40 protein-coding genes and 2 pseudogenes are annotated in these 57,671 nt (G+C 67.7%); 25 read left to right on the top strand and 17 right to left on the bottom strand.

Annotation, left to right across the window (positions count from 1 at the left end; translation table 11 throughout):
• Positions 1 to 87 precede the first annotated feature (87 nt).
• Positions 88 to 1,683, top strand: coding sequence for a phytoene desaturase family protein (locus tag ACFV15_RS11030; RefSeq protein ID WP_378350042.1), 1,596 nt, complete (start codon positions 88 to 90; stop codon positions 1,681 to 1,683).
• Here ACFV15_RS11030 and ACFV15_RS11025 read toward each other — a convergent pair.
• Positions 1,671 to 2,138 (bottom strand): SRPBCC family protein, encoded by a 468-nt coding sequence (locus tag ACFV15_RS11025; protein WP_378350041.1) that lies wholly within the window; start codon positions 2,136 to 2,138, stop codon positions 1,671 to 1,673. The two genes, ACFV15_RS11030 and ACFV15_RS11025, sit on opposite strands and share 13 nt — an antisense overlap.
• Before the next feature lie 190 nt (positions 2,139 to 2,328).
• Here ACFV15_RS11025 and ACFV15_RS11020 point away from each other — a divergent pair.
• Both ACFV15_RS11020 and ACFV15_RS11015 read left to right on the top strand, forming a co-directional pair.
• Positions 2,329 to 3,611, top strand: a pseudogene (locus ACFV15_RS11020) (acetyl-CoA carboxylase biotin carboxylase subunit family protein).
• Positions 3,612 to 3,617: 6 nt separating this feature from the next.
• Positions 3,618 to 5,642 (top strand): CocE/NonD family hydrolase, encoded by a 2,025-nt coding sequence (locus ACFV15_RS11015; RefSeq protein ID WP_378350040.1) that lies wholly within the window; start codon positions 3,618 to 3,620, stop codon positions 5,640 to 5,642.
• On the opposite strand, the gene ACFV15_RS11010 is transcribed toward ACFV15_RS11015, so the two are convergent.
• The 3 genes from ACFV15_RS11010 to ACFV15_RS11000 are packed head-to-tail and all read right to left on the bottom strand — an operon-like array spanning position 5,633 to position 8,504.
• Complete coding sequence (locus ACFV15_RS11010) at positions 5,633 to 6,340, bottom strand: glycosyltransferase (RefSeq protein ID WP_378350039.1); 708 nt, start codon at positions 6,338 to 6,340, stop codon at positions 5,633 to 5,635. The two genes, ACFV15_RS11015 and ACFV15_RS11010, sit on opposite strands and share 10 nt — an antisense overlap.
• Positions 6,337 to 7,617 carry a PIG-L family deacetylase gene (locus ACFV15_RS11005; RefSeq protein ID WP_378350038.1) on the bottom strand — a complete coding sequence of 427 codons (1,281 nt, stop codon included), beginning with the start codon at positions 7,615 to 7,617 and terminating at the stop codon, positions 6,337 to 6,339. Before ACFV15_RS11005 ends, ACFV15_RS11010 begins: the two co-directional genes overlap by 4 nt.
• Entirely contained in the window at positions 7,614 to 8,504 is an 891-nt protein-coding gene (locus ACFV15_RS11000) for an acyl-CoA dehydrogenase family protein (protein WP_378350037.1), read from the bottom strand. The genes ACFV15_RS11005 and ACFV15_RS11000 overlap by 4 nt, the downstream gene beginning before the upstream one ends.
• A 154-nt stretch (positions 8,505 to 8,658) precedes the next feature.
• On the opposite strand from ACFV15_RS11000, the gene ACFV15_RS10995 reads away from it, so the two are divergent.
• The 5 genes from ACFV15_RS10995 to ACFV15_RS10975 all read left to right on the top strand — a co-directional run bounded on the left by ACFV15_RS10995 (position 8,659) and on the right by ACFV15_RS10975 (position 12,882).
• Positions 8,659 to 8,883 carry a hypothetical protein gene (locus tag ACFV15_RS10995; protein WP_378350036.1) on the top strand — a complete coding sequence of 75 codons (225 nt, stop codon included), beginning with the start codon at positions 8,659 to 8,661 and terminating at the stop codon, positions 8,881 to 8,883.
• Between the two features lie 20 nt (positions 8,884 to 8,903).
• Positions 8,904 to 9,605 (top strand): GAF and ANTAR domain-containing protein, encoded by a 702-nt coding sequence (locus tag ACFV15_RS10990; protein WP_378350035.1) that lies wholly within the window; start codon positions 8,904 to 8,906, stop codon positions 9,603 to 9,605.
• Positions 9,606 to 9,610: 5 nt separating this feature from the next.
• Positions 9,611 to 10,384 (top strand): GAF and ANTAR domain-containing protein, encoded by a 774-nt coding sequence (locus ACFV15_RS10985; RefSeq protein ID WP_378350034.1) that lies wholly within the window; start codon positions 9,611 to 9,613, stop codon positions 10,382 to 10,384.
• Positions 10,385 to 10,493: 109 nt separating this feature from the next.
• Positions 10,494 to 11,612: an AI-2E family transporter gene (locus tag ACFV15_RS10980; RefSeq protein ID WP_378350033.1), complete on the top strand. Its 1,119-nt coding sequence runs from the start codon at positions 10,494 to 10,496 to the stop codon at positions 11,610 to 11,612.
• An 82-nt stretch (positions 11,613 to 11,694) separates the two neighbouring features.
• On the top strand, positions 11,695 to 12,882 hold the full coding sequence (locus tag ACFV15_RS10975) for a zinc-dependent alcohol dehydrogenase (protein WP_378350032.1): 1,188 nt from the start codon (positions 11,695 to 11,697) through the stop codon (positions 12,880 to 12,882).
• Between the two features lie 73 nt (positions 12,883 to 12,955).
• On the opposite strand, the gene ACFV15_RS10970 is transcribed toward ACFV15_RS10975, so the two are convergent.
• Complete coding sequence (locus ACFV15_RS10970) at positions 12,956 to 13,111, bottom strand: hypothetical protein (RefSeq protein WP_378350031.1); 156 nt, start codon at positions 13,109 to 13,111, stop codon at positions 12,956 to 12,958.
• Between the two features lie 130 nt (positions 13,112 to 13,241).
• On the opposite strand from ACFV15_RS10970, the gene ACFV15_RS10965 reads away from it, so the two are divergent.
• On the top strand, positions 13,242 to 13,499 hold the full coding sequence (locus ACFV15_RS10965) for a CDGSH iron-sulfur domain-containing protein (protein ID WP_378350030.1): 258 nt from the start codon (positions 13,242 to 13,244) through the stop codon (positions 13,497 to 13,499).
• Between the two features lie 4 nt (positions 13,500 to 13,503).
• Here ACFV15_RS10965 and ACFV15_RS10960 read toward each other — a convergent pair whose 3' ends face one another.
• The 10 genes and pseudogenes from ACFV15_RS10960 to ACFV15_RS10915 all read right to left on the bottom strand — a co-directional run bounded on the left by ACFV15_RS10960 (position 13,504) and on the right by ACFV15_RS10915 (position 23,385).
• The gene (locus tag ACFV15_RS10960) at positions 13,504 to 14,535 is read right to left on the bottom strand and encodes an iron-containing redox enzyme family protein (protein WP_378350029.1); all 1,032 of its coding nucleotides are present in this window, start codon (positions 14,533 to 14,535) and stop codon (positions 13,504 to 13,506) included.
• 74 nt (positions 14,536 to 14,609) lie between these two features.
• Entirely contained in the window at positions 14,610 to 15,905 is a 1,296-nt protein-coding gene (locus tag ACFV15_RS10955) for an NAD(P)/FAD-dependent oxidoreductase (protein WP_378350028.1), read from the bottom strand.
• Between the two features lie 64 nt (positions 15,906 to 15,969).
• Positions 15,970 to 17,463: an FAD-dependent oxidoreductase gene (locus tag ACFV15_RS10950; RefSeq protein WP_378350027.1), complete on the bottom strand. Its 1,494-nt coding sequence runs from the start codon at positions 17,461 to 17,463 to the stop codon at positions 15,970 to 15,972.
• Positions 17,464 to 17,571: 108 nt separating this feature from the next.
• Complete coding sequence (locus ACFV15_RS10945) at positions 17,572 to 18,543, bottom strand: magnesium transporter CorA family protein (RefSeq protein ID WP_378350026.1); 972 nt, start codon at positions 18,541 to 18,543, stop codon at positions 17,572 to 17,574.
• A gap of 143 nt (positions 18,544 to 18,686) precedes the next feature.
• Positions 18,687 to 19,019, bottom strand: coding sequence for a MerR family transcriptional regulator (locus ACFV15_RS10940; RefSeq protein ID WP_378350025.1), 333 nt, complete (start codon positions 19,017 to 19,019; stop codon positions 18,687 to 18,689).
• Between the two features lie 1,093 nt (positions 19,020 to 20,112).
• Positions 20,113 to 20,241 (bottom strand): hypothetical protein, encoded by a 129-nt coding sequence (locus tag ACFV15_RS10935; RefSeq protein WP_378350024.1) that lies wholly within the window; start codon positions 20,239 to 20,241, stop codon positions 20,113 to 20,115.
• 129 nt (positions 20,242 to 20,370) lie between these two features.
• A complete protein-coding gene (locus ACFV15_RS10930; RefSeq protein WP_378350023.1) occupies positions 20,371 to 20,931 on the bottom strand; it encodes an aminoglycoside phosphotransferase in 561 nt (186 codons plus the stop codon).
• A 298-nt stretch (positions 20,932 to 21,229) separates the two neighbouring features.
• Positions 21,230 to 21,370, bottom strand: a complete 141-nt coding sequence (locus tag ACFV15_RS10925) for a hypothetical protein (RefSeq protein WP_378350022.1) — start codon at positions 21,368 to 21,370, stop codon at positions 21,230 to 21,232.
• On the bottom strand, positions 21,367 to 22,491 hold the full coding sequence (locus ACFV15_RS10920) for a radical SAM protein (RefSeq protein ID WP_378350021.1): 1,125 nt from the start codon (positions 22,489 to 22,491) through the stop codon (positions 21,367 to 21,369). The genes ACFV15_RS10925 and ACFV15_RS10920 overlap by 4 nt, the downstream gene beginning before the upstream one ends.
• A 679-nt stretch (positions 22,492 to 23,170) precedes the next feature.
• A pseudogene (locus ACFV15_RS10915) lies at positions 23,171 to 23,385 on the bottom strand (helix-turn-helix domain-containing protein).
• 1,080 nt (positions 23,386 to 24,465) lie between these two features.
• Between ACFV15_RS10915 and ACFV15_RS10910 the strand changes: the two are divergent.
• The 12 genes from ACFV15_RS10910 to ACFV15_RS10855 all read left to right on the top strand — a co-directional run bounded on the left by ACFV15_RS10910 (position 24,466) and on the right by ACFV15_RS10855 (position 43,402).
• Complete coding sequence (locus ACFV15_RS10910) at positions 24,466 to 25,923, top strand: transcriptional regulator (RefSeq protein ID WP_378350020.1); 1,458 nt, start codon at positions 24,466 to 24,468, stop codon at positions 25,921 to 25,923.
• Between the two features lie 19 nt (positions 25,924 to 25,942).
• Positions 25,943 to 26,302, top strand: a complete 360-nt coding sequence (locus ACFV15_RS10905) for a hypothetical protein (RefSeq protein ID WP_378350019.1) — start codon at positions 25,943 to 25,945, stop codon at positions 26,300 to 26,302.
• Between the two features lie 94 nt (positions 26,303 to 26,396).
• Complete coding sequence (locus ACFV15_RS10900; RefSeq protein WP_378350018.1) at positions 26,397 to 26,651, top strand: hypothetical protein; 255 nt, start codon at positions 26,397 to 26,399, stop codon at positions 26,649 to 26,651.
• A gap of 792 nt (positions 26,652 to 27,443) precedes the next feature.
• Entirely contained in the window at positions 27,444 to 28,211 is a 768-nt protein-coding gene (locus ACFV15_RS10895) for a FadR/GntR family transcriptional regulator (protein WP_378350017.1), read from the top strand.
• Between the two features lie 314 nt (positions 28,212 to 28,525).
• A complete protein-coding gene (locus ACFV15_RS10890) occupies positions 28,526 to 29,614 on the top strand; it encodes an enolase C-terminal domain-like protein (RefSeq protein WP_378350016.1) in 1,089 nt (362 codons plus the stop codon).
• 49 nt (positions 29,615 to 29,663) lie between these two features.
• A complete protein-coding gene (locus tag ACFV15_RS10885; protein ID WP_378350015.1) occupies positions 29,664 to 31,022 on the top strand; it encodes an ABC transporter substrate-binding protein in 1,359 nt (452 codons plus the stop codon).
• Positions 31,023 to 31,026: 4 nt separating this feature from the next.
• Positions 31,027 to 31,971, top strand: a complete 945-nt coding sequence (locus ACFV15_RS10880) for a carbohydrate ABC transporter permease (protein ID WP_378350014.1) — start codon at positions 31,027 to 31,029, stop codon at positions 31,969 to 31,971.
• Positions 31,968 to 32,888 (top strand): carbohydrate ABC transporter permease, encoded by a 921-nt coding sequence (locus tag ACFV15_RS10875; RefSeq protein WP_378350013.1) that lies wholly within the window; start codon positions 31,968 to 31,970, stop codon positions 32,886 to 32,888. Before ACFV15_RS10880 ends, ACFV15_RS10875 begins: the two co-directional genes overlap by 4 nt.
• A 66-nt stretch (positions 32,889 to 32,954) precedes the next feature.
• Positions 32,955 to 35,300 carry a right-handed parallel beta-helix repeat-containing protein gene (locus ACFV15_RS10870; RefSeq protein ID WP_378350012.1) on the top strand — a complete coding sequence of 782 codons (2,346 nt, stop codon included), beginning with the start codon at positions 32,955 to 32,957 and terminating at the stop codon, positions 35,298 to 35,300.
• Positions 35,301 to 35,700: 400 nt separating this feature from the next.
• Complete coding sequence (locus tag ACFV15_RS10865; RefSeq protein ID WP_378350011.1) at positions 35,701 to 38,130, top strand: alpha-L-arabinofuranosidase C-terminal domain-containing protein; 2,430 nt, start codon at positions 35,701 to 35,703, stop codon at positions 38,128 to 38,130.
• 3 nt (positions 38,131 to 38,133) lie between these two features.
• Entirely contained in the window at positions 38,134 to 39,591 is a 1,458-nt protein-coding gene (locus ACFV15_RS10860; protein WP_378350010.1) for a family 43 glycosylhydrolase, read from the top strand.
• Between the two features lie 76 nt (positions 39,592 to 39,667).
• On the top strand, positions 39,668 to 43,402 hold the full coding sequence (locus ACFV15_RS10855; RefSeq protein WP_378350009.1) for a glycoside hydrolase family 2 TIM barrel-domain containing protein: 3,735 nt from the start codon (positions 39,668 to 39,670) through the stop codon (positions 43,400 to 43,402).
• A 57-nt stretch (positions 43,403 to 43,459) separates the two neighbouring features.
• Here ACFV15_RS10855 and ACFV15_RS10850 read toward each other — a convergent pair whose 3' ends face one another.
• A complete protein-coding gene (locus tag ACFV15_RS10850; protein ID WP_378350008.1) occupies positions 43,460 to 45,262 on the bottom strand; it encodes a cellulase family glycosylhydrolase in 1,803 nt (600 codons plus the stop codon).
• Between the two features lie 293 nt (positions 45,263 to 45,555).
• Between ACFV15_RS10850 and ACFV15_RS10845 the strand changes: the two genes are divergently transcribed.
• Positions 45,556 to 47,439, top strand: a complete 1,884-nt coding sequence (locus ACFV15_RS10845) for an RICIN domain-containing protein (RefSeq protein ID WP_378350007.1) — start codon at positions 45,556 to 45,558, stop codon at positions 47,437 to 47,439.
• Here ACFV15_RS10845 and ACFV15_RS10840 read toward each other — a convergent pair.
• Positions 47,418 to 47,573 carry a hypothetical protein gene (locus ACFV15_RS10840; RefSeq protein WP_378350006.1) on the bottom strand — a complete coding sequence of 52 codons (156 nt, stop codon included), beginning with the start codon at positions 47,571 to 47,573 and terminating at the stop codon, positions 47,418 to 47,420. The genes ACFV15_RS10845 and ACFV15_RS10840 overlap by 22 nt on opposite strands.
• A gap of 118 nt (positions 47,574 to 47,691) precedes the next feature.
• Between ACFV15_RS10840 and ACFV15_RS10835 the strand changes: the two genes are divergently transcribed.
• From ACFV15_RS10835 to ACFV15_RS10825, 3 genes are read left to right on the top strand one after another with little or no spacing between them, the layout of a single operon-like run.
• The gene (locus ACFV15_RS10835; protein WP_378350005.1) at positions 47,692 to 48,789 is read left to right on the top strand and encodes a class I SAM-dependent methyltransferase; all 1,098 of its coding nucleotides are present in this window, start codon (positions 47,692 to 47,694) and stop codon (positions 48,787 to 48,789) included.
• A gap of 30 nt (positions 48,790 to 48,819) precedes the next feature.
• The gene (locus ACFV15_RS10830) at positions 48,820 to 56,874 is read left to right on the top strand and encodes an SDR family NAD(P)-dependent oxidoreductase (protein ID WP_378350004.1); all 8,055 of its coding nucleotides are present in this window, start codon (positions 48,820 to 48,822) and stop codon (positions 56,872 to 56,874) included.
• Entirely contained in the window at positions 56,874 to 57,569 is a 696-nt protein-coding gene (locus ACFV15_RS10825; RefSeq protein ID WP_378350003.1) for a hypothetical protein, read from the top strand. Before ACFV15_RS10830 ends, ACFV15_RS10825 begins: the two co-directional genes overlap by 1 nt.
• Positions 57,570 to 57,671: the final 102 nt, after the last annotated feature.

Genomic DNA, 57,671 nt, shown 5'->3' with positions numbered 1-57,671 from the left:
CACGCGGCGTTTCCGTCTCCGCGTGAGCGGGTATGTGGGAACCGTGCTCATCGTGATCACGATCGGCGAGCAGGCGGGGAGACCGGGATGAGCGATGAAGTCGCCGACGCGGTGGTGATCGGCGCCGGGCACAACGGCCTGGTGGCCGCGAACCTGCTCGCCGACGCGGGCTGGTCGGTGCTGGTGCTGGAAGCCGCCGAGCAACCGGGCGGTGCGGTACGGACCGCCGAGGTCACCGCGCCCGGTTTCCGTACCGATCTGTGCAGTTCATTCTTCCCGCTCGCCGCTGTGTCGCCGGTGATCAGCGGATTGGAACTCGAAGAGCACGGCCTGCGCTGGCGGCACGCGCCGGACGTGCTCGCCCAGGTGCTGCCCGACGACCGGTGCGCCGTGCTTTCGCGTGATCTCGACCGCACCGCGGCGTCCGCCGACGAGTTCGCACCCGGTGACGGCGCGGCATGGCGACGGCTTTTCGCGCAGTGGCGCGAAATCCGCGATCCGCTGCTGGACGCGTTGTTCACGCCGTTCCCGCCGGTCCGCCCCGCTCTGCGACTGCTGCGGCGCACCGGTACCGCCGACGCGCTGCGCTTGGCCCGGATGCTGACGCTGCCTGCCCGGCGCTTCGCCGAGGAGCTCTTCACCGGCGAAGGCGCCCGCCTGTTGCTGGTGGGCAACGCGGCGCACAGCGACCTCTCCGTTGACAACGCCGGCAGTGCGGTCTTCGGCTGGCTGCTCGCCATGGTCGGGCAGGAAGCCGGGTTCCCCGTGCCGGAGGGCGGCGCGGGAGAGCTGACCGCGGCGCTTGTGCGCAGGCTGGAATCCCGCGGCGGCGAAGTCCATTGTGGACGTACGGTGAACCGGGTGCTGGTCGCGGGCGGGCGGGCCGTGGGAGTCCGTGACGGCGACGGTGATCCGGTGCGGGCTCGCAAGGCGGTTCTCGCCGACCTGCCCGCGCCGACGCTGTACCGCGAGATGGTCGCGCCGGAGTGGCTGCCGTCGCGGCTGCTCGACGATCTCGGCCGGTTCCAGTGGGACAGCGCCACGGTGAAGGTCGACTGGGCGCTGTCCGGCCCGATTCCGTGGACGGCCGAGGCCGCGCGTGGTGCCGGCACGGTCCACCTCGGTACCGATCTCGACGGCCTGTCGGCGTTCGGCGGCGACCTCGCTCGCGGCCGGACCCCGCGCCACCCGTTCCTGCTGCTCGGGCAGATGACCACCAGCGACCCGCGGCGGTCACCACGAGGCACCGAGGCGGCATGGGCGTACACCCACGTGCCGCGCGGCACCGTGGGGAACAGGGCGGCGTTGGAACGGCGGGTCAAGCGGATCGAGGAGACCGTCGAGGTGAACGCGCCCGGCTTCGCCGATCTGATCGTCAGCCGGTACGTGCAGGGCCCTGCCGAATTCGCCGGGCACAACCCGAGCCTGGTCGGCGGCGCGATCAACGGCGGGACGACGGCGATCCACCAGCAGCTGTTCTTCCGCCCGTCACCGGGGACCGGGCGTGCCGACACGCCGGTCGACCGCTTGTTCCTCGCAGGCGCGTCCGCGCATCCCGGTGGCGCGGTGCACGGCGGTCCCGGCGCGAACGCGGCCAAAGCGGCGCTCGCCAGGGCAGGGCGGCTCGGCACCGGGTACGCCGCGCTGATCCGGGCGGCGCACCGAGCGGTCTACGACGGCTGAATTCCTCGCTTGGTGCCTGCGTGCAGTCCCTCCGCCATCGCGGCCAGCCTGGCCAGCGATTCGAGATTGCGCGGGCCCAGCACAAGCGCCTGGATCGCCGTGGGAAGCAGCTTCCCGGGTCCGCGCACCACGTACTCGACCATGGTGATGAGGGTGCGCCCGCCGTCCCGCGGATCGAGGGTGATCCTGACCTCCGCGGCGCCGAGCGGGAGCGCCCGCGCCTCCAGCGAGATCGAAACGTCCTGCTCGACCGTCGTCACTCTGGTGACGTCTTGGAGCAGCAGCGGCCACGACCCGACGCTGTGGTGGATACGGGAACCGGCCGACGGCCATCCTGGGTCGACGCTGCGGATGTGCGACGCGCCGACCACCCAGCCCGCGTAGGACCACCCGTCGGCGAGCACCGCGAAGACGGCTTCCGGCGGTGCTTCGGCCACCCGGCTGACTTCGGTCATGGCATTCTCCAGTTCTTGTCGAACACGAGGAGTCCAAGGCGGATCCGGTCGCGGTGCCTACCGGTTACCCACCGTGTGCCGAACCCAATCCACGGCAGATGCCGTAGCCGCGTTGATCCTTTTGCGCCATCGCGAAGCCGTTGGCAATACGGGGGTTTCCGCCGTCGACGCCGAGGGTAGGTGTGGTCCCATGGTGAACAGACGACTGGACATCTTCGTGATCGGGCTCGACGACGAGAACAAGACGGTGCTCGAACGGCTACCGGACGCGGCGCGGTACCGGTCCACCGGTTGCTCGGCGTCGAGGAGATCCAGCACGGCGAGATTCCGATCGTCGACCTGATGGAGAAGGCGAAAGCCCAGCTCGATGCTTTCGACGGGGAGATAAGCGGGATCGTCAGCTACTGGGACTTCCCGGCGTCGACTATGGCGGCACTGCTGCGTGAGCGCTATGGCTTGCCCGGTGTTTCACTGGAAGCCGTGGTGAAATGCGAGCACAAGTACTGGAGCAGGCTGGAGCAGCGGAAGGTGATCGACGACCTGCCGAAGTTCGGCATCGTCGATCTCGACGACGCGACGCCGAGGCTACCCGGCGACATGAGCTATCCGGTGTGGCTCAAGCCGGTGAAGTCGTTCTCGTCCGAACTCGCTTTCAAGGCCGAGGACGACGAGACGTTCGCCAAGGCGGCCAAGGAGATCAGCGAAGGCATCGGCCGGGTCGGCAAGCCGTTCGAGTACTTCCTGGACCAGCTCGACCTGCCCGCGGAGATCGCCGAGATCGGCGGTGAAGCCTGCCTCGCGGAGGAAGCGCTGACCGGTGTGCAGGCCGCGACCGAGGGCTACGCCTACCGCGGCGAGGTCACCGTCTACGGCGCACTGGACTCTGTGGACTATCCGGGCTCCCCGTGTTTCCTGCGCCACCAGTATCCCTCACAGCTGCCCGCTGACGCGGTCCACCAGATGAAGGAACAGTCCGAAAAGGTCATGCGCCAGATCGGCTTTGACAACGGCACATTCAGTGTGGAGTTCTTCTACCATACCGAGTCTGGGCAGGTGCGGCTGCTGGAGATCAACACCCGGCATTCCCAGTCGCACGCGAAGCTGTTCGAGTACGTCGACGGGATCGCCAACCACGACCATATGGTGAAGCTGGGACTGGGCCAGGATCCCGCCGTGCCGCGGGGACGCGGCGACTACGGGATCGCGGGCAAGTGGTTCATCCGGCACTTCAGCGACGGCGTGCTCAAGAGCGGCCCGACGGACGAAGAGATCGGAAAGCTGGAGAACGAGCTCGGTGGCGTCGAAGTGAACGTCGTGCCGGCGCCCGGGCAACGGCTTTCGGACTTGCCAGGCCAAGACAGCTACAGCTTCGAGCTCGCGGAGATCTTCATCGCGGCCGCGACGGAAGAAGAGATGGTCCGCAAGTACGAGCGGTGCGTGGACGCGCTGCGGTTCCACTTCGAGGAGGAGTAAGGGTTTATGCGCACGGTGACCTCGTTGCCGTATCAGCTCACCGAGGAAGAGCACGTCTGGATCCCACTGCCGGACGGGCTCCGGCTGGCGGCCAGGATCTGGCGGCCGGTGTGTTCGGACGACCAGCCGGTCCCGGCGATCCTGGAGTATCTCCCTTACCGTAAAAGGGATCTGACCGCCGTGCGGGACTCGATCCACCACCCGTACCTCGCCGGGCACGGCTACGCTTGCGTGCGTGTCGACATGCGCGGTTCGGGGGAGTCCGATGGCGTGCTGGAAGACGAGTACCTCGAACAAGAGCAGCTGGACGCCGAGGAGGTGCTGGACTGGATCGCGAACCGGCCTTGGTGCGACGGCAACACCGGGATGATGGGCCTGTCGTGGGGCGGGTTCACCTCGTTGCAGGTGGCCGCGCGTAAGCCACCGAGCCTGCGCGCGATCGTCATCTCGTCGTTCACCGACGACCGGTACGCCGACGACATGCACTACATGGGCGGCTGCCTGCTCTCGGACAACGTGGCCGAGGCGTCGACGATGTTCGCCTACAGCACGTTGCCGCCCGATCCCGCGCTGGTGGGGGACCGCTGGCGGGACCTGTGGCTGGAGCGGCTGGAAAACTGCGGTCTCTGGGCCGAGAACTGGTTGAGTCACCAGCGGCGCGACGACTACTGGCGGCACGCTTCGGTGTGCGAGAACTACAGCGACGTGCAGGTACCGGTGCTGGCGTCGAGCGGCTGGGCCGATGGCTACTCCAACGCGGTCGCGCGCGTGCTCGCCCACCTCGACGTGCCGCGCAAGGGCCTGATCGGGCCGTGGTCGCACAAGTATCCGCATCTCGGTGCGCCAGGCCCGGCGATCGGCTACCTCCAGGAGGTCGTGCGCTGGTGGGACCACTGGCTCAAGGGCGAGGAGAACGGGGTGATGGACGGCCCCATGCTGCGGACCTGGATGCAGGAAAGCGTTCCGCCGTCCACCGCGTACGAGGACCGGCCAGGCCGGTGGGTCGGCGAGCCGTCTTGGCCGTCGCCGCGGGTGAAACCGTCCGAGCATCACCTCGCGAGGCACCGGATCGCCCGTCCGGGTGAGACGGTCGCGGAAGAGACGCTTTCGGTGTCCTCTCCGTTGTCGGTCGGGCAGTTCGCCGGGAAGTGGGCCTCCTACAGCGCTCCGCCGGACTTGCCCTATGACCAGCGGGAAGAGGATGGCGGGTCGCTGGTGTTCGACACCGATGTGCTCACCGAACGGTGCGAGATACTCGGCTCGCCGGTCGTGAAGCTGACGGTGTCCTCGGACAAGCCCGTCGCCATGATCGCGGCGCGACTGTCCGATGTGGCGCCGGACGGACGTGCCACGCGGGTGACCTACGGGCTGCTCAATCTCACGCACCGCGACGGCCACGAGGACCCGTCGCCGCTGGAGCCGGGGGAGCGGTACGAGGTCACCGTCCAGCTCAACGCCGTCGCGCAGGCTTTCCCCGCAGGGCACCGGATCCGGCTGTCCCTGTCGACCTCCTACTGGCCGCTGGCCTGGCCGTCGCCGGAGCCGGTGATGCTGACCGTCCACACCGGACCGTCCACAGTGACACTCCCGGTGCGCCCGGTCGCCGAGTCCGACGAGGTTTCGGCCCGGCCGTTCGGTGAACCCGAGGGCGCCGAACCGTTACGCACCACCCAGCTCACGCCGGGCGAGCAGCGGTGGACGGTGTCGCGCGACCTGATCGACTATCACTCGATGCTGGAGATCGTGAAGGACGCCGGAGTGCTCCACTTCGACGACATCGACCTCGATGTCACCAGGCGAGTGGTCGAGCGGTACCGGTCGCTGGCCGAGGACTTCTGCTCGCCGGTCGCGGAAACCGCGTGGAGCATGACCTTCGCCCGCGGCGAGTGGTCGTGCCGTACCGAGACGCGGACGGTCGTGTCCTGCACGCCCACCGAGTTCGTGATCGACGCCCGGCTCGACGGGTACGAAGGAGCCCGCCGCTCGTTTTCCCGCAACTGGCACCGGACCATCCCGCGCGATCACGTCTGAGTGTCACGGCCGGAGATCGAGCGCAGCAGCTCGGCGAGCCCGTTCGGCGCACGTCCGTCCAACCGGGAACTCGTGGTCACGAGCGCCTTGTCGTCGTAGGCGAGCCGGTACCCGGCGCCGCCGAGCCGCCGCCAGAGATCGTGGTCCTCGCCGGTGGCCAGCGGACGGAACCCGCCGACGGACAGGTACGCGTCCGCGCGGACGCCGAGGTTGGCGCCGTAGACGTTGCCGTGGCCGTCCGGCAGCCGCGCGCCGTCGAGCACCGCCCGGTAGCGCAGCCGCGCGAGCGGACCGAGCGACCCGGACAGCTCGGCGACACCGGCGGTCGCGTGCGTCCCGGCGTTCGCGCGGTCGAGATGCCGCCGGATCCAGCCGGGTGAGACGGTCGTGTCGGCGTCGGTGTTGAGCAGCAGCACGGTCGACGGCCGGTGCGCCGACAACGCGCGCCGGACCCGCTGGATGCCGAGATCCCGGACCTCGCCGATGGACAGCGGACCCCGGTTGGTCACGACCATCCCGTCCGAGTTGGCGCGGACCAGCCGCTCGGTGGTGTCGTGACAGCGGTCGGCGACCACGCACACCGCGGTCTCCAGCCCGACCGGCAGGTCCCGCAGCGCGCGGCCGAGCGCGCGCAGGCATTCACCGATCCGGGCGGCCTCGTCGCGGGCAGGGATCACGATGCCGACGGCTTGGATCATCGGCGCCTCAGCACGTGGAGCACGAAGGCCTCGTCGAGATGCTCGACGATCATGGCGAGTTCCGGATGGGCGAGCAGGCGTTCGTGCGCGGCGCGCCCGTCTCGCGGGGCCTCCGGTGGCCACTGCCGCCAGTGGACGGCGACGAGATCGCCGCCGGAGCGCAGGCTGAGCGCGGCCTGCTCGATGGTCGCGGTGAGATCGTCATCGCTGAGGTAGTACAGGATCTCGCTCAAGACGATCAGATCCACCGGCCCATCCGGCAGATCGGCGGGCAGCGCTCCGATGTGGACATCCACTGTGGACAGATCGGCGACGGCCGCCCGCGTCCGCTCGACGGCGGAATCGACCGGGTCGAAGGCGAGCAGGTGGTCGCAGCGCGGCGCCAGCTCCCTGGTGAGCGCGCCGAGCCCGCACGCCGGTTCGACCGCCGACGAGTAGCGCTGCTGGGGGAGCGCGGCGAGGGTCACCGCGCGCTTGCGGCGCTCGTACCAGCTCGACGAAACGCGCCACGGGTCGCCGTTGTCGCGATACAGCTCGGCGAACCGGCTGACCGGTGCCGATCGCTCTTGAGGTTCGCGCAACAGGATCTCGGTGTCACGCTCGAAGTGGGCGAGCACCTCGGGCGGCAGGATCGGATCCTCTCCGTGCGGGCCGGGTTTCAGCTGCGAGGTGAACGCGCCGACGCCGGCGCGCTTGCGGTCCCGTTCGTCTTCGCTGAGTGCGAAGGCGAACGCCCGTGACCACTGGATCGCCGGATCGTCCGGGCTCAGCCAGTGCCACAGCCAGATCGGGTAGGACCAGCGGTGGGCGGTGACCGGGGCGGCGGCGAGTGCGGCCCGCCCGGCGACCTGGTGATCGGGATGCGGATCTTCGGGCCACGGCGCCAGCACGAGGTCCGCGCCGGCGGTCAGCTCGCCGAGCGCGGTGGTGAGTTCCTCCGCGTGCCCGGCCAGCCGTGAGTCGGGCAGGCCGAGCCACACGGGTTCGATATCGGCGACGCGCTGGGTACGCAGGGAGTCGTGGAGTTCGCGGCGGCGGACCTTGCCCAGCTCACGACGCCCGGCCGCGTCGGCGTCCGGGAAGGCGGCCTCCCCGTCGGTCGCGATGACCAGGGTGATCTCGGTGCCCTGGGCGTGCAGCCGCTGCAGGAGCCCGCTCACGCCGAGCGTCTCGTCGTCGGGATGGGCGGCCACCACGCAGGCACGCCGGAACCGCTCGAGCGGAAAGGGATCGAGGCCACGCAGTACCGGTGGCCAGAGGGATTCCGGGTTGCTCATCGGCCGCCCTCCTCGAGCACGCGGGCGCCCAAGGTGGCCAGCGCCCGTTCCGCGTGGTGCTGGCGGACGTAGACGAGCAGGTCGGCGAGTTGCTGGGCGAACCGGTGGTCGCGGCACATCGGTGTCGGCCCGGTGATCCTCGGCGCGCGGTCGAGCACTTCCCGTGCCGTGCGTTCGACGGCGGCCCGGCAGGTGTCGGTGACCAGGCGCCCGGCCCCTCGGTCGACCGCGGCCGCACCCTCGGCGAGCACCGCCTCGGCCTCCCGCAGCGCGGTGTGGAGCGCGCCGAAGTGCGCGAGCTGGTGCTCATCGGGATCACGTTCGCGCAGGTAGGTCGCTATGTGGTCGGTGATCGCGGCACAGCCGCCCAGCCACACGGCTGCCACGCCGGCGCCACCGTGCGCGAAGCCGGGCCGCGAGACGTAGAAGCCAGGCTCGCCGATGACCGTGGCACTGGCGTTCTCGAAGAGGACATCGCCGCTGTCCGAGGCGTCCATCCCGATCGCCTGCCAGGTGTCGGGCATCCGGTGCACACCGGGATCGGCGAGATCGACCTCGACCAGCAGATCTCCGGCCGCGACCAGCGCGCGGTCCAGCAGGTGCGCACCGGAACAGAAGCGGACTGTGCCCGAGAGCCGGTTGCCGCTCAGCACCGCGCCGGTGCCTTCGGACTTGGCCGCCCACACGCCGTACAACGCGCCTTCGGTGGCGGAAACGCCCGCCTCGGCCAGTATCGCGACCGCGTCGGCATGGCCTTCGGCCAGCCGTCCGAGCACGAGGTCCCGGCGCCCCAGCTCGGCCAGCGCGGACCAGCGGCCGAGCGTGTCGCCGCGGGCGGGCAGCGGAAGATCGAGGCCGGTGGCACGCAGTTCGTTGCCGACGGACACGGTAGTCCGCGGAAGGGGCAACGGCTTGGGAGGTGAGGACACCAAGATCATCGTGGTCCCTTTCGATCACTCGTATGCGAGCCGGGTACCCCATTTGGCGCGTTTTAGACGTACGCGTGCCCAGATGCCAACTACCGCACCTGGGGTTCGAGGTTTGGCGATCGGTGAACCGGGTACAGGAAATCCCGTGGTCAGTGCCGGGTTCTTCCTGTCGTCGGAGGAGTTCGCGGACGCCGGATTCGACGAGGTCGATCGCCTGACCGCCGCCATGGGTCCGTGCCCGTGCGACACCGTGGCGGACTACTCCGAGCGCGAGCTGCTGACCGTTCGCACATCTCGGCGACCTCGCGCCTTGTGCACATGCCGCGGCCGGCTGTGAGCGTCGTCAGGAGGGATGCGATGGCGATTGGTCGGCGTGAGCGACTGCTCGGGCTGCTCGACGCCGAGGGCAGCGATCCTCTGGCATTGGTGCGGCGCGTATGTGTGCTGTGCCTGGAAGAGCTGTCCGTTTCAGGGGCCACGGTGAGCGTCAGAGGTGACGCCGGCGCGCCTGAGCTGCAGGCGCTGGTGCATTCGGCGGGCCAGGCGGCTGTGCTGCTCGATGAGCTTCGCTTGACCGTGGGGGAAGGGCCGAGTGTGGACGCCGTCGAATCCGGTGGTCCGGTGCTGGCCGCCGATCTGGCCGGCGGTGGTGGCCGGTGGCCGGGGTTCACGCCGGGTGCGCTCGCGGCCGGGATCCGCGCGGTGTTCTCGTTCCCGTTGCAGGTCGGCGCGGTGCGGGTCGGCGTGCTGGATCTGCACCGCACGATGCCCGGCGCGTTGAGCCGGGACCAGCTGGTTGACGCGTTGCTGCTGGCAGAGATCGCGACCGAGGCCCTGCTGGCCGATCTGGGCGGCGCGGATCCGATGAACGTCGGCTGGTTGTCGGATATTCACGCCGTGGTGCACCAGGCGTCAGGCATCGTGGCCGTGCAACTGGGGGTCAGTGTGCGGGAAGGGTTGCTGCGCATTCGCGGGTACTCCTTCGCCAACGAGGTACCGCTGAATGAGGTGGCGCGCGACATCGTGGCCCGCCGCCTTCAGCTCAAGAGCGGAGGATGAAGGACATGAGTGAGACATCCGAGATCACCGCCGGTGATGGCCGGGAGCAGCGGCTGGTGGCCGCTTTCGTCGCGCTGGCGGACACCCTGGTGGACGATTTCGACTTGATGGAGTTCCTGAGCATGCTCGCAGGCCAGTGCGTCGACCTGCTGGAGGTTTCCGCTGTCGGGGTGATCCTCGTCGATCAAAACGGCAGGCTGCGGGTGGCTGCCGCCTCCTCGGAGCGGGCGGAGCTGCTGGAGCTGTTCGCGGTGAACACCGAGGACGGACCCTGCATCGATTGCGTGCGCGACGGACAGCCGACTGCCAGCGCGGACCTGCGCCTAGACGTTGATCGGTGGCCCGGATTCGCCGAGGCGGCCGCCGAATGTGGCTTCCGTGCCGCGCAGGCGCTGCCGATGCGGCTGCGCCGTCAGGTTATCGGAGCGGTGACTTTGCTCGGCATCGAACCGGGTGGCGTCACCCCGGGCAGCACCCGCCTTGGGCAGGCCTTGGCCGACGTCGCCACGGTCGGCATTCTGCAGCAACGGTCGATCCAGCGCGGAGAGCTGCTGTCGGAGCAGTTGCAGACCGCGCTCAACAGCCGGGTCGTCATCGAGCAAGCCAAAGGAGTGCTGTCCGCACGCGGAGGAAACCTCGGTATGGACGAGGCGTTCGCGAAGCTGCGCGCTTACGCCCGTTCACACAACCTGGGGCTGTCGGAGCTGGCTCGTTCCGTCGCGGACGGCACCGCGGACGTCGACGCGATCATGTCCCACCAGCTCAGCGTCCGGCCTTAGCCGGGCCGCGCCGGTTTGGGGTACCGAGGTTCGGGGAACACCTTGATCGACATCGCTGCGGAGCCCCGTCCCAGACCCTGGCGGACTTCACCTCACGGATGGTTCGTTCATGGCTCAGCTCGGCGGAAGTACTGACAGCACCGCGGAAGACGCGGCCGTTCTCTACGGCCTGCGGCTCGGTGCCGCCGTCGCGTGGCGCTCGCTGGTCATCGCCGGCGGGCTGACGGTGCTGGGTCTCTTGGTGGTCCGGCTGGCGGCGGTGGTGGTGCCGGTCGCGGTGGCGTTGCTGCTCGCCGGGTTGCTGGCGCCGTCGGTGTCGTGGCTGGTGCGCCGGAAGGTGCCGAGGGGGCTGGCTACCGCGATCGTGGTCGTCGCCGGGCTCGCCACGGTGGGCGGCGTCATCACGTTCGTCGTGATCACGGTGACCGAGGGGATGCCGGAACTGATCGAGCAGGTCCGGCGCAGCATCGGCGAACTACGTGGCTGGCTGCGTGAGGGGCCGCTGCACCTGAGCCAGCTGCAGCTGGACCAAGCGCTCGACAAGGTGTCCGCGACGCTGAGCGCGAACCAGTCGGCCATCGCCTCCGGCGCCGTGTCGACCGCGCTGAGTGTGGGGGAGCTGCTCTCCGAGCTGCTGCTGATGGTGTTCTGCCTGATCTTCTTCCTGTCACAGGGAAAGCAGATATGGGATTTCCTGCTGGGCGGTGTGCCGCCGCGGGTTCGCCGGCGAGTGGATCTGGCCGGCCACGAAGGGGTCAACACCCTGGCGCGCTATATCCGGGGGACCGCGGCCGTGGCCGTGGTCGACGCGGTCGGTATCGGCTTGGGGCTGCTGATCATGGGTGTGCCGCTGGTACTGCCGTTGAGCGTGCTGGTGTTCGTCGGGGCTTTCATCCCGGTGATCGGCTCCGTGGTCACCGGCGCCGTCGCGGTGCTGGTGGCGCTGGTGACCGACGATGTCGTATCGGCGTTGATCGTGCTCGCCGTCGTGGTGGGTGTGATGCAGCTGGAAAGTCATGTCCTGCAACCATTTCTGCTCGGCAGGGCGGTGCGGCTGCATCCGCTGGCGGTGGTGCTCACCCTCGCGGCCGGGCTGGTGATCGCCGGTGTCATCGGCGCGCTGCTGGCGGTGCCGCTACTCGCGGTACTGAGCTCGGCGGTGCGCAGCTTCGTCAACTCGCGACCATCGGCGATCGGGCGCGTACCGGCCGACCAAGATCACCCGTAGCGGAACCGCTGACGGCACTCCGTTGAGGGTTTGCGGCAGGCGCCTGGGGGAATCCGAGCGGTTCGCGGACGAAAGGAGCGCCATGAAAGCCGTAACCTGGCACGGCAAACGGGATGTGCGGGTCGACACGGTCGAGGATCCGAGACTGGTCGAGCCGACCGACGCGATCGTACGGGTCACCTCGACCGGGATCTGTGGTTCCGACCTGCATCTCTACGAAGTGCTCGGCGCGTTCATGGAGCCGGGCGACATCCTGGGCCACGAACCGATGGGCATCGTCGAAGAGGTCGGCGCCGAGGTGAAGCACATCAAACCCGGCGACCGGGTGGTGGTTCCCTTCAACATCTCCTGCGGGCGGTGCTTCATGTGCGACCGGGGGCTGCAAAGCCAGTGCGAGACCACGCAGGTGAAGGAGTTCGGCAAGGGCGCGTCGCTGTTCGGCTACACCAAGATGTACGGCCAGGTGCCGGGCGGGCAGGCCGAGTACCTGCGGGTGCCGCAGGCCCACTACGGCCCGATCAAGGTGCCGGACGGCCCGCCGGACGAGCGGTTCGTCTACCTGTCCGACGTCGTCCCGACGGCGTGGCAGGCGGTCGAGTACGCGCACATCCCGCAGGACGGCACCGTTGTGGTGTTCGGGCTCGGGCCGATCGGGCAGATGTGCGCCCGGATCGCGCAGCACCGCGGCGCCGGCACCGTGATCGGGGTGGACCTGGTGCCGGAACGGCTGGCCCGCGCGGCGAAACACGGGGTGACGACCGTCGACACCCGCGACCATCGCGATATCGGGGACGCCATCCGGCAGCTCACCGCCGGGCGCGGTGCGGACTCGGTGATCGACGCGGTCGGGATGGAGGCGCACGGCGCGCCGATCGGGAAGATCGCGCAGGACCTGGTCAACCTGTTGCCTCAGGCGATAGCCGCGAAACTGACCGCCGGGATCGACCGGCTCAGCGTGCTGTACGCGGCGATCGACAGTGTGCGCCGCGGCGGCACGATCTCGCTGAGCGGTGTGTACGGCGGGATGGTCGATCCACTGCCGATGATGGAGCTGTTCGACAAGCAGGTCCGGCTGCGGATGGGCCAGGCCAACGTCCGGCACTGGATCGACGACGTCATGCCGCTCATCACCGAGCCGTCCGATCCGCTCGGGGTCGAGGGATTCGCCACGCACACGCTGCCGCTCAAGGAAGCGCCGCACGCCTACGAGATCTTCCAGCAGAAGCGGGAGGGCGCGATCAAGGTGCTGCTCCAGCCTGGGCCAGGCTGATCGACACTGATCGACACAAGGCCGGGGCACCCGCGATGAAGCGGGTGCCCCGGCCTCGAAAACCGCGGGTTGTCTAGAACCAGTGGCTGCGGCCGCCGATCTTCCGACCGGCACTGCCCAGTACGGCCAGCACGGCACCGATCACCACGAGCGCGATGCCGATCGACCAGAGGACCGGAATGGACGCGACGAAACCGATGATCAAAAGAATTACACCGAGAATAATCAAGGGAGTGTCTCCTTTTCGCTGTGCTCAGGACGAGGATGCCCGCTGAACGGAATTCGAAACCCTTTCGGGGGAATTAGTCATGATTTCCGGTTGAGGTGTGAAGATCACCTCGCCGGGGTAGGCCCGGTGCATGACCAACGGAAGCGGCGAAGCCGCTGTGGAGATCACCCCCTGTGAGAACGGCCCGCTGCTGGTGCGCGGCGACGTGCGGCTCGTGGCGCAGGACGGACAGCGGATCGAAACGGGGCGCGGCACGATCGCGCTGTGCCGGTGCGGCCGCTCGGCGATCAAGCCGTTCTGTGACGGCACGCACAAGGTCACGGGCTTCCGCGCCGCGAGCGGACCGCACCGCGACCCGCTGCGCCCCACCGAGCCAGGGGACGGCTGACGGGTCAGGCCGCGGTCCCGGTCAGTGTGCGCCTGAGGCCGCTGGCGCCGGTCTTCCACGTTTCCAGCAGGTGGTTCGCCATGGCGTTGTCCACCGTCAGCGCGCAGGCGGCGCCGAACAGGATGTCGGGGATGGATTCGGGGTGGTCGTGGGCGTAGCCGCCGCACAGGTCGTGTGCGGCGATCTGCTCGTGGACCGCGTCGGCTTCCACGTGTTCGTCGTAGAACCGGGTGGTGTCCGCGCCGTACCCGAGACGCCGTAACCCGTTGCCGTAGCGGCGATTCGGCAGTGACGACGTCATCTCGAAGATCGCGAGATGCCCCAGCAGCGACGGCGTCCAGCGGCGATGTAACCCGAACAACGACATCGTGTTGCTCACCGCCAAGGTCACCGCGGGAACCTGATCGACGTAGGCGCCGTAGGTGTCGTCGAGACCGAGGCCGCGCATGGTGTTGCGGAACAGCTCGGAGTGCATCCGCTCGAGTCTGCCGCCGCCGTATTCGTCGGCCTGGATCTCGATCAGCGCCGCCTTGGCCCGTCCGCCGATGCGGGGGATCGCCCAGCTGTGCGGGTCGGCTTCCTTGAGATGGTAGATCGACCGGTGTGTCACGAACTCCTTGAACTGCTCGGCGGTGGCCTTGCGCTGCAAATAGGCGGCCAGCGGGGGCCCGTCGTCGGCCTCGATGAGTCCGGTGAGCGCGGCGGGTACGCCATCAGCGTCCACAGTGCACTCGCCGACGGATCCGGTGTGATGACGCAGTGCGCGCACGAAGGGAGCTTCGAGCGCCGCCCGGAAAGCCACAAAGGACGGTGTGCTTTCCCAACGGTCGTCGACGTCGTCGAAACCCCGGTAGCTCAGCTCGTAGCAGGTCCACAAGCTCAGTTGCAGGTCTTCGTCGGCCAATACCGTCTCCGGCCCGCCGGAGGCGGGGGCTCGGGTGTGGCTCGGAAGCGGGGACGGCGCGGTATCCGGTGACCCGCGCAGTGCGGCGGCGAGCGTCGCGCCGATCGGGCCACGGGGCTCGGGCAGGAGCATGACAGGTCCTCTCGACTGATCATCACGGCAGGTCGAGGGTTTACCCGGGGCGCGGCCATTTCACACACGCGTGATCAGCGGCTACCGCGAGGCAGCTCTGGGGCATCGGTGTCGAGCGGGACGTTCTTCGCGCGCACCAGCCCGAGCTGGACCGTCTGGCGTTTCGAAACGGCTTCGAGTGCCCAGTCGATGGCGGTGCGTAGCCGGTTTCCCGGCATGGCCAGCAGGTGGTATGCCCGGGTGACCGCTTTTGCCGGCAGCCCGGAAAGGGGGATGTGCAACGGGTTCGCGGCTGCCTGGTGCGCGCCGAGGTCGACGACGAACCCGAGGTCGTGGTGCCGGTATTCGGCGGACGTGCCATAGCCGAGCGACGCGGCGACATTGCGTGCGGCGAGTTTGCCCTGCCGCTCGGCATGCTGCGCGGTCATCGCGGTGAGCTTGCCCGGCCGGGTCAGGTCCGGGACGGCGGCGGCGTCTCCGCAGGCGAACACCTCGGGGTGGCCCGGCACGGTGAGCCTGGTGTCCACGACGAGGCGGCCCTGCGCGGTTTCCAGCCCGAACGCCTCGACCAGCGGATCCGGCCGCACCCCGACGCACCAGACCAGCGTGCGGGTGGGCACGGCCTGGCCGGTGGTGAGGGTCACCCCGGTGGTGTCCGCGTCGCTGATCGACGTCTCCATCCGCACGTCGACCTCGCGCGAGCGCAGCACCCGGCCGGCGGCGCGCCCGAGGCGTTCGTCCAGCTCGGGCAGCACGCGTGGCGCGACGTCGAGCAGCATCCAGCGGATTTCCTGGTTCGCCAGCTCGGGATGGCGGGACGCGAGCGCGGCGGTGAACGCGGGGCCCTGCGCGGCGACCTCGGTGCCGGTGTAGCCGGCGCCGACCACGACGAAGGTGCACCTGGCGTCCCGCTCCTTCGGGTCGTCGGTGCTCGCGGCGAGCTCGATCTGGCGTGTGATGTGGTCACGCAGGTAGAGCGCTTCCGGAAGCCCGCGGAACCCGTGCGCGTACTTCGCGACACCGGGAATCGGCAGCAGCTTGTTGACACTGCCCGCCGCGAGCACGAGCCGGTCGTAGGCCAGCATGTGCTCGTTGTCTTCCGTGTCCACGTACGTGACGTGTTTCCGTTGCAGGTCAACGGATTTCGCGGCGCCGAGCGCGAGGCGCGCACCCGGCAGTGTGGCCGGGATCGACACCGACACGCGGCGCGGGTCGAGGATCCCCGCGGCCACCTCGGGCAGGAGCGGGAGGTACAGGAAGTAGTCGGTCGGGTTCAGCAGGACGATCTCGGTTTCTTCGGGCAAGGCCTTCCGGAGTGTTTTCGCCGTGTTGTATCCGGCGAAACCCCCACCGATGATGACGACCCGCATCGCTTCTCCTTCTCGAGTGATCACTGGTACGCGTGCAGGATGTCGGCGGTTTCCTTTCGTCCGGCTACGGGGCGCGCTTCGGAAGTGGGCGGGTGGCCGGTCCTTCCAGCACCGCGCCGTCGACGTCGAAGCGGGAGCCGTGGCACGGGCAGTCCCAGCTGCGCTCGGCGCCGTTGAATCGCAGCAGGCAGCCGAGGTGGGTGCAGCGCAGTGACACCGCGTGGGTGCCGCCCATCCGGTCGCGGTAGACGCCTTTCTTGCCGAGCCCGTCGGACACCACGCGCGCGGTGTCGACCGGGATTTCGTCGGCGTCGGCCGCCTCGGCAGGGATGAGACGGTCGGCGATGAGGTCCTTGGCGACCTTCGCGTTCTGCTGCAGCAACGTCGGCGCGTTCGACAGGCTCAGCCGGTGCGGGGAGAAAAGCTCGGCGTGAGGGTTGTCGGCGCCGGTGACGCGGTCGGCCAGGATCTCGCCGGCCACTGTGCCCATCGCCAGGCCCCATTTGGCGAAGCCGGTCGCCACCCACAGGTGCGCGGCTCCTGGCAGGTACGACCCGACCATCGGGAGCTTGTCGAAGGCCACGGGATCTTGAGCGGACCAGCGGTGGGTTATCTCGGCGATGTCGAAATGCTTGCGCGCGAAATCCTCCAGCGCGTTGTACCGGCTGAAGTCGACGCCGCGTTCGCCCGCGGGATGACTTTGCCCGCCGACTATCAGGTGGTCGCCGTGGCGGCTCAGTGACCAGGCCGGGCTGCCGACACTGATCGCGAGCTCCGCGGGAGGCGCGCCGGTGCTCAGCCGGGCGGCGACGCAGTAGGAGCGCTGCGCGTCGAGGCGGGCGAAGAAGAGACCACGGTCGAGGATCGGATAGTGGGTGGCGACGACGACCTGCTCGGCGGTCACCGCTCCGCCGTCCGTGCGGACTTGGTAGGGAGAGGTGACCGAGACGTCGTGGACGCGGCTGTGCTCGAAAATGCGGCCGCCCGCGTCGATCAGTGCCGCGGCCAGCCCGCGGACATAGTTCGCAGGATGCAGCACGAACTGACCGGGCAGGCGCACCGCTCCGAACGTCGGGAACCCGACATCCAGCCGGTCGGCCCACTCGACCGGCAGCCCCGCTCGCTCGGCCGCGTCGGCCTCGGCACGCACGGTCTCGATTTCGTCGGCGGTGTAGGCGAACGTCGCCGCGGGCGCGCGGTGCAGATCGCAGCCGATTCCTTCGGCCAACGCGGCCACCAAAGCCACGCCGGCGGTAGCGGCCGCGCCGTAGCGCGCGGCGACCGAGCCATCGTGGTCGCGCTCAAGAGTCGAATACATGGTCGACTGCAGCGCCGTGACTTTCGCCGTGTTGTTGCCACTCACCCCCGCGCCGACGCGGCCTGCCTCGAGAACGACGACGTCGACACCGCGGCGGGCGAGCAGCAGCGCCGTGGTGAGCCCGGCGATACCGCCACCGATCACGACGACATCCGCCTCCCGCGGCCCCGGCAGCGCCGGATGATCGGATGTGTCCGAAACGGTGTGCAGCCACAGCGACTGGTTCGCGGTCGTGGTCATCGGCGCCCTCTCAGCAGCGGAGTTTCGAGGCGTACCCGGCCGTCACGGTTCTAAACGTCGCCGGATCACCCGCGGCACGCGAACCACGGCCCTGACACGCTGGAGGTTTCAAAGCCAGCCGCGGCGCTTGAAGATCGCGTAGAGCCCTCCGGACACCACGACGATGGCGACCGTCGAGACCCAGAAACCCCAGGGCTGCTCGAAGCCGGGATACGGCACGTTCTGGCCGTAGAAGCCCGAGATCGCGGTGGGGACCGCGATGACCGCCGCCCAGCTGGTGACCTTCTTCATGATGATGTTGAGCCGGTTCCCCTGGACGGCGAGCTGGGTCTCGCGGATGGTGGCGACCAGTTCCCGCAGCGAGTCCGTCCATTCCGAGGCGTGCCGGACGTGGTCGTGGACGTCCTGGAAGTACGGCGCCAGCTCTTCGCCGACGATCTGGAGATCACCGCGCGTGAGCGTGTCGACCACCTCCCGCATCGGCAGCACGACCCGCCGCAGTGTCACCAGGCACTTGCGCAGCCGGACCGACCGCTGCTGCACGGCGGCGTGGGTGGCGCTGTCGTCGAACACGAGGTCTTCGAGTGCCTCGAGCTGGTCGTCGAGGGCCTGCACCGCGTCGAACTGACTGTCCACCACGTAATCCAGCAGGCCGTGCACGAGGAAACCGACGCCGGCCTTGGCGGGGCTGTCCGCGTCATCCCAGCGGCGCGTGACGGCGTCGATGTCGAAGTGTCCGGTCTGGTGGACGGTCACCAGCACGCGTTCGGTGATGAACGCCGAGACTTCCGAGGTGTCGAGCCTGCCCGGCCCGGAGTCGAACCGGACGGCGTAGACGTTGAGGAAGCAGTGCTTGTCATAGCGGTCGACCTTGGGCCTTTGCCGCGCGTGCAGCGCGTCCTCCACTGCCAGGCGGTGCAGGCCGAGTTCGTCCCCGAGGGAGGCGAAGTCGTCTTCGGTGGGGTCGCACAGGTCCAGCCACACCACCACGGCCGGATCGGCGAGATGCTCGGAGATCTCGTCGACCGGGAAATCTTCGGTTTCCAGTACACCATCGCGATAGAGCCGGCTGCGGGACATGGTGCCTGGGTTCCCCGACGGCACGGTTCTCACGCGCGGCTTCGCCCCAGCGTGTTCGGCCGCCGACTAGGCGCGGGCTGCTCGCTCGACCTGGTGCTGGTGTGCCGTTCGATTGTGTCGGCGGCACACCCTGTCACCTGGTTTCAGTCGGAGGATTTCTGGAGTTCGTTGTGGCGTTGGTCTTCGTGGAGTTGGTCTTCGAGGGAGATGATGCGGCAGGCGGCGTCCACGGCGGTGCCTTGGTCGACCAGTTCCCGTACGCGTGCGGCGATGCGCAGCTGGTGCCGGCTGTAGCGGCGGTGTCCGCCGGTGGAGCGCTGCGGCTCGATGAGCTTCGCCTCGTCGAGGCTGCGCAGGAACCCTTGCGTGGTGCCGAGCATCGCCGCGGCCCGGCCCATCGTGTAGGCGGGGTAGTGCTCGTCGTCGAACTTGTCGAGCCCGCCGGGCTCGACGGTATCGCGTTGGTCAGGAATCATTCCACCTCCACATCACAAGGGACCCCAGGTGCCAACTACGGCACCTGGGGTCCCAGGATCAGGTTTCACCATTGTCAACCGGCCGTGCGACCGGCTTTCCGTACCCGCGTCGTATCGAGCGGGGATCGCTCATTCGTAACCGAGAACCACCTGCCAATCCGATGGGACTGCGGTACCCGCGCGGCGCTGTCAGCCCGCGGCGGGCGATCCAATGATGCGCCCTTTCCTTTCTTTCCTGTGTTGTTCTCTTACCTTGTGCCTGTGCGATCGTCATCGGCTGGAACCCCTTACCGAGATCGGTCCCAGTACGCCTGACGTCGCCGGTCACCGTGGCGGAACCCCTTACACCGATTGGCTCCGCCACGCCTGACCGTCTTCATTGCCTACTACGAACTACTCACTACGAACTACTCACTACGAACTACTCACTACGAACTACTCACTACGAACTACTCACTACGAACTTGCACTCGATACAGCACTTGCACTTCCACGGATGCGCTGACTCCACCCGCGTCTTGCCACTACCTCGACGGGACCGTCACTACCTTCTTCACAACCCGGTCCCGGGTACTGCACCGGTCACCAGCCGAAACCTGTCCGTTGATCGGCTCCGTCCTGCCTGACCGTCTTGTCTCACCTCGCGGGTAGTTACGTCATCTCCCGCGCCTGCTTGACGTTGTCTCTCTCGTACGAGGAGAACACTACACACGCCCGGCGACGAATGTCTACCCCAGTCGGCACAGATTTACTCCGTCACCCGAAGAGGCGAGGAGCGAGGTTCGGGAATTCGCGGAGTGCCCGAACCCCGCCCGTATGTCTACAGTGGACTCCGGAGATCCGGCACGCGGACGACGAGATGACCGCAGGGGAGCGGTCATGAGCCGGGAAAGTTGCGCGCGGCGACGCTGACAGGTCGTTGCCGTCGGCGCCTTGCCCGGTTCGTCCGTGCCTCGGACTAGTCACCCGATCACGTGAGCTGTGTTGCCGGATCTTCCCGAGCCGCGGTGCTGCCGGGTTAGCGCTAACAGCCCCGTGACGGGACCAACGGTCGGCGGTGAGGATCTTTGCCATAGACCTCATCCCCGGTCATCTATCCCACCGCGATATCCGCGTCGAGCACCCGGATGATCATTTTCGCGGCCTGACGAGACTTCGTCGCGAACCTGGTCTCGACCGGAACCCCGGCCCGTGCCCGCCGCTGCTGGTTTTCACAGCTCAAGGACGTAGCCAGCCAGCTCGTGTAGTTGGGAGCGGGGCCGTTTCCCTGGTCGTGCGGTCCCGTTCCCGATTGATCTGTGCCGTCACAGCAGGTGCTGGTGCCCAACCCGCCGCTGTCGGTCTGGGGAGATCAGGCCGTGAGGCGGCTTTCCGACCAGCGGCGTGCGGCTGCTGCGATGCCCTCAATCCAGGGTTCCGGGTCGGCCTCCGCGATGCCGCGCCAGAGGGCCGCTTGAGCGGCTGCAAATGCGTCCAAAGAGTTCGCCGGTGCGGAACGCCACGAGGGAACCTGGTTCGCCCAACTCTCCGCGTCCTGTGGTGGGTGGCCTGAGGCGATGAGCCAAACCACCCAGCACGCCGGGTCGATCCAGGCTGCACCGCGGGTCGCCCATGCCCAATCCACGAACAACGCCGTGTCGTTGACCAGGACGTTGCTGGGGCTCCACTCGGTGTGAAGAAGGTGGTCGCCAGCGAACAGATCCGGCGTGTCGCTGAAGCTCGCCCACCGCTTCTCTGCGAGCTTGAGGTCAACGGCCGGGCACGGTAGCTCTTGTAATGTCCGCATTGAGTCGACGAGCTTCGCCAGATCGGGCGATCCAGGTGAGTAGTCGACATGGTGGCCCGACACGTGCTCGAATCCCAGAAGGTTCCAGTCGTCGCTGTCGATGGACCACTTCAGCGCGGCGGTCACTGGCCGGACATACGGGTTGACGGCCTTCTCGCGGTGTTGGGTCCACACGCGTGGGTGATCAGTTCGTAGTCCCTTGACGAACACGGGTCCGTCTGCCGCGTGGAGCACGACGGCGAGTTCGGAGTTAAGACCGGTCGACACTGGCTCGATGCTGCTGAGCGGTCCGGTGTGCGCCTCGATGGCGCGTCGGATGTCCTCGGAAAGTGAGTCCCATGTGACTCGTGTCGTAACCACGGTGGCACCTTACGGTCGGTGACGCCTCGGGGCTGACCGAGGTCAGCCCCGAGGCGTCGGCTGGTTACCGGTAGGGGTTGTCGTCGTTGCAGCCGCACACGATCGTGTCCGAGGTGAATCCGTCCAGATCGCGGATGATCTGAATGTCCGGCTCCTCGGGATCGGTCCGGGGTGGCGGTTCGAGCGTGAGAGCTACTGCGGTCATTGGTTGACTACCTTTCTTTCTTCGGTGTGCTGGCAATAGTTGGCCAGCGGTGCCTTCGCCTTGCGAAATAACGAGGCCAGCGGCATGCATGTGCCGCATGTGCCGCTGAGCTGACAGCCCGTGCATCCGCCTTGGCGAAGTAGTAGGCCGTCCGCGATGCCCGCGAGACGGCGCAAACCGTCGATTCCTTCACTCACCAACGAGATCTTGGGATCGCGCGCGACCTTGCAGGTGCATGCGTTGCCGTGCGGGTCGACGTGGAAGAACGTGTTTCCGGCATCGCAGCCGTTGAATTGTGTGCGTTTGGTGAGGTGTTGGGGCGACTGCGTAGCCAGCACGCCAGCGTCGCCGTGGATGGTCGGAGAGATGTTCGCAAAGTCGGTTGAGGGAATCTCATATGCGTCCGCCAATGCCCTCATTGCGTCGGCTTCGTGAGCGTTCTCCTTGGTGGTGATGATGCTTAGTTCCAAGGGCAGCCCGGCTTCGTGTGCGGCTGCCAGGCCTCGCGAAAACGCTGCAAATGCGCCTCGTCGCTGCGTCAGTCCATCGTATGTTTCTTCCGTGGCCCCGTAGACGCTAAGGGTCAACTTGTGTGGCGGCCTTTGCGTCAGCAGGTCAAGCATGACCGGATTAGACAGGCGAGAACCATTGGTCAGCACCTCAAGCATCATTCCGAGCGCGAACGCGTATGAATACGTTGCCGCAAAATGCTTATCAATCATCGGCTCGCCGCCGGTCAACTGGAGCCATACGATGCCAGCATCACGTAAGACGTGCAACACTTCGACCCGCTCACCCCAGGGCAAACCCTCGAATTGTTTTACGCCAAGATAGCAGTGTTTACAGTCGTAGTTGCAACCAAGGTTGAGTTCATAGCTAGCTCGACTGTAATTCAATGACGACGGGCTGCGAACTAGAATCGCGTCCGCTGATTTTTGGCCGCTAAGTTCCAGCCCCCAAGTCCTTCGCGCAACTCCAGAAAGCCAATCCGGACACGGTTCCGCTGGGTTCAGATGCTGCAACTGAGCGAACCTGCTTTCAGGAATCTTCAATCCTTGCGGCCGACCTGGACTAAGCAGCAGGAATGAAGACTGAAACGGGGTGGCAATCATCTGATGCATATCTAAATCTCCTGTATGTCGACTTAAGGGCGCTCAGTTGGACGCATGCCTGGCGGACGGTGTCATGAACGGGGTTCCGTTCCATGGTCGAACCAACCACTGTCAGTATTTCGAGACTTGCGCTTAGGGGGCGGAACTGGCTGCGGTATCCGTTTTGGCAATGGTGAGAGGTTTACTGGCCGACTGACGCCCGAACAAGTACCGTGCGGCCAGCACTTTCCGCAGTATCGCCACCGCGTCCCCCTTTGCCGACGCACGCAAACGGTCTCGCACGCGGACAGGCCCAGGACCTGATTTTGGAGGCGGAGCCAGCGCGCCTCGCCATGGACGATGCGGTGGAGCACGTTTCCATGCAGCATGCCCGGCCAGGCCTCCTCGTTGTTTGAGACTCCGAAGTCCATCTACAGTTCCAATTAACGGTGACAACTACGTGCCACTTTCCCTCTTGCGATTGCCCGCGTGACGGCGCAGCCCTCTCTGACGTTGCACGGTTGGTGCCCGCCAGAGCGCCTGGCCCGTCGCGCTGAGGACTGCCAGATAAAGCAGGCCGAAAGCGGCACGTAGAACTTCATCGATCAACATGCGCATCCATCACTAGGCGTTGAAGGACTCCCGCCGCGCCGGGGGATGCCGTCGGGGTTGGCGCGCGACGGGAGTCGACAGGTGTCGCGTGCAGCAATTACTTGCGCTTCGACACTCGCATCGGACCTCCACGGGACCGAAATTGAACGTCGTTTCTCTCCGATAGCAATCCGTGGACGAACCCGTATGAACGGCCGGTCGCCTCGACAAGGTCGCGAATGCTCTTCCCTGCGTTATATTGCGCGCCAATTCGCGACCGAGTTGCTCCCTAAGCGGGCCTAGTATCCGTGCATGTGGCGGCAACTCCGCCATCGCAGTCACGGCTGACTTTCCTTTCTTTTTCACCTCCACGCGTTGACGAGTTGGCTTCGAGGATTTCCTGCTTTTTGAGACCTTCACTTCTTGACGCCTGAACAGTTTCGGTTGGCCTGGGTAATTAAGGGACAGGTCTATCCAAAGTCGAGCTTGGGTTTGCGCGGTAGAAACACTGAGTGAGCCGATGTACTGCTCGACCTCAAACGACTGCTCGGCCCCCGACTCTTTGCGTGTCGCGGTCAGTAGCCACGGGTACTTCTTGCCGTTGGTAGGAGAGAGAAGCCAAGTTATGGAAGCGATTTTGCATCGATACTCGCCTAGGCCAACTTGAGTCCAGTTGAATTCCGCGGCTGACACTATTGCCCTCGATTACTTCGCCCCGAGCCTACGGCTCGACGGGCGGATTTGCGGGCGGGTCCAAGAGGTTGGTCATCTCTCGCAGTAAAGACGCCATCTGAAGGCGTTTCTCATTCGAAAGCATTCCGAACTCCAAGGCGCGTATCACAAATGGAAGGTGGCGGCCGATAGCAGCAAGAGCCTCGGCTAACTCGGCATCGCTAACAGGCTTGCCCCTCGGGTGGGTCATCGAGCCATGTCCGCCGCAGAGATCAATGGGTACGGTCTTGACCGTCACGGCATGCGCGAGGGGGTGAGCGTCGCTCGGTGAGCGGCTCAAGGTGTGGGTGTCTCGGTCGACGACGTGCCGAATGGCTCGGGTGTCGCCGCAACTCGCGAATTCGTATGGTCATGCCGCCGCTCCGTCTCCTTAGCTTCATGGACGGCACCCAACGTCCGGGACGGTCCGCCGCCAGCGACTGGAACTCTGCGGGAGCCTGCCCGCGACTCGAAGGCTGAAATGTCGGCCGGGCGTCGGGTGCCTGTACTCAGACTGGTAGCTGTCCGTAGCAAGGCGTATGACGAGTTGTGACTATGTGGTATGCGCATGACGCATACACGCGGCCCAAACGGCCGCGTAGTGTGACTAGACTTCTACGTGAAGTCAGCGTTACCGAGCCGACGAAAGCCGACGATATGGGACTTGGTCGCCCCGCGCAGTACTGCCCTTGCGGTTCGCGCTTGGCCGAGGACAACGACGGTCGGCTCTGCGGCTCGTGCAGCCGGAGCAAGCGGGCATTGCTGGTCGGAGCCCCCGACGTTCCTCCCGAGTTCTGGGAGACGGACCAGTTCAAGGACGCCTTCAAGGCGCGGCATATGGGCCGCGTGGTGTCTACTTACCGCCGTCACCCTTGGCACGGAGGGACTCTGTCGCAGGGCCTGGTAGGTAGTTGGCTCAGCCTGTCGCAGACGCAGGTGAGCAGATTCGAGTCTGGTCGTCCCTCCAACGACCTCGGTCGACTCCTACAGTGGGCACGTGTCCTTCGTATCCCTCCCGACCACCTGTGGTTCCGCCTGCCCGAGCCCGCCGCAACGGCCGACAACGCGAAACTGCCGTTCACACTCAGTGGTCGGCGCGTCGTCGCCGCTTGGGATGCTGAAGCTAAAGCAGACGAGCGGCTGGACGACATGAACCGGCGCGAACTGCTCCGCTTGTTGAGCCTGGCAGGCACGCTGCTTGCCGCACCCCAACTTGATCTTGACCGGTTGTCCGACGCCCACCAAGCAGGACAGCTGGGAAACGCGTCGCTCGACGAGTACGGCCAGCTGAATGCTCACCTGTGGCGCGTGTTCTCCGCGTCCGGCTCGAAACGCCTCACGCTTCCGGTGGTTCGGCGGCAGCTCGGTGTCCTGACTGAGGCGATGCAGAAGCCGCAGAACGAAGTGGTCAGGGAACGTCTCTGCTTCCTGGCCGGTGACCTCTTCCAACTGTGCGGCGAGATCTTCTTTGACTGCAACCACTACACCGAAGCTGCTCAGTGCTACTCCCTGGCGGCCAACGCATGCAAGGAAGCACGTGCCTTTGATCTCTGGGCATGCGCGATGACCCGGCACGCGTTCATCAGCGTCTACGAACGGGATTTCAAACTCGCGACGCCCTTGCTCGATAGAGCGGCGTCCCTTGCCGAACGCGGCGATAGGAGCCTGTCTACTCGCCATTGGGTCGCTGCCGTCCAAGCCCAGGCATACGCTGGGTTGGGCGAGTTCGACGCCACCGAGCTGGCGTTGGAAACTGCTCGACAGGTAGACAGCTTGAGCGGTCCCGTGCACACAAGCGGTTGGTTGCGCTTCGAAGGATCTCGCATGGCGCAGGAAAGTGGGACCTGTTACGTCGAGCTGAATCAGCCGGACCTCGCCGAGACGGCCTTGGCCACAGCACTCAGCCAAGACCTCTCAGACCGGCGACGTGGGAGTGTTCTCGCTGACCTCGCCATGGTGGGCGCCCAACGCCACGATGCCGACCAGCTAGTCGTCTATGCCGACGCGGCCTTGACCGCCGCGCAGAAGACCGGCTCGGCTGGCTACGTCGGCCGAAGGCTCGCCAGTCTCCGTCCGCAGCTCGCACCGTTCATCGCGCGCCGCGACGTGCGCCAACTCGACCAGCAGATCAAGACCCTGAGCACGGCCTCGGCCGTCTAAGTAGCTAGGAGACGACGACTTGTCCGCAGAGCCCGGCCGCATCTTCCGTGAAGCCTGGATCGATGGCGTCAAGAAGTACTACCCCGGTGAACCGAAGCCCGGCTACATCACGCCGTGGGATGACACACCCTCGTGGGAACGCGAAAGCGCCGCGGCCGTGTACGACCAGGTGCGCCAGTTCGTCGAAACGTCCGGCGGTACGACTGCGAAGCTCACACGTGAGCAGCGAGGCCGCTTCGTCGCGACCTGCTGGATCGCCCAGATCTACAAGCACATCCCCGACCCGAAACCTGGCTACGTGGCGGACTGGACCGATCTGCCGGAATGGCAGCAGCAGACCGACTCCGACATCTTCGACGTCATCGAGCGAGGTTTGTGACGGTAAGGGGCGTTGCCCGGCGGACTGGGGCGCGCCCTGGCCGGCTCTTTCCTGCGGCGGGACGGCAGCGTCGGCGTGCCGGTCGTGCAGGTCGGTGATCATGCTGTTGAGCGCTGCCCAGGATCGGCGGGTGAAGCCGAGTGTCGGCACCAACGTCACGTTCGAGGAGTTCGTTCACGCTCGGTTACTGGTGTTGGAGATCCTTGGAGAAAAGGAACTGGAACGCCTGGCGCTTCGAGGAACGCGCCAAGAGTCACAAGACGCTCGGGAAGTGTTCGTGCAGTGGGAGCGCGCCCGGCTGGTCTTGCTTGAGCTGGAAGCGCCCTGGTCACCTATGCACGTTGAGTGAGATGGACTCCGGGAGCTCCGCGAAGTCGTCGGTGATCCCGAAGCCGTGGCGGATTGTGCTGGTCGGTTGCCGGGTGAGCGGCGAGAGCTGATGCTCAGCGAGTTCGCCTGGTGGCGAGACCGCGAGATCCGACGCATGCGCGCGCTGGACGGCGAACTGCAAACCAAGCTTGCGGATACCTCTGACCGCGCGACCGAGCTCAGCTGCGGTACGACATCGAGTTCGAGAATGATCAGCGTCAGGTGCTCGAGGTCCTGTCGAAGCCAGACGCTGCGGCGATGTGCTCGGAATGTGCCAGCCCGCTGGACTGGCAGAACGGCTCGTGGCCGATCCGTTCTGCCGATTGAGGAGATCATCGGCCGGCAGGTGGAGGTCCAAGCCGGACATCCGGGCGCGATCGTGCGGCGTGGTTCAGCCAACAAGTGGGAGATCTGGCCTCCGAAGATCACGAGCCCTCGTGCGAATGGTCGGGGCATCGTTGGATCAGGTGTACTCGGAGCTGGTTTCGCCGACACTGAGCTTGGTGTCGATGATGATGGATCGGCCGTGCAAGGTGACGCATCTTCAGGCAGTGGTTAGTGACACGGACTGTCCGAATCCGGCGCGGCACGCGGTGATCGACGAGGACTGTAAGCAGTCTGAAATCAAGCCAGCTCAGTACTTCATTGGCCTTCGCTATGTTGATGTCGGCGTCGGCGTATGGGGCGTCGGCATGGCCTGCGAGCGTGGTGCGGCACGGCGCCGACGATGTGGCGCGATGAGGGTGACCGTGCGATGGGTCATACTCGTCCGGTGGGTGCAACGGATCACGTCAAGGACGAGACGTCCGAACGGGAGGCGGATGGGGGTGCCACCTACCGGCCGGGTTATACCCGGGCGGCGGAGCGGATCCAGCAGTTCATCGCCGAGCAGGGCTTCGTGCCGGGTGACCGGTTACCCACCGAGGCGCGGTTCGCCGAGATCCTCGGCGTCAGCCGTACGATCACCCGGGATGCGCTGAAGACCCTCGCGGCCGCCGGCCGGATCAGCACGCAGCGGGGGCGGGGCATCTTCGTCGCCGATCCGGTGGAGGCGCCGGCGTCGCCGTTGGCCGGGTTCGTGCCGACTGACATTGCCCATATCATGGCTATGTTCGAGTTCCGAGGGGTGCAGGAGCAGACTGCGGCCGGCCTGGCCGCGACGCGGGCTACGCCGGGTGAGTTGGTTGCCATCGACGACGCCCTCGACGCGTATGCCCGGTCGTTGGAGGCTGCGGATCCGAGGGTGATGGCGGCCGCCGACGAGTCCTTCCACTGTGCCGTCGCCAGGGCTGCCCACAATATGGTCTTGCTCGACTCGATCGTGACCGTTCAGAGGCTGCAACGGCGGGTGGTGGCGGCGGCGTTCGGCGGATTCAGCGGTGGGCCGGTGGCTACCGCTTTGGCGGAACACCGTCAGATCATCGAGGCTGTCCGACGCGGAGATGCCGAGGAGGCAGGCAATGCGGCTCTGGCGCACGTCGAGCGCACCCGCCTGAGTTATCAGGCGGAGATCGATCGGCGAGTCTTCCGGTCGCACTGACCGCAACCACGGGGCACGACCGACAGGTAGATAGCTGTCGGTCGTCCTCTCCCGAACCCTGCTACATCTGTGCCAAATGAAGCAGGTTAATGATTCCTTCCGATTCGGTGCTTACCTACGAGTTCCTGTCGCACACCTACGTTCCGTAGGGGTGAAGGTCGATACGCGTCTTCTTGACGCCCTCATCTGCCCGGTCACGTCCAAAATGAGGCCTACTCATTCCGGGAAGTGACTGATATGTTGCACACATCACACGAGATGTACCGGCTTCATTGACGCAGGTGCGATGTCGCCCCGCCCAGACCGGAGTCACCGTGCGCATCACCCACGTAGAAACCTTCTCTGCCGACGTCGCCGCTCCGGAGCCGCCCTACCGGTGGCGTGACGGGTTGCGCGGCGGGTCCGGCGGACAGGTCGGCATCATCCGCATCGGCACCGACACGGGTGCGACCGGTGTGGCTACCGCGCATAAGCCGGGCTCCGCCGTCGTTCTGCGGGAGCTCGTTGACCGCGTGCTGCGCCCGGAACTGGTCGGCACCGACCCGTTGCAGCGCGAGTGGCTGTGGGAGCGCCTCTGGAACATCGACCGCACCGAGTATCTGCCTGTTCATCTGCTCGGCGTCGTCGACACAGCGCTGTGGGACCTGGCGGGGCGGGTGCACGGCGCCCCGTGCTGGCAACTGCTCGGCGGCTACCGCACGCGCATCCCCGCGTACGCGTCGACCGTGACGTTCGATTCGATCGAGGAGTACCTCGACGTTGCGGACCAGTGTTTGGCACTCGGCTATTCGGCCATCAAGCTGCACGCCTGGGGCGATCGCGATCGCGATACCCGGCTGATCCAGGCGCTGCGGGCGCACGTCGGTCCGGACATCCCGTTGATGTACGACGGCTCCGCGGCGTTCGACCTCGCGGACGCTGTGCACGTCGGCGACGCACTGACCGAGTGTGGCTACCTCTGGTACGAGGAACCGATCCGGGAGTACAGCATCACGGCGTATCGGTGGCTGGCCGAGCGGGTCGGTGTGCCGCTCAACGTGGCCGAGACGATCCCCGGCGCGCATCTGAGCACAGCCGACTTCCTTGCTGCCGGTTGCGCGACCTACGTCCGGACAAGTGCGGCCCTGCGCGGCGGAATGACCGGTGCGATGCGGATCGCCCATCTAGCGGACGCCTACCGGCTGCGCGCCGAGGTGCACGGCAATAGTCAGTCGGCCCGGCATCTGTGCATGGCGATCCCCAACACCACTTACTACGAGTCCCTCGTGACCGCCAACCCCGTACGCAAGGGATCGGGCGTCGAACCGGACGGCTCGGTCTCGGCGCCCCGCGACCACGGGATCGGCCTCGCACCCGGGCCCGCCTATCCCGCCGCGCTCGGCGAGTACATCTGCGTCCCATGACCGGCCGCCCGCATCACCACGACGACATGACCATTCCTGGGAGGAATACATGACCATCCCGTCGACCAGGACAGGCCCGCGTCGAGGCCGTGCGCTGGTGGCCTTGATGACAGCCGTGTTGCTGACCACCGCCTGCGCGAACGCCGACCCCAACCGGGCCGGCGCCCAGCGGGCCGCAACCGGCCCGTTCAGCCCGGCGCCGCAGGATCCGTCGAGCGAGATCACCGTGTGGGTGGACGCGACCCGGACCGCCGCGGTCGAGGCCTACCGCAAGGCTCACCCTGAGGCCAAGGTCAAGACGATCACCTACAGCGGCGGCGCGAACGGAAGCACCGAACTGCGGACCAAGGTCGAGCTGTTCGACCGTACCGGTCAAGGGTGGCCCGACGTTGTCTGGCCGAACGTCCAGGACCTCTCCTGGGCGACCACGGGGGCGACCCCGTTCGCCGCTCCACTCGACACGCTGGTCGACAGGTCCGTGCTCGACGGGTACGTCAAGGGCGCGCTCGACCAGTGCGCCGTGGGCGGCAAGGTCTACTGCCTGCGCAACGATCTGGCCCAGAACGTGCTCTGGTACAACAAGAAACTCATGGATCAGTTCGGCTACCAGGTCCCCACGACCTGGGAGCAGTGGCAGCAACTGGGCCTGCGGGTGAGTAAAGAGCACCCGGGATACCTGGTCGGTGAGGTCGGGAGCCCGACTACGCCGTATATCTACTTCTGGGGCAGCCAGTGCCCGGCCAGTGTTCTCGCTGGGGAGAAGAAGGTGACCGTCGACCTCCGGGCCCCCACGTGCACCAGAATGGCGCAGCTGCTCGATCCGTTGCTGAGTGCCGGCGCGCTGGGCACCCGTAACAAGTGGGACACCGGCTTCATCAAGGAGCAGGCCGCGAAGATCCTCATGATGCCGGGGCCCGCTTGGTACGGCCAGGCATTGTTCAATGCCGGCTACCACATCCCGGCGGGAGAGATCGCGGCCGCCGCGCCGCTGAAGTTCGCGGCGGACGCCGAGACCTGGACCGGCGCCGTCGGCGGGGGGATGTGGTTCGTCTCCTCACACAGTCGCAACCTCAAGGCCGCCGTCGACCTCGTCACCTGGGTCACCACCGACCCCGGATACACGGCGACCGCCGCGACCTACCCCGCCTACGGCCCAGCTGCGACCGGCTGGCTGGCGGCCCAGCAGGCATCCGGCTACTACGCCAACGACATCGGCCCGGTCCTGCACCAGGCCGCCCCGCGGATCTGGACCAAGTGGGCGGTCAGCACGCTGTACAGCCAGGAGGCGATCTACGCCGCGACCATGGTGCCGGCGCTCTCCGCCGGCAAGTCCGTCTCATCGCAGATGGACCTGTGGCGGCAGGCGATCGCCGACAAGGCCACCGCACTCGGCTACGAGGTCGGCTGATCCGATGGTGGCGACCGAAACTCCCCAGGCACGGGTCGGCGCGAGCAGGGCCGGTATCCGGACGGCGAAGCCACGCGCGCGGCGGGTCGGCAGCGGCCGTGTCGGCTACCCCTTCGTGGCCGGCTACACGATTCTCCTGCTGTTGTTCGGCGTGGCGCCGGCGGCCTATGCCCTGTGGCTGTCGGTGACCAACTCCAGCGGGCAGTTCACGGGGCTGGGCAACTTCACCCGGGTGTTCGCCGACTACCGGTTCGGCTCGGCCTTCGCCAACATCGGGCTCTACCTGGCCCTATGGCTCGTCACCCTGATGGTGCTGGTGGTGACACTGGCACTGATGCTGCACGGCAGGCTGAAGCGGACGAGCGGGGTGGTCCGCTTCCTCTGCTACCTGCCGGGCGCTTTCGCCGGAGCGTCGAGCGTGCTGATCTGGCTGATCCTGCTCGACCCGGTCGCGAGTCCGGTCGGTCCGGTGCTGCGGGCCGTCGGCTGGGACAGCGCGGCACAGGTCGTGGCGCCGGAAAATCTGCCGGTGATCTTCACGATCATCGCCTTCTGGGCGGGCGCAGGCAGCTGGATCGTCATCATGTACGGCGCGCTCAACGGTATTCCGAACGAGGTCATCGAGGCGGCCCGGATCGACGGGGCCAGCACGGTGCAGATCGCACTTCGGATCCAGCTCCCGATGTTGCGTAAGTGGATCGCGTACATGCTGATCCTCGCCTTCGCCGGCGGGGCCCAGCTGTTCGTCGAACCGCAACTCGTGGGCACGGCGAGCTTCGGGCAGGTGCCCGACGACTGGTCGCCCAACCAGCTCAGCTACCAGTTCGCGTTCGTCACCGCCGACTTCAACGGCGCGGCGGCCATCGCGGTCGTCCTGCTCGTGCTGAGCCTCGGCTGCGCCGCGGCCGCCGTATTCAAGGCCGGGCTGTTCGAGAGGGGCCACTCGTGACCAATCCGTCGTCGATCGCGAACCGGATTCCCTTCGGCCGGAACCGGGCGAGCGTGACGTCAGTGGCCGCCCGGGTTGCCTGGGTATTGGTAATCGGCGTCTTTCTGTGCTTCTTCGCCGTGCCGATCGTCTGGTTGCTGCTCGCCCCGACCCGAAGCGACACGGGAATCGTGCACGGCGCCCCGTTGACCTTCGGCTCACTGGACGACCTCGCGGCCAGCTGGCAGCACCTGTACGACTTCCAGTCGCACGCGATCGTCACCTGGATAGGCAATTCGGCGCTGTATTCGTTTTCGGCGCTCGCCATCACGCTGGTCACCGCCGTGCCCGCCGGCTACGCGCTGGCTACCACGCAGTTTCGAGGGAGGATCGCGCTGTTGACGGTCACCCTGCTGGTGATGCTGATGCCCAACGCCACCCTGGTGCTGCCGCTTTACCTCGAGATGGACGCGCTCGGCCTGGCAGGCTCCCGGTTGAGCGCCATCCTGCCGCTCTCGTTCTTCCCGTTCGGGGTGTACCTGACCTACATCTACTACACCACCACCGTCTCCGGCGACCTGCTGGACGCGGCCCGCATAGACGGCGCGAGCGAATGGACGGTCTTCCGGCGGATCGCGCTGCCGCTGGCCCGGCCGGTGGTCGCACTGGTCGCCTTCTTCAGCTTCGTGCACAGCTGGAACAACTTCTTCCTGCCGTTCGTGATGCTGCCCGACAGCGAGCAGTATCCCGCCCAGGTAGGGCTGAACTCCTTGTTGACCACCTCGCCGATGTTCAACTCCTCGAGCGGCATCTCGGAGATCCTCCGGCCCGAGCTGGCGCTGGCCGCCTTGCTCACCAGCGTCCCGGTCCTGATCGTCTTCCTCTTCTCCCAGCGCGCACTGGTCTCCGGCATGACCGCCGGAGCGACGAAGGAGTAGCCGTGCGGATCGTACGAACGACGAGTCACCACCCTTCCGCAACCACCGAGCAAGGAGTGGAACGCCATGAACACGAGTAGAAGAGCAGCCGTGGCGGCCGTCGCAGCGGTCGTACTGGCCGCGGGCCTGATGCCCGCCGGGCAGGCGCACGCGGCAGTACCGTGCACCTTGTACGTCTCGGCGTCGGGCAGCGACGGTAATGCCGGAACCTCACCGGATCGCCCCTGGGCGACCTTGGAACGGGCGCGGGACCACATCCGACTGCGCGGGCTCAACAAGGACATGCGGGCCGACCTCGGCGTCTGTCTGCGCGGGGGCCGGTATACCCGGACGGCGACCTTCAACCTGACCGAGGCCGACTCGGGTTCCAATGGGTTCAAGGTTGTCTACCGGGCGTTTCCGGGTGAGACGCCCATCATTGACGGTGGTAAGGCCGTCAGGGGCTGGAGCCGGGTAGCCGACCGGCCTTACTTCGTGGCCGACGTGCCGGAGTCGGCGGGCTACGCCGACTACTTCCGGCAGCTCTACGTCGGCGGCCGGCGGGCTCAGCTGGCGATGGGCAAGGGCATCGTCGGTAGCGGCTTCTTCGATGAGGCATCGATCCCCAACCCGCCGGCCAACCCGGAGCGGCCGACCCGCTCCTACGACGGCGTGGAGTTCCCGGCGGCCAGCGTTCCGGCGTACACCAACGTCCGCGACATTCGGCTGCTGCACGTCGCGATCGGCTTCAAGATCGACTACTTCCCCGTCGTGGACATCGGCGCGAGTGGCGCCAACAAGCGGGTGCGCCTGGCGCAGCCGCACTTCCAGGTACGGCTGAACCGCGACGACGGTTTCTCGCTGGACTACGACGACACGTTCTACGTGCTCAACGCGTTCGAGGAACTGGACTCCCCCGGAGAGTGGTACCTGAACCGGGCGACGAACAAGGTGTACTACTACCCGCGGGCGGGAGAGGACGTCAACCAGGCCGGAGCGTACGTGCCGGTGGTGGAGACGCTGGTGAACGTGGCCGGGTCCAGCCCGTCCGCGAAGGCGCGTTCGATCGCGTTCGACGGCATCACGTTCGAGCACGGCAACTGGCTGCTGCCTCGCGACCGGTTCATCGGCGGCTCGCAAGCGGAGGCGCAGTACGCGGACGACCCCTTCAAGGATCCGAACTACGACGGCTACGGCGGCGAGGTGCCCGGTCAGATCAAGCTGACCAACGCCAAAGGCATCACCTTCACCAACAACACCGTGGGCAAGATGGGCAGCGGCGGGCTGCAGCTGCTGACCGGAGCCGAGGACATCACCGTCACCGGCAACCTCTTCTACAACCTGACCGCCGCCGGGATCATCGCAGGCCGGTGGATGGACGTGCACGTCGACGGCGCCCGGCGCACCAGGAACGTGACGATCAGCAACAACGTCGTGACCGACACCGGTGACGACTTTTTCCCGGCGACCGGGATCAGCCTGATGAACACCTACAACGTGGCGATCACCCACAACCTCGTCTACGACACCTCATTCATGGGCTTCCATCAGCGCAAGGCCGAGGAGAACAGCCTCCTCGACGGGGTGGACGGGATCGGCAAGACGACGTTCAGTCACAATGAGGTGTACAACGCCACGTCCAAGGTGTCCTGGGGGGTGCACGACTCGGGGGCGGTCTACTCCTTCGGGTCGTGGCCGGGCAGCGTGGTCAGCCACAACTACGTGCACCACTCGACGTCGACCGCGAACTACTACAGCGACAACCAGAGTCACCAGACCCGCTGGGACTACAACGTCGGACTGGGCGGGCGGTTCGACTTCTCCCCGCGTTACCGCAGGCCCCTGTCGGTGTACGCGTCGCACAACTACACCGACTTCGCCGACAACTGGCTCAGCGGAGCCATCTACGACGGCGACGGGCAACCGCACGTGGTGACAGATGGTGAGTGGCCGGCCGAGGCGCGGACCATCATGAACCAGGCGGGCCTGGAACCGGAGTACGCCGCGCTGCGGCGGAAGGTGCCCGGGGAGAACCTGGCCGGCTACTCCACCGTGTCGCAGCGCAGTGCCTGGGACAGCGGCCTCGGCAAGCTTTGGGACGGCGTCACCGAGACCGGCGAGGCCAGCTCCAACGTGAACGAGTCCTGGGTGCAGTTCGATCTCGGCGCCGACTACGAGCGGTTCGCCTTCACCATCCAGCAGGACAACTGCTGCACCTGGATGGCCACCCACTGGAAGGTGCAGCGGTGGAGCGCCAGCCAGAACGCCTGGATCGACATCATGCCCTACCAGGCGATCAACACGGTGGCGCCGGTCGTCTACCGGCCGCCGGCCGACGTCGCTGCCACCAGCATCCGGCTCTACGCGCGCAACAGCAACCAGAATGGAAGCGTCGGAGTACAGGAGTTCAGCGCGACCGGCGTGCGGAAGTGACCGTGCCGACCGTGCATCGGCGTCCACCGACTGGACCAGGGCGGCGTTGTGGCGGCGCTGCACCGGACCGTGCTCGACGAAATCGGATCGCGGGGAAGTCGACTGGTCGCCGGAGCTGGAGCCGAGGAGACCGTGGAGGAGCCGTCGTCGAGCTAAGGAATCGTGAGCGGCGGGCGGTTCAAACCGCCCCCCACTCACGACCCACCGCTGGGGTTAGCGCTAACAGCCTCTTGACGGGACCGCTGGTCGGCGGTGAGGATCTCGTTGGGGTCATCGCAAAGGCGCGAAAGGAAGTGCTGTGTCAAGAGGTGTCATCCGGACAGGTATGTTAGCGCTAACATTGCTCACGGGACTTCTTACCGCAGCTCCGATCGCGTCGGGTGGGCCGACGGACTACACGGTGACCGTCGACGCGGCGGGCCGAGGCGCTTCGATCGACCGCTCGATGTACGGGGTGTTCTTCGAGGACATCAACCGGGCCGCGGACGGCGGCCTGTACGCCGAACTGGTGCAGAACCGGTCGTTCGAATACGACAAGGCGGACAACGCGTCGTACACGCCGCTGACCTCCTGGGCGCCGACCTCGCTCGGCGGCGGAACCGGAAAAGCGCAGGTCGTCGACGACGAGCGCAGGCTCAACGAGCGCAACCGCCACTACCTCCAGTTGGAGCTGAACGCGGGCGACGGCGAGTACGGCGTGGCCAACGCGGGCTACAACTCGGGAATCCGGGTCGAGAGCGGGAAGCAGTACGACTTCTCGATGTTCGCGCGCACCGATCAGGCCGGGGGAGTGCCGGTCACGGTCGCGCTCACCGACCCGGCAGGCAAGGGACTGGCCGAACCGCTGCGAGTGCGGGTCCGCGGTGACGGCTGGGTCAAGTACACCGGCACCATCCGGGGACGCGCTTCGAGCACGCTCGGCAGGCTCGCGGTGACCGCGAGCGGCACCGGAACTTTGAGGTTGGACATGGTGTCGCTCTTCCCGCGCGACACCTTCAACAACCGGCCCAACGGGTTGCGGCCGGATCTGGCGGAGAAGGTCGCCGCACTGAAGCCCGGTTTCGTCCGGTTCCCCGGCGGGTGCCTGGTGAACACCGGCAGCCATCGCGCGTACGAGGCGCCGGACTGGGATCGGCGTCGCTCGTTCCAGTGGAAGGACACCATCGGGCCGGTCGAACAAAGGGCCACGAACGCGAACTTCTGGGGCTACAACCAGTCGTACGGCCTCGGTTACTACGAATACTTCCAGTTCGCGCAGGACATCGGCGCGATGCCGCTGCCGGTGGTGCCCGCGCTGGTCACCGGCTGTGGCGAGAACCGCGTCACCGACGACCCCGCGCTGCTGCGACGGCACATCCAGGACACGCTCGACCTGATCGAGTTCGCGAACGGCCCCGTCACCTCGACCTGGGGCCGCAAGCGAGCCGAGATGGGGCATCCGGCGCCGTTCGGGCTCACCCACCTCGAGGTCGGGAACGAGGAGAACCTGCCTGCCGAGTTCTTCGCTCGGTTCACCGAGTTCCGCGCGGCGATCGCGGCGAAGTACCCCGATGTCACGGTGATCAGTAACTCCGGGCCGGACGACAGCGGCGGAACCTTCGACCGGCTGTGGGAGCTCAACCGCGCGGCCAAGGTCGGCATGGTCGACGAGCACTACTACAACAGTCCACAGTGGTTTCTCCAGAACAACCAGCGGTATGACTCCTACGACCGCAACGGGCCGAAGGTGTTCCTCGGCGAGTACGCCTCGCTGGACAACCGGTTCGGCAACGCGCTGGCCGAGGCGGCGTACATGACCGGGCTGGAGCGCAACGCCGACGTGGTCAAGCTGGCCTCGTACGCGCCGCTGCTGGCGAACACCGACTACGTGCAGTGGCGTCCGGACATGATCTGGTTCGACAACCAGCGCTCGTGGGGCTCCGCGAGCTACGAGACGCAGAAGCTCTTCATGACCAACGTCGGCGACCATGTCGTGCCCAGCAAAGCTTCCGCCACGCCGTCGGCCGCGGCGCCGATCACGGGCGCCATCGGACTGTCCACTTGGGCCACCAGCGCGGCGTACGACGACGTGAAGGTGACCGGCGCCGACGGTTCCCCGTTGTTCGCCGACGACTTCTCCGGCGGAGACTCGCGCTGGACCAAGTCGGGGCGGGGATCTTGGTCGATCGTGAACGGCGCGTACGTCCAGTCCGACCAAGCGGCCGAGGACACCATGGTCACCGCGGGCGACCCGGCTTGGAACAACTACGACCTGTCAGTGAAAGCGACCAAAACCGCCGGCAGGGAAGGCTTTCTGGTCGCGTTCGGGGGCAAGGGCACCGGAAACCGCTACTGGTGGAACCTCGGCGGCTGGAACAACACGCTCTCCGCGGTGGAGAAGAAGGAAGGCGGCGCAGGCGAGATCATGGCGCAGGACGGCACCCGGATCGAAACCGGACGCCAGTACGACATCCGGGTGGAGGTGCGCGGACGCCAGGTCTCCCTGTTCCTCGACGGCAAGCGGTGGGGCGGGTTCACCGACGACAAGGTCGCCGAGCCGTTCCGGCAGGTCGTCACCCGTGACACGAAGACCGGCGACCTCATCGTCAAGGTGGTCAACGCGCAGAACGCCGACGCGCGCACCCGGATCGATCTCGGCACTCGCGTCCGGGTCGGCTCGACCGCGCGGGTGACGACCCTGCAGGGGCTGCCCGACGACGTCAACACCGCGTACACCCGGCCGATCCAGCCGAGGGAATCGCGGTTCTCCGGCGTGGCGAACACCTTCTCCTACACCTTCCCGGCCAATTCCGTGACCTTCCTGCGGATCCCGGCCAGAGAGAGGAACTGACCCATGACGCTCAACCGTCGAACGCTGCTGCGCGTGGGTGGTGGGCTCATGGCCGCCACGGTCGCCGGCACCACGGGGATCGCCGAAGCGGCCGGGCCCGGTGGTCCGCCGAAGCTCACCACGCGAAGCCCGCTGGTCGAGCAACGGGCCGACCCGTTCATCACCAGGCCGGTCAACGGCATGTACTACATGACCGCCTCAGTACCCGAGTACGACAGGCTCGTCGTGCGCGGAGCGTCCACGATCGACGGCCTCGCGTCGGCACAGGAACGGGTGATCTGGCGGCGGCCGTCGTCCGGCAAGCTGGGCGGTCACATCTGGGCGCCGGAGCTCCACCGCATCGACGGCCGGTGGTACCTGTACTTCGCGGCGGGCGACGCAGGCGACGTGTTCCACATCCGGACCTATGTCATGGAGTCCACCGCCGCGGACCCGCGTGCGGACTCGTGGGTGCTGCGTGGCCAGATGCTCACCAAGTGGGACACGTTCACCCTGGACTCGACCACGTTCGAGCACCGAGGCAAGCGGTACTTCGCCTGGGCGCAAGGTGAACCGGGCATCGCGACCAACAGCAATCTCTACCTCGCCGAGATGGCCTCGCCGCTGGCGCTCAAAGGTGACCCGGTACGCCTGTCCGTGCCGACGCTGCCTTGGGAGGTCCAGGGTTTCAAGGTGAACGAGGGCCCGGCTGTGCTGATCCGCAACGGCCGGGTCTTCATGACCTACTCGGCCAGCGCGACCGATGCCCGCTACTGCATGGGGCTGCTCACCGCGGACGAGCGTTCGGACCTGCTCGACCCCCGGTCTTGGACGAAGTCGCCGCAGCCGGTGTTCACCACCAACGAGCAGACCAGGCAGTACGGACCGGGGCACAACTCGTTCACCGTCGCCGAGGACGGCAAGACCGACGTGCTCGTCTACCACGCCCGCGACTACCGGGACATCACCGGCGACCCGCTGTACGACCCGAACCGGCACACCCGAGTCCAGCAGCTGCACTGGAACGACGACGGGACACCGAGCTTCGGTGTCCCGGTCGGGAAGGGCGGAACGATCGTCCGGCTCTCCCCGCTGGACGCGCCGAACCTGTACGTGCGGCACTACGACTATCGGCTGCGGGTCGACGGTGACGTTCGCGAGGTCGCGGACTCGCAGTTCCGTATCGCGGCGGGGTTCTCCGGTGCGGGCAGTGTCGCGTTGCAGTCCGTCAACTTTCCCGACCGGTACGCACGGGTGGCGGATTCGGTGACCGTGCGGATCGATCAGAATGATCAGAGCGATTCCTACGCCCGTGCGGCCAGCTTCGTCCAGGTGACCGGCCTGGCGGACAACCGCGCTGTCTCGTTCCGGCAGATCGGCGATCCGGCCGCCTACCTCGCCCACGACAACGGCCGGTTCGTCCTCGCCAGGCCCGGCTCCGCGCGACGGGATCGGCAGCGTACGAGTTTCTGGCTCAGCTGAACAGAAAAGACTCGTGAGTGGTGCCGGCGGTGCTACGCGCCGGCACCACTGACGACCCATTCTGGAGGTTCACGCAGTGCTGCGAAGGCGCGTTCTCGTCCTCGTTCTGTCGGTGCTCGCCGGTACCTTGGCCGCGGTCGGCTCGGCCGTCGCGGCCGAAGCCCCGCCCGGCGACGTCTACTCGTATCTGGAGGATCCCAGGAAAGTCGGTGAAGGACAGGAGCCGCCGCACGCGTTCCTTCGCCCGTACGCGGATTTCGCTTCCGCCGCTCGCAAGGACGACCGCACGCCCTATGTGATGTCGCTCGACGGCAAGTGGCGGATAGCGGTGGCCGACAACCCGTCGAAGGTGCCGGAGAAGTTCTACGGCGACGGCTACGACACCTCGGGCTGGCGCGAGGTGGCGGTACCGCACACACTGCAGACCGATGGCCTGGACCACCCGGTCTTCCGCAACATAGCCACGGAGATCCAGCCGGACGACCCGCCGAAGGTGCGCCGTGACATCAACCCGACCGCGGCCTACGCCCGGGACTTCCCCCTTCCGGCCGACTGGGCCGGGAGGAACACGTTCCTGCGCTTCGACGGGGTGACCTCGGCGTACTTCGTCTGGGTCAACGGCCAGTACATCGGCTACGACCAGGGCGGCTACACGCCGGCGGAGTTCGACATCTCCGCCGCGCTGCGACCGGGACCCAACCGCGTCGCCGTGCAGGTGCACCGGTGGAGCGCCGGCGCCTACCTCGAGGACTTCGACCAATGGCGGTATTCCGGCATCTTCCGCTCGGTGACCCTGCGTTCGGAGCCTGAGACGTTCATCCAGGACGTGACCCTGCGTACCGATCTCGACGCGAGGTACACCGATGCCACGCTGACGGCCGCGGTGGAGGTGGCGCGTGAGCCTGCCGGGCACCGGGTCGGCCTGAGCCTGCGGGACGCGGGCGGCAAGGAGATCGGCGCGACGAGCCAGGACGTCGGCGCGGACGGCAAGGCCACGTTGACGCTCCCGGTGCGCGACCCGGCGAAATGGTCCGACGAGACCCCGAACCTCTACGTCGTCGTACTGACACTGAGCTCCCCGGACGGCCAGGTCACCCACATCACCAGCGAGTCGGTCGGCTTCCGTGAGATCGAGATCCGCGACAAGCAGCTGCTGGTGAACGGGAAGCGAGTGCTGTTCAAAGGCGTCAACCGCGCGGAAACCGATCCCGATCACGGCAAGCACGTGCCGAAGGCAGCGCAGGAGCGCGACGTCGCGCTGATGAAGCAGCTCAACGTCAATGCCGTGCGTACCTCGCATTACCCGTCGGACCCGTACTTCTACGAGCTGGCCGACTCCAGCGGCCTCTGGATCGACGACGAGGTGGACATCGAGACGCACAACCACGAGAACTGCGCCCGATGGTGTCAGGCCAATCAGCCGGAGTGGCGCGATGCCTTCCTCGACCGGCTGATCGGCATGGTCGAGCGGGACAAGAACCACCCGAGCGTCTTCTTGTGGGACACCGGGAACGAGGCAGGCCTCGGGGCACACCACTACGCGATGGCGGACTGGCTGGACGCGAACGAGCCGACCCGCCCGATCTACCACCAGTCCAACAACCCCGACGGGGACGCGCCGTTCGCCGACGTGTGGGGGCCGCGCTACCCGTCGCCAGAGCGGTTCGCCGAGCAGGCGAAGAGCACCACCAAGCCGCTGATCTTCGGCGAGTACGCGCACGCCATGGGCAACAGCCTCGGCAACTTCCGCGAGTTCTGGGACATCATCAGGGCCAACCCGCAAACCCAGGGCGGGTTCATCTGGGACTGGGCCGAGCAGAACATCCGCCAGCGGGTCGCTGCGGTGCCGGACACCTCCGGCAACAACATCTCCGCACACGTGACCGGAAAGCCGGACCTCGTCGACGGCCACCGCGGCAAGGCGTTGCAGCTGTCCGGTCTGGACGATTTCGTCGAGGTCTACCGCGATCGGCGGCTCGACATCACCGGCACGGCCGTGACACTCGACGCGTGGGTCAAACCGGGCACCTGGACCGGGGACTTCCGGATCGTCGGCAAGGGTGACCACCAGTACGCACTCAAGATGAAGACCGAGAAGACCTTGGAGTTCTTCATCCACAGTGGAACGTGGCAGGCCGTGCAGGCGCAGGTGCCTGCCGACTTCTACGGGAACTGGCATCGGGTCAGCGGCACCTACGACGGGATCGCGCTGCGGCTCTACATCGACGGCAAAGAGGTCGCGAACAAGCCGTTCTCCGGCCCGATCGACCCTTCGTCGGCCGAGGTCAACATCGGACGCGACTTCGAAACCTCGTGGAACGACCCGTCCACCATCGGCTGGATGGGCCGCGGCGCCGTGGACGACGTCCGCATCTACGACCGGCCGCTCACCGCGGCGGAGCTCACCGCGCCGTCGCCGGTCGGCGGGGCTGTGCTCGCGCTGGACTTCGACAAGATCTCCGACCGTGGCAGCTACCTGTCGTACGGGTCCAGTCTGTCCGGAGTGGACGGTCTGATCGGTTCCGATCGGTCGGCACAGCCGGAGACCGTCCAAATGGCGTGGGCACATCAGCCGTTGCGGTTCGCCTACTCCGGCGGCAGCCTGTCGGTCACGAACGAACGGCAGTTCAGCGGCACCGACGAGCTCAACCTGCGCTGGCGGGTCATGGAAGGATCGCGCGTGATCACCGGCGGCGAGCGGCCGTTGCGGGTCGCGGCGGCCTCGACCGGGCGGATCGCGGTGCCGATACCCGCGAATCCGGCTGACCGTGAACGGTTCCTCACCGTCGAAGCGGTGACCACCGCCGGGCAGCCCATGCTCCCGCGCGGGCATGTGCTCGCCCACGACCAGTTCTCACTCGGCGGTAGCCGGGTGCCTGGCCTGGACCCTCCATTCGACTGGAAGGTCGTCGTCCCGGTGGAGGACGCGAACTCGGTGACCGTGTTCGCCGCAGGTGCGACGTACAAAGTGGACAAAGCGACAGGTGCGCTGGTGTCGATTCGCTACCAGGGTGCGGAACTGCTGAGTTCAGGGCCGAAGCTCGACGCGTGGCGCGCGCCGATCAGCAACGAGACCTTCGCCTGGGGACGTGCCGAGGGCGAGGACTGGCGCAAGGCAGGCCTTGACCGGCTGCGGACCGACGTCACCGGCGTGCGGGTCGAGCGGGACGGTATCGGCGGTGTCCGGGTGGTCGTGGACAGCAAGGTGGCCGCGCCGGACGTCACCGGCGCCTGGTTCGACCAGACGATGACCTACACCGTCGAGTCGACCGGCCTGCTGCGCCTGGGTAACCGCGTGACCCCACAAGGCACCTTGCGCACACTGCCGTACTTGCCGCGGATCGGCGTCTCGCTGGGCATCCCGGACCGGTACCAGCGGTTCGCCTGGTACGGGCGCGCAGCGGAAAGCTACGTCGACCGCAAGGACGGCACCCCGATCGGGGTTCGGTCGAGCACGGTGGACGAGCAATATGTCGACTACCACCGGCCACAGGACCACGGCAACCACACCGATGCCCGCTGGGCCTTGCTGACCGACAGCCGTACCGGTGGCCTGCTGGTGAGCGGGGCCAATGACGTCAGCGTGACCCCGTATGACGACCTCGATCGCGCCGCGTACCCGTTCCAGTTGCAGCGCAACAAAGGCTGGTTCACGCTGCACGCGAGTCACGCCGTTACCGGGGTCGGCGACACGCCGAACCCGGTCAGGGAACGAAACCAGGTCCAGCCCGATGTCACCTACGAGTACACGCTGTCCCTGCGGCCGCTGACGGCGCAGGAGGCTCGCGCGGGTATGCCCGCGGGCGGTTGAGCGAGGTGAGGGAGTTCCGGAACTTGATCGACCGGAACTCCCTCGCCACACTCGTTGTCACGGGAATTGCGTGCCGGCCCAGGTCTTGAGCTCGGCGAGCGCGGCATCCCGGTCTCCCGACGCGACCGGGGAGCCGTTGGCGACGACCGCGAAGTGCGCCCTGCCAGTGTCCACTGAAGACAGCAGCAGGCGGTTGACACCCGGCTCGCCCGGTTCCGGTGCGACCGTGTGCGAACCGAGATCACTGAGCACGGTGATCTTCGCGGGGTCGAACGAGGCGGGGAGATGCAGCTCGGTCGGCGCGCTGCCGCCGTTGGAGCGCCACGCGAGGACACCGTACTGTCCGGCGCCGACGACCCGTTTGAGCGCGGGCATCGAATCCGGGATCGGGTTCCACGCCGCGAAGACGCGGTCCTCGTAGGTGAACGCCAGGGTGTCGCCCGCGGTCGCGCGGGGGAAGACGCGGTCGATCAGCCGTCCGTCGACGGTCGGCACCGGGGTGGCGTTGTCGAGGCGCACCGCGGAGAAATGCTCGTCGTTCATGGCGTCGCCTTCGGTGCGGACGCGGCCGGGGTTGTCGTTCATCAGCTCGTGGTGCCGGTCGTAGTACAGGTCCCAATGCCACTGGTTCCCGGACAGGGCGCGCCCGGACCCGCGCGCGCCCGTCCACCAGTTCGCGCCTTTCACCCGCGAGTCCAAGGCCTGGTACATCGCCTTGAGGATGTTGGGCGCCTTGTCGGAGGTGTTGCCCGCGACCGGGTGCCCGAACTCGGAGACGATCCCGGTGGTGGCGAGAGCTTGCGCGCGATCGCGGATACGGCTGAAATCGGCGACGTATTCGCCGTCGTTGGCCATGCCGGGTTTGAGAACGCCGGACTGGGCTTTGCCGTCGTAGAAGTGCGCGTTGAACACGTACCGAGAGCCCAGCGTCGGCACCGCAGGGAGGCCGCCGGGCTCGGCGAAGAAGTCGACGTTCTGGTTCCAGAACAGCAGCGGTTCCACGAAGGCCGCTTTGTCCGCCCAGCCCGCTTCGTCCATCCGCTGCCGGAACTGCTGATAGAACGGCCACAGTAGATCCCGCTCCCACGCGATCCCGTCCTGGCCGGAGTCGTAACGGCCGGCATACGGCTCGTTGATCGGGTCGGTGCCGAGCAGCAGCCGGAACGCGGCGGGGGAGAGGTTCTCCTTGAGGAACCGCATGGTTTCCGCCGCCTGGTACAGGAACTCGTCCCGGATCTTGATCGGACCCGCCGCCGTCGTCACTTCGCGGTTGTGCCAGAAGTCGTACACCGCGCCGGTGACGGCCTTGTTGTTCTTCATGTTCTGTCCCCAGTGGAAACAGAGACCACATGACTCGGCGGGGTAGGCCCCGGCTTTCACCAGCCAGGCAGGCGCGCCGTCGCCGGTGTACCAGCTGTCTTTGTTGAACAGGTACCTCGAATACAGGTCCTGGTGGAAGTCGACGAAGACCCGGATGCCCTGTGCGGTGAAGGCAGCGATCTGGTCGGTGACCTTGGCGAGGTACTCCCGGTCGATCTTGCGGGGCTCCGGCTCGATCCAGGCCCATGTGACGAGGAAACGCACGGCGTTCGCGCCGCTCAGCTTGCGCATGGCGGCGGCGGAGGACGCGGCATCGGCCGTGCTGGCGAAGGGCAGCCCGTGGAGTTCGGCGAGCTTGGCTTCGCCGGAGACGTTGAAGCCGCGTAGCACGACCTCCCGGCCGTGCTCATCTCGGAACACGCCCCCGGACACGGTGAGCGGTCCGTTGTCGTACGGGAGCGGGGGTTCGGCGGCGCCGGCCGTGGCCGGAACCGGAAGCAGCAGAAGCGCGGTGAGCGCGAGGACGAAGAGCCGTTTCATGATCGTCACCTCGATAGGCAGGCAACATGAGAGATTCTCATGTTCAACCACTGTAATGGCCGCGCCTTCCGCGCGCCAGCGAGGCTGAATTGGGTGCGAGGAGTCGTGAGTGTTGCCGACGGTTAGAAGAGACGGTTCTAACCGCCCGCAACGCTCACGGCCCCCTTGACGGGAGTGAAAGAGGGGTCGACCATGCATTCAGTGCGCAGAAATGTGAGCGCTAACACATCCCTGCCGATGCAGTCAGAAGAGGTGTCATGAAAGTTCGCCCAAATCATTTGAGGCGCTTTGTCATGGGGGTGCAAGCCTTTTTGCTGGCGACCGGAATCGTGGTGAGTCCAGTGGCCTCGGCAGGCGAATACCTGCCACCAGCCGAGGTCGCCGTGCCCAAACCCGCGATGGGCTGGGCTTCGTGGAACACGTTCGCCGCCAAGATCGACTACAACGTGATCAAGGCGCAGGCCGACGCGCTGGTGTCGTCCGGCATGAAGAGCGCCGGGTATACCTACGTCAATATCGACGAGGGCTGGTGGCAGGGAACGCGGGACAGCGCGGGCAACATCACCGTGGACACCGCGGAATGGCCAGGCGGAATGAAGGCGATCGCGGATTACTTGCACAGCAAGGGTTTGAAGGCCGGAATCTACACTGACGCCGGTCGCGACGGGTGCGGCTACTACTACCCGACGGGGCGCCCTGCCGCGCCGGGCTCCGGCAGCGAGGGGCACTACCTGCAGGACATGCTGCAGTTCCAGCGCTGGGGCTTCGACTTCGTCAAGGTCGACTGGTGTGGTGGTGACGCCGAGGGCCTCGATCCGGAGGCGACCTACCGGGCGATCAGCGAGGCCGATCGCGCGGCGACCGCGCAGACCGGCCGGGAACTGGTGCTCTCGATCTGTAACTGGGGCAAGAAGAATCCGTGGAACTGGGGTGCCGGGATGGCGCCGATGTGGCGCACGAGCACCGACATCATCTACTACGGGCAGCAGGCGACACTCGCGCAGGCGCTGACGAACTTCGACCAGGCGCAGCATCCGGTCTCACAGCACACCGGCTACGTCAACGATCCCGACATGCTCACCGTCGGGATGCCCGGCTTGGCGGCGTCCGCGGCGCGGACCGAGATGAGCATGTGGGCCGTCTCCGGTGCCCCGCTGCTGGCGGGTAACAACCTCGCGACCATGGACGCGACGACCGCGTCGATTCTCAAGAACCGCGAGGTGATCGCGGTCGATCAGGATCCGCGTGGCCTGCAGGGCGTGAAGGTCGCCGAGGACCAGGCCGGTTTGCAGATTTACGGCAAAGTGCTGGCAGGCTCCGGAAACCGCGCGGTGCTGCTGCTGAACCGGACATCGGCCGCGGCGACCATGACGGCACGCTGGCGTGACTTCGGCCTGACCGACGGCCGCGCGGCGGTGCGCGATCTGTGGGCGGCGAAGAACGTGGGCAGCCCGTCCGGCGGGTACAGCGTTTCCGTTCCTGCCAACGATTCCGTGTTGCTGACGGTGTCGGGTACGGAGGCCGCTTCGGTCACGTACAACGGGATCGCGGGGCGGTTCACCGGGATCAACTCGAGTGCCACCGGGCTCGCCGTCGCGACGATCGCATACACGACCGGTGGGTCCACGGCGACACTGCAGGTCAACGGTCAGCAGTCGACGATGGTCGCGTTCCCGCCCGCCAGGTCCGGCACGGTGTCGGCCATCGTCTCGCTGGCTAAAGGCGGCAACACACTGACGTTCTCGGGTGAGCCAGGCGTGGGCACCGTCACCTTTTCGCCGTTGCCGGGCACGGCAGGCGCCACGGTGGTCGGCGCGCGGTCCGGGCGCTGCCTGGATAGCAACGACAACACCATCGTCAACGGCACCCAGGCCCAGTTGTGGGACTGCGCGGGCGGTCCCAACCAGACCTGGGTGTCCCAGCGCGGCCAGCTGGTCGTCAATGGCGGGAAATGCCTGGACGCTTACGACAGTGGGACCACCAATGGCACCTCGGTCGTGATCTGGGACTGCCACGGCGGCCGCAACCAGCAGTGGGCCGTCAACGCGAACGGCACGATCACGAACGCGGTGTCCGGGCTGTGCCTGGCCGCGAACGGGAACGGCACCGCCAACGGCACGAAGATCGTGCTGTGGGCGTGCGGTGACGGCGCCGATCAGCGGTGGTCGCTGAGCTGACGGGACCGGTGCGGCTCTTGCGCGGACGCGAGGCGCTGAGTGGGCAGGAAGACCGCGATCGCCAGTGCGACAAGGGCCGCACCGCAGCCGATGGCCATGATCAGGCGGAAGTCACCCTGCGCGGGAACGGGCACCTGCGAGCACAGGCTGTGCCGGATGTCACCTGGGATCGAGGTCCGATCGCCCGCAGGCTACTTGTAACGATAATCGTTATCACTTACTGTCGGGTCTCCAGCTGACGACAGGAGCGAGATGACGGGTCATGCGGCGGGCGAGCACGCGATCAGGGATGCCGATCTGGTGGGGCTCGAGACGCTGGTTGACCAGTTGGACGACGTGGCACTACTGGCGATCGTGTTCACCCTCGGGCGGTACGGGCTGACCGGCGCTCACGACCTCGGGGAGATCTATGGCGCGACCTCGGTCGCCCCGCGGCACCGGCGGATCCTCCGGCGCTGGCTCCGGGTGCTGGTCGCCGAGAAGCTGGCGGTCGTCGAGGACGGCCGCTACCGGCTGACCCGTACCGTCGCCGCGGCGGAGGTCGAGCAGGCAAGGGCGAAGCTGGAAGCAGCGGCGCGTGGCCTGGAGCACGGTTCTGGCCTGGCACGGTTCTTCCAGCTGTCGGTGTCGTACCTGCCTGAGCTGCTGCGCGACGAGATTTCCGTGCAGTCGCTGCTGTTCGCGGACGCCGACCTCGACGTCGCCGATGACGTCTACCAGCGCAACGTGGCGAGCCGGTACGCCAACGCGGTCGCAGCCGAAGTGGCGGCCTCGCTGGCTCGGCCAGGGGCTCGGGTGCTGGAGGTCGGTGCCGGGGTCGGCGGCACCACCGCGGTCGTGCTCTCCGCGCTGGCCGGAAACCGGGTCGACTACCTGTTCACCGATGTTTCGCGGTTCTTCCTTTCCTCTGCGCGGGAACGGTTCGCGGCGTACGACGGAGTCCGTTATGGACTCCTCGACGTCAATGGCGACTACGCGGCACAGGGCTATGAGCCGGAGTCGTTCGACGTCGTGCTGGCGGCCAACGTGCTGCACAACGCCCGGCATGCCGTCGACGTCCTCACCGCGCTGCGTTCGCTGCTCGCCCCAGGTGGCGCGCTGGTGTTCATCGACACGACCGTCGAGCACTACCAGCTGATGACCTCGATGCAGTTCCTGATGTCGCCACCCGCTTCGGACCCGGACGCGGACTTCACCGACTTCCGCCGAGGCACCGACCGTATCTTCCCCACCCGCGAGGAGTGGCTGGACGCGTTGTCCACCGCGGGCTTCTCCGACCTCGAATGCCTGCCGCCACCAGGCCACCCGCTGGGCCGGATCGGCCAGTACTTGTTCGTCGGGCGCCGGTGACCCCGGTGTCCTCTGCCAAGGGATGTCTTGATGAGTGAGCCTATTGCCGTTGTCGGTTTCGCGTGCCGGTTCCCCGGCGCGCCGGACGCGGACGGGTTCTGGGAGCTGCTGGCCGAGGGCAGGCAGGCGCTTTCGCGGTTCGATGATGCCGAGCTGGCTGCCCGCGGAGTGCCGGAGTCGTTGCGGCGCAACTCTTCTTACGTACCGGTAGGCGGGCTGCTGGAGGACCCCGACCGGTTCGATCCGGCCGCGTTCGGCCTGTCCGGTCCGGAGGCCGAGCTGCTCGATCCGCAGCATCGGCTGTTCCTCGAAACCGCGTGGCACGCGCTGGAACACGCCGGGCACGCCGGCTGCCGAGACGCGGGCTCGGTCGGCGTGTTCGCCGGCGCCGCGCTTTCGGGATACCTGGCCACCAACCTCGCGCACCGGTTCGACCCGCTCGGCGGCGCCGACCCCGCCGGCAGCCTGCAGATCCACACCGGCAATGTCGCCGACTACCTGCCGCTACGGACCGCGCACCGGTTCGGCCTCACCGGCCCGGCGATCGCCGTCGGCGCCACCTGCGCGACCTCGCTGGTCGGCGTGCACGTCGCCGCGCAGTCATTGCTTTCGGGCGAGTGTGACACCGCGCTCGCGGGCGGCGTGTCGTTGCGGGTGCCGCAGGGGCTGGGTTACCTGCATGTCCCCGACGGCCCGTTCTCGGCCGACGGCGTGACCCGGCCGTATTCGGCGGACGCGCGGGGAACGGTGTTCACCCAGGGCGCCGGGGTTGTCGTGCTACGGCGGCTCGCCGACGCACAGGCCTCCGGTGATCACGTCCATGCGGTGATCCTCGGCTCTGCGGTGGCCAACGACGGCGGGGTCCGCGCCGGGTTCACCGCGCCGTCACCCGAGGGGCAGGCACGCACGATCGCCGAAGCGCTGGCGGTGGCGGACGTCGACCCCAAGACAGTGTCCTATGTGGAGGGCCATGGCACCGGGACCGTGCTTGGCGACCCGATCGAGGTGCAGGCGCTGCGGCGGGTGTTCGGCTCCGCCGACCGTCCGTGGTGCGGCCTCGGCTCGGTGAAGGGGAACATCGGCCACGCCGACTCGGCCTCGGGCGTCGCCGGGCTGATCAAGGTGGTGCAGGCGCTGGCGCACCGCACGCTTCCGGCGTCGCTGCACGCCACCCCGGAAAACCCCGAGCTGCGGCTCGACGGTTCGGCGTTCCGGATCGTGCACGAGACCCGGCCGTGGGACGTCGACGGTCCGCGCCGGGCCGGAGTAAGCTCGTTCGGTATCGGCGGTACGAACTGCCATGTCGTGCTGGAGGAAGCGCCCGAGCCCGCGATGTCCGTACCGGATGACCGCGCCCAATTGCTGGTTGTTTCCGGCGCCACCGCCGACGCCTGTGGTGAGACCGCGCGTGGTCTCGCCGAGGGGCTGTCCGGTGACGCCGCCGATATCGCCTACACACTTGCCTTGGGCCGCAAGGAGTTTCCGGTCCGGACAGCGGTCGCGGTCGCTCCCGGCGAGGACATTGCCCAGGCATTGCGCACCGCGACGGCTCCGGTGACGGTGGGCACGCCCCGCGTCGTCTTCGCGTTCTCTGGCGGGGGTTCGCAGTACGCCGGGATGTGCTGCGGGCTCTACCGCGATGAGCCGGTGTTCGCCAAGGCGTTGGACGAGGTCGCCGCGTTCTTTCCGCCGGACGTCCGCGACGTGCTGCTCGACCCGGACGCCGAGGCACAGCACCCCCGCACCGGGCTGCCCGCGCTGTTCACCGCGTCGGTCGCGATGCTGCGCCTACTGGCGGATTGGGGTGTCCGGCCCGACATAGTGCTGGGGCACAGCGTCGGGGAGTACGCCGCCGCGGTCGCCGCGGGCGCACTGTCCATTTCGGACGCCGCGCGGCTGGTCGCCGAGCGTTCGCTGCTGATGGGGGAGCTGGCCAGCGGCGGGATGCTCGCTGTCCCGCTAGGCGAGCCCGAGGTGGGGCGGCTGCTGCGCGACCACCCGGCACTGGACCTCGCGGCGATCAACGCGGACGACGCCTGCGCCGTCTCCGGCCCGAGCGCCGACATCGAACGGCTCCGGGCCCAGCTCGTCGCGGAAGGTGTCCGGGCCCGGCTGGTCGGCGTGGACGTCGCCGCACACTCCCGGCTGGTCGAGCCCGCGATGCCGGCACTGCGGGCGGTCGCGCGACGGCTTTCCACACGGCCGGCGGAGATTCCGCTGGTCACGACCCTGACCGGACGCGTGGCGACCGACGCCGAACTCGCCGATCCGGAGCGCTGGGTGCGGCACCTGCGTGGCACCGTGAGGTTCGCGGAGGCGCTGGAAACCGCGCTGGCCGAGCCCGCGGTCCTGGTGCAGATCGGGCCGGGCGGGATGATCGCCGCGCTGGCCGCTCGCCGCGGGGCCGCGGTCACCACGTTCCCGCGTCAGGACGAGGGCGGGGACGGGCGCGCCGCCGTGCTCGAGGCGCTGGGCAGGCTGTGGTCCCACGGCGTCGACATCGACCACGAGGCACTGCACCGGCCAGGCCGCCGCCGGATCCCGCTGCCTGGTTACGCCTTCCAGCGCGAGCGATACTGGATCGACCCCGTGCCGCGCGTGACGGACGACGCCAGTTCCAGCGAGCCCCTGCAGCTCCCGGTGTGGCGTCAGCTTCCCCCGCTCGGTCCACTACCCGTACCCGGGCTGCGGATCGTCGGCGACGGGCCGTGGGCCGAAGCGCTGCGGGAAGTCGCGGGTGACGGCGAACCTACCGCGGTGGTCGTCTGCGAACCCGCCGTCGACGGGGACCCGATGCGGCGGCTGACGGACGCGGTGCTCGGCTACGCGGACCTGGTGTCCGGCGAGCTGCCGCTGCTCCAGTTGACGGTCAACGGCGAGTCCGTCATCGGCGCCGAGAACGTGGATCCGGTCGCGGCGGGCGTCCGCGGGCTGCCGAGGGTGCTGGGGCAGGAGTCGCCAGGACTCCGCTGGCGCACCCTCGACGTGCCAGGGGCCCCGGACGCGCGCCTCGTCGGCCAGGTGCTTGCGGAGATCGCCGACCTGACTGCCGGTGACAGCGCACGGGAGCTGGCGTTGCGCGGCGGCAAACGATGGCAGCGGTCGTGGGAGTCGTGGCACCCAGGGAAGCTCGGCGAGCTGCCGTCCGACCCCGTGGTCGTCGTCACCGGCGGGCTCGGCAATGTCGGGCAGGCACTCGCTCGGCGGCTTCCGGGTGCCCACGTGGTGCTCGCGTCCAGGAACCCGCGCCCGTTGCCAGATCTCGACGTCCGCGTGGAAACCGTGGACGTGACCGATCCGCGGGCGGTCACGGAGCTGCTCGCCAGCGTTGTCGAGGAGCACGGCCGGATCGACCTGGTCGTGCACGCGCCTGTCGTGGTCGAACTGGCCGCGCTGTCCGAAGCGGACGAAGCAACGGTGATGACCTCGCTGGCGCCCAAGGTGGCTGGCCTCGTGGCGCTGCGGGCCGCGATCGAGACGCTGCCCGTGCGCCCGCGGACCGTGCTGCTCATGTCGTCGGCCGCCGGCACGATCGGTGGGTTCGGTCTTGGCGCCTACGTCGCCGCGAGCCGGTTCGTCGACGGCTTCGCCCATGCCATGGCAGGGGATGCCACGCGCTGGGTCGCCGCCGACTGGGACCGCTGGCGGTTCGGCACCGCACAGGAACGCGAATCCGCCGCCGAGATCACCATGCGCCACGCACTCGACAGTGACGACGCGATCACGGCATTGCTCCGGCTGGCCGCGGCCGACGTGCCCCCGCCACAGGTCGCGGTGTCGCCGTCCGAGCTGAACAGCCGTTCGCTCGCTCTCACAGCACGGGTTGTCCGGACCAGTTCCGGTGGCGACACGGTCGTCACCGCGGAAGAACGGCTCGTCACCGAGTTGTGGAGCGAGACGCTCGGGCGACCGGTGACCAGCCGCGACGACGACTTCTTCGCGCTGGGTGGGCATTCACTGCTTGCCACCCGGGTGCTCGCCCGGCTGCGTGACGACCACGGCGTCACGCTTCGCCTGCGTGACCTGCTCGCCAGGCCGACCGTGGCAGGGCTCGCCGGGCTCGTCGCGTCCAGCGACCGCGAGATCGTGCCGGAGACCACCTCGCCGGTGGCCGAGGCGGGACGCCCGTTCCCGCTCACCCGCGTCCAGCACGCCTACTGGGTGGGCAGGTCGGCAGGGTTCGCGCTCGGCGAGGTCGCCTGCCACTTCTACCTCGAGCACGAGGCCCGTGACTTCGACCTGGCCCGGTACGAGCGGGCGTGGAACCTGGTCATCGCGCGGCACGAGATGCTCCGGTCGGTGATCACCGCCGACGGCGAGAACCTGGTGCTGCCACAGATCCCGGCTTACCGCGTCCCGCTGCATGACCTCACCGAGAGCGGACTCGACGAGCTGCGTGAACGGCTTTCACGACGGGTCGCCGCGCCGGACCGGTGGCCGCTGATCGAGGCACACGCCGTCCGCTTGCCCGATGGCTCACACCGGGTGCTGCTGTCGGTGGACGTGCTGGTCTGTGACTCGGCGAGCTACCTGATCGTCGACCGTGAGCTGCGTGCGCTTTACGCGGACCCGGACACCGAGCTACCGCCGCTGTCCACGAGCTTCGCCGACTGCGTCGCCGCGATCGAGCACCGCCGCGGCGGGCGGGAACACCGGCGCGCGGCCGAATACTGGCGTGCCAGGGTCGACACGCTGCCCTCGGCGCCGGCGTTGCCGGTACGCGAATCCGGCGAACGGCCGCGGTTCGGCCGTCGCCGCGCGGTGCTGGGCGCTGACCGCTGGGCCCGGCTCCGTGAGCGCGCGGGGAATGCGGGAGTGACCCCGACCGCCATGCTGCTGGCGGCGTACGCGGACGCGTTGTCGGCGTGGTCCGGTAGCGACCACTTCAGCCTCACGCTCACCGTGTTCGACCGGCCGGCCCTGCACGCCGATGTCGACAAGATCGTCGGTGAGTTCTCGTCGCTGCTGCTGTTCGAAGTGGACCGGCGGGGTCTGGGCGGCTTCGCCGAACGGGCCGTGGCGGCCCAGCGGCGGCTGTTCGACGACCTCGATCACACCGCGTTCTCCGGACTGGAGGTGCTGGCCGAGCAGGCCAGGCGCACCGGCCGGCAGCGGAACGTGCCGGTGGTGTTCACCGGCATGCTCGGGCTGGACGCGCTCGGCGGCGAGCCGCACGACCACGAATGGCTCGGGCCGATCGTGCACGGCGTCAGCCAGACCCCGCAGGTGTGGCTGGACCATCAGGTCTACGAGCGCCACGGTGAGCTGATCCTGCAGTGGGACGTCGCCGAGACGTCACTCGACGCCGTCGAAGCCGATCGGGTGTTCGCGGACTACGTGGCATCGCTGGAAAAGCTGGCCGACGACGACTGGAGCGAACCGTCCACTGAGGACCCGATCTTGACTGCGCTCGCGGCCATCTGGGCCGAGCTGCTCGACTTGGACGCCGCCGAGCTCTCGCCGGACGTGTCGTTCGTCGGCGCCGGTGGTGACTCACTGCTCGCGGTGCGGATGGCATCGTTCATCCGGCAACGGCTGAACGTCGTGCTCACGCCGGCGGAGATCCGTGCCGAGGTGACGCTCGCCGAACTGACCGCGCTCGTTCGTGCGCGCTCCGCGGACGGTCCAGCGCCTCGTGCGCTGGCCACCAGGGTGAACCGCCGCATCGACGTGGACGCGCCGTTCGGGTTGCTTCCCTTACAGCAGGCCTACTTCGTCGGCCAGCAGGGCGGCTGGGAACTCTCGTACGCCTCCGCGCACGTGTGCACCGACGTCGCGCTGTCCGAAGTGGACGCCGAGCGGGCGCCCGCCGCGCTGGCCGACGCGTTGCGCCGGATCGTGGCGAACCAGCCGATGCTGCGTGCCCGTGTTCTGCCGGACGGCACTCAGCGCATCCTCCCGGACGCCGAGATCGGCCTCGACGTGGTCGACCTCCGTGCGACGACGGCGATCGACGGGGAACTCGCGGCGATCCGGGACCGGATGAGCGCGCACGGACCGGACCCGGTGACCGGGCCTGGCCTCGCAATGCGGCTCGTCCTGCTGCCAGGGGGCCAGGGGCGGTTGTTCACCTCGTTCAGCCTGCTGGTGATGGACGGCTGGTCGGCGGCCGTGTTCGAACGCGAGCTGCTCGCCTATGTCGCGGACGTCAACACCGTGCTGCCGCCGCTGCTGGTCGACTTCGGCGACTACGCCAACGCACTGGCCGAGATCCGCGGTGGCGCCGAATGGCAGGCCGACCGCGACTGGTGGTGGCAGCGCCTGGACGCACTGCCCGCGGCGCCCGGCCTGCCGATGACCGCCGAACCCGGGCAGGTCGCCTCGGCGCTGATGGGTGTGCGGGAGGCCCGGCTGCCGGTGCGGGACTGGGAAGCGCTGCGCGCCGAGTGCGCCCGGCACGACCTCACCCCGACCGCCGTGCTGCTCACCGCGTACGCCGTCGCGCTGGCGAAGCGGGCAGGCCAGAGCCGATTCCTGTTGAACAGCCTGCAGGGCACCCGGCTGCCGCTGCACCCGGACGTCGACCGCATGATCGGCGCGTTCTCGTCGACCGCGCTGCTCGGCATCGACCTTGGCGACGGCGGCACATTCGCGGACCTGGCCGTCGGCGTGCGAGCGGAGATCGCGCAATCTCTCGCGCACAACCTGGTCAGTGGTGTCGAGGTGGCGCGTGAGCTTTCGCGACGCCGTGGCACCACTCGTCCGGCTGCCCCGATCGTCTTCCAGAGCACCCTCGGCATGGACACCGCTGTCGGCGGCACGCGGCCGGAGGCCGCTGGCCCGCTCGGCCGGGTCGATGTCACCGACCACGTTCAGCGGATCCGCACCCCGCAGGTGTTCCTGGAACTGCGGGTGTTCGAACTGGTCGGCGAACTGGTCATCAACGTCGCGGTGGTCGAAGACCTTTTTGGCCAAGGCCTGGTCGACCGGCTGTTCACCGACGTCGTCGAGCGGACGCGGGAGCTGGCCGCAGGGCGTGGCTGGGATGACCTCGTCGAGCTGTCCGGCGCGTCCGCCTCGGCGCAGGCGGAGACGCGCGTGGTCGTCGAATCCGGCGCACCGAAGGCCGCTGTCGAGCAGGCGATCGCCCGGTTGTGGGCAGATCTGCTCGGAGTGTCCGAAGTGGACCGGTCGGATGACTTCTTCGCGCTGGGCGGCGATTCGCTGCTCGCCGTCCGGATGCTCGGGCGAGTGCCGGGCGGTCCGGTGCCGCCGAGGACGTTCCTCGCCGCGCCGACGGTCGCCGGGCTGGCGCGTGCGCTCAACGGCGACGTCGCCGTGCCGCTGAGGGAGGGCACCGGAAGCACACTGTTCCTGCTACACCCCTCCGGCGGTGACGTGCTCTGCTACACCGACCTGGTGCGTCGGCTGGACGTGCCGAACCCGGTCGTCGCGCTCACCGACCCCGGGCTGACCGGCGGTGAAGGCCCCGAGGACATTCCCGCGATGGTGAGGCGCTACCTGGCGGTGATCCGCGCGCGTCAGCCACACGGGCCATACCTGCTGGGTGGCTGGTCGATGGGTGGGACCGTCGGGCACGAGGTGGCGTGCGCGCTGCGGGCCGACGGCGAACGCGTCGACCTGCTGGTGATGATCGACTCGAACAGCCCGGAGCGCATTGTCGCGCTGGAGGGTCTGGACCGGCGTCGAAACGAAGACGAGACCCGGCTGCGCTACCTGCGCTCGCTGGAGGCGTTCCTCGGCTTCGACTACGGCGGTGGGCACGACGCCGATTCGCTTCAGCGCCGCCTCGCCGCGGACGGACTGATCGTCGACCCTGACCGGGTAGCGGTCTTCGCCCGCCATCTGCGCGGGCTGGCCGAGCACCACGCGAGCCACCTCGACGAGACGGTGCCGGTGCTCCTGCTGCGTGCGGGGGTCGCTTCGCCGCGCAACAGCGGGATCGGCATGGGCGTCGACGACTCCTTCGCCGAGCACGAGCTGGGCTGGCGGCCCTACGTCGCGGGGACGCTGAGCGTCGAGGAGATCGACGCTCACCACTACACGATCCTGCACGACCCCGCCGTCACTGCGGTGGCGGATCGGATTTCCCAGGCACTCAAGACAGGCAAGACAGGACTGTGATGCTCCCGAACTGGCTCTACACCCAGAACCTCCTGCCGATGGCGGTCGCGGCAGACGCCGCGAACGCCGCGGTGCCGCGCGCCCAGGTGATCGAAAGTCTCCTGGCGAGCCCGCTCAACGGCGCGCTGCTGCGTATTCCCTTCGGCGGCGGCTGGGAGCAGACCGGCCGGGCGCTGGCCGCGCTCGGCACGGTGTGCCCGGAGACGGCCATCGCGTTCGCCGGGCACCTCGCCGAGCAGCACCGGCGGGGGCGCGGCGCCGGTCCCGGCCTGCTCACCGCGGCCGAAGTCAACGTCGAACCGGCCTCGGCGGGAGCGTCGAGCTACCTCGTGCTGGCCGCACTGCTGGCGTCCGCGGCTGTCGGGATCGCGACCACCGGCGTGCGCCAGACGATCAAGGAGGAGACTCCGGAAGTGGGGTCGGCCGTGACCGCCGTGCTCACCGCGCAGGCGGGCATCCTGCGGGTGCTGAGCATGCTCGACGCGCTCATCGGAGCGGGCAAGGACGTCGGCGGCACGGTCTCGGCGAGCTTCCACACCGTGGTGCGCGGCTCAGCGCGACTGCTGGAAGCGACGCCAGCGAAGACCGCCGTCTTCGCCGCTACCGGGCATCCGGTGCTTCAGGACGACCCGTGGGACCACCGCGTCGAGCTGGCACTGTCCGGCGACTGGTCCGCGTTCGGGGTTTCCGAATGAACGTCGAGTTCTCGCGACGCAAGGCGTTGCTGCTGACCGGAGCGTTGGCGTTGTGCGCCGGCGGCGCGCCGCAGGCGGGCACACCCCCCGGCGCCGGCGGCC

Source organism: Amycolatopsis sp. NPDC059657 (assembly GCF_042734395.1).
Lineage (GTDB): Bacteria > Actinomycetota > Actinomycetes > Mycobacteriales > Pseudonocardiaceae > Amycolatopsis.
The sequence above is the reverse complement of the archived record's forward strand: the minus strand, read 5'-3'. Positions and strand labels throughout refer to the sequence as shown.

What these genes read in the sequence shown, in the direction of transcription:
- ACFV15_RS11030 (WP_378350042.1), top strand. Translation starts at nt 88, where the DNA reads ATGAGCGATGAAGTCGCCGACGCGGTGGTGATCGGCGCCGGGCACAAC.
- ACFV15_RS11025 (WP_378350041.1), bottom strand. Translation starts at nt 2,138, where the DNA reads ATGACCGAAGTCAGCCGGGTGGCCGAAGCACCGCCGGAAGCCGTCTTC.
- ACFV15_RS11015 (WP_378350040.1), top strand. Translation starts at nt 3,618, where the DNA reads ATGCGCACGGTGACCTCGTTGCCGTATCAGCTCACCGAGGAAGAGCAC.
- ACFV15_RS11010 (WP_378350039.1), bottom strand. Translation starts at nt 6,340, where the DNA reads ATGATCCAAGCCGTCGGCATCGTGATCCCTGCCCGCGACGAGGCCGCC.
- ACFV15_RS11005 (WP_378350038.1), bottom strand. Translation starts at nt 7,617, where the DNA reads ATGAGCAACCCGGAATCCCTCTGGCCACCGGTACTGCGTGGCCTCGAT.
- ACFV15_RS10990 (WP_378350035.1), top strand. Translation starts at nt 8,904, where the DNA reads ATGGCGATTGGTCGGCGTGAGCGACTGCTCGGGCTGCTCGACGCCGAG.
- ACFV15_RS10985 (WP_378350034.1), top strand. Translation starts at nt 9,611, where the DNA reads ATGAGTGAGACATCCGAGATCACCGCCGGTGATGGCCGGGAGCAGCGG.
- ACFV15_RS10980 (WP_378350033.1), top strand. Translation starts at nt 10,494, where the DNA reads ATGGCTCAGCTCGGCGGAAGTACTGACAGCACCGCGGAAGACGCGGCC.
- ACFV15_RS10975 (WP_378350032.1), top strand. Translation starts at nt 11,695, where the DNA reads ATGAAAGCCGTAACCTGGCACGGCAAACGGGATGTGCGGGTCGACACG.
- ACFV15_RS10965 (WP_378350030.1), top strand. Translation starts at nt 13,242, where the DNA reads ATGACCAACGGAAGCGGCGAAGCCGCTGTGGAGATCACCCCCTGTGAG.
- ACFV15_RS10960 (WP_378350029.1), bottom strand. Translation starts at nt 14,535, where the DNA reads ATGCTCCTGCCCGAGCCCCGTGGCCCGATCGGCGCGACGCTCGCCGCC.
- ACFV15_RS10955 (WP_378350028.1), bottom strand. Translation starts at nt 15,905, where the DNA reads ATGCGGGTCGTCATCATCGGTGGGGGTTTCGCCGGATACAACACGGCG.
- ACFV15_RS10950 (WP_378350027.1), bottom strand. Translation starts at nt 17,463, where the DNA reads ATGACCACGACCGCGAACCAGTCGCTGTGGCTGCACACCGTTTCGGAC.
- ACFV15_RS10945 (WP_378350026.1), bottom strand. Translation starts at nt 18,543, where the DNA reads ATGTCCCGCAGCCGGCTCTATCGCGATGGTGTACTGGAAACCGAAGAT.
- ACFV15_RS10940 (WP_378350025.1), bottom strand. Translation starts at nt 19,019, where the DNA reads ATGATTCCTGACCAACGCGATACCGTCGAGCCCGGCGGGCTCGACAAG.
- ACFV15_RS10925 (WP_378350022.1), bottom strand. Translation starts at nt 21,370, where the DNA reads ATGACCGCAGTAGCTCTCACGCTCGAACCGCCACCCCGGACCGATCCC.
- ACFV15_RS10920 (WP_378350021.1), bottom strand. Translation starts at nt 22,491, where the DNA reads ATGCATCAGATGATTGCCACCCCGTTTCAGTCTTCATTCCTGCTGCTT.
- ACFV15_RS10885 (WP_378350015.1), top strand. Translation starts at nt 29,664, where the DNA reads ATGACCATCCCGTCGACCAGGACAGGCCCGCGTCGAGGCCGTGCGCTG.
- ACFV15_RS10880 (WP_378350014.1), top strand. Translation starts at nt 31,027, where the DNA reads ATGGTGGCGACCGAAACTCCCCAGGCACGGGTCGGCGCGAGCAGGGCC.
- ACFV15_RS10870 (WP_378350012.1), top strand. Translation starts at nt 32,955, where the DNA reads ATGAACACGAGTAGAAGAGCAGCCGTGGCGGCCGTCGCAGCGGTCGTA.
- ACFV15_RS10860 (WP_378350010.1), top strand. Translation starts at nt 38,134, where the DNA reads ATGACGCTCAACCGTCGAACGCTGCTGCGCGTGGGTGGTGGGCTCATG.
- ACFV15_RS10850 (WP_378350008.1), bottom strand. Translation starts at nt 45,262, where the DNA reads ATGAAACGGCTCTTCGTCCTCGCGCTCACCGCGCTTCTGCTGCTTCCG.
- ACFV15_RS10845 (WP_378350007.1), top strand. Translation starts at nt 45,556, where the DNA reads ATGGGGGTGCAAGCCTTTTTGCTGGCGACCGGAATCGTGGTGAGTCCA.
- ACFV15_RS10835 (WP_378350005.1), top strand. Translation starts at nt 47,692, where the DNA reads ATGACGGGTCATGCGGCGGGCGAGCACGCGATCAGGGATGCCGATCTG.
- ACFV15_RS10830 (WP_378350004.1), top strand. Translation starts at nt 48,820, where the DNA reads ATGAGTGAGCCTATTGCCGTTGTCGGTTTCGCGTGCCGGTTCCCCGGC.
- ACFV15_RS10825 (WP_378350003.1), top strand. Translation starts at nt 56,874, where the DNA reads ATGCTCCCGAACTGGCTCTACACCCAGAACCTCCTGCCGATGGCGGTC.